This is a genomic window from Bacillus sp. FSL M7-1345, assembly GCF_038006985.1.
Taxonomy (GTDB): domain Bacteria; phylum Bacillota; class Bacilli; order Bacillales; family Bacillaceae_G; genus Bacillus_A; species Bacillus_A cereus_U.
Window position 1 is genome coordinate 4,917,082 of sequence record NZ_JBBOWG010000001.1, and the last position, 57,671, is coordinate 4,974,752.

The following is a 57,671-nucleotide window of genomic DNA, read 5'->3' on the forward strand; positions in this document are numbered from 1 at the left end:
AATAGATCTCTGAACATAAAATAATCTCCCTACTTTTTCTTTTCCATGTATCCCTTTCTATATGTTATTGTATTACGAAATACCTATAATTCCCAAACTTTTTTATTTTATTGTTCCACGTGGAACAGCAAAAAGAAAAATAAAAAAGGAGACGAAATTTCGTCCCCTCCATTAACAACATCGCGATATCTTTCCGCCTTTTGCATTAAATCTAGCTTCTTGTGCCTCAGCAAAAAATTGCTTTTGACATAGAATTTTCTCTTCTGGATGATGTACTTTCATGTGATTTACATACGTTTCATAACTTGGAACTCCGACAAGTAAACTAATAAATTGCTTTCTCTTTCCCCATACGTTCCGTAAATTTTTAAGCATAGTTCCTCGACTCACTTTCATCTCTTGGAATATATGGTGCCTCTTTTAACGGCATTGGCTTATTTCTTAATACTTGAATCCAAATTCGAAGTGCAGAAATTAATACAGCAATTACAACTATCATAAAAATTCCACAAAGCGCTGCATCAATATAATCATTCAAAATAATTTGTTTCATTTGCGCAACATTTTTAGCCGGAGCTAATACCTTCCCATCATCTAATGCTCCCTGGAATACTTTCGCATGTGATAGAAATCCTATTTTGGGATTTTCATGAAATAGCTTTTGATAACCTGCTGTCATTGTTACAATAAGCAATCCGACAGTCGGAATAAGTGTTACCCAAACATATGCCTTTTTTCCCATTTTGAATAAAATTGTCGTTCCAAGTAATAATGCAATACCTGCTAACATTTGGTTTGCAATACCGAAAAGTGGCCATAATGTATTAATTCCACCAAGCGGATCTATTACCCCTTGGTATAAGAAATACCCCCATCCTAGTACACATAGTGTTGTAGCTATCACATTTGCTAATGTTGAATCTGTTTTCGCAAACGGCTTATATACATGACCTAAAATGTCTTGAATCATAAATCGCCCTACGCGTGTTCCCGCATCAATCGTTGTTAAAATAAATAGTGCTTCAAAAAGAATAGCAAAATGGTACCAAAATGCCATCATCGCCGTTCCGCCCATTACTTGCGAAAATATATACGCCATACCAATTGCTAATGTTGGTGCACCACCTGTACGTGATAAAATGGTCTGTTCTCCGACATTAACAGCAAGATCTTTTAATTCATTCGGTGTAATAGCAAATCCCCATGAAGAAATAACTTGAGCTGCCTGCGATACATCCGTACCGATAAGTGCTGCAGGACTATTAATTGCAAAATAAGTTCCTGGTGTTAATACACAAGCCGCAATCATTGCCATCGCTGCTACAAACGATTCCATTAACATTGCTCCATAACCGATTGGCTTTGCGTGGCCTTCTTGCTCAATCATTTTCGGCGTCGTGCCTGATGAAACGAGAGCGTGGAATCCTGACACAGCACCACAAGCTATTGTAATAAATAAGAACGGGAATAAGTTACCGGAGAAAACAGGACCTGTCCCATCGATAAATTGCGAAACTGCTGGCATTTTTAAATCTGGTGCTACAACTAAAATACCGATTGCTAACCCAAGTATCGTCCCTATTTTTAAAAATGTACTTAAATAATCACGTGGCGCAAGAAGCATCCAAACCGGTAATGCCGATGCAATAAATCCATATACGATAAGCATAATAGCAATTGTCTCACCACTAAAAGTAAACATACTTGCAAGTGTCGGATTTTCCGCCACATATTGTCCTCCAATAAGGGATAAGATTAGTAGAACAATACCGATTACTGATCCTTCTCCTACTCGCCCTGGCCTAATGTAACGCATGTAAACTCCCATTAAAATAGCAATTGGAATCGTTGCTGCGATTGTAAACATTCCCCATGGGCTTCCAACAAGCGCCTTCACAACTACTAAAGCTAATACCGCTAATAAAATGATCATAATACCTAAAATACCAATCATTGCAATTAATCCTGTAACAGGACCAATCTCATCTTTAATCATTTCTCCTAATGATTTACCATTACGTCTCATTGAAGCAAATAAAATTACAAAATCCTGTACAGCTCCAGCAATAACTACCCCAACAATAATCCAAATTGTCCCAGGTAAATACCCCATCTGCGCCGCCAAAATCGGTCCTACTAAAGGACCTGCCCCTGCAATCGCTGCAAAGTGATGTCCGAATAAAACCCATTTATTTGTCGGAACATAATCCTTGCCATCGTTTAACGTATGAGCAGGTGTTTGTCTATTATTATCTAGACCAAAAACTTTCCTCGCTATAAATCTACTATAAAAGCGATACGCAATCGCATACACTGATACAGCAGCAACTAATAGCCATACAGCATTAATTGTCTCACCTTGCGATAACGCTATTACACCAAAAGCAGATGCTCCTAGCGCTGCAATAACTCCCCAAAGTAAAATTGACTTCAATGTTTTCACATACAATCCCCCCATTACTACTTCTTAGTGGAGATTGTACTAAATTTTCTGAATATTTTACTTAAATCCTCCTTATCATGAAGGATTTCCAGATTATCATGTTAAAATTCTCTCATTACTTGTCACAGTTCAATTTTATTTCGAAGTCGTTTTACATAATTGCGACTTACTGGAATCGGTTGCTCATCGTACCTGTCTAAATACAAATTATACGTGCCATTATAATAAGGTTTAAGTTCTTGTACATATGACATATTAATTAAATAGCTTTTATGTACACGTAAAAAATCATATGCATTTAGTTTATTTTCTAATTCCTGGAGTGTGTATGTTGAAATATACTGATTATTCGTTGTATAAATTGAAACGGTTTTGTTTTCCTTATTTTTACTTACATATACAATATCTTCCGGGAAAATATATCTAATCCCCTCATGGCCTTCTATCGGCAGTTTACGCAAATGACTCTTTGCTTTCTCACTTTGTTCTTTTCTCATTTTATATAAAATGAATTGTAAATCTTCTTCACGAAATGGTCGTAATAAATAATAAAACGCTTGGAAACGAAAAGCTGTAATTGCCTCTTCTATATCCTCACCAATAAAAATAAATTTCGTATAACAATTCACTTCTCGTAATAAACTCGAATATTCAAAACCAGTACCATCCATTAATTGCGAATTTAAAAAAACAAAATCAGGTGTATGTTTTTTCATTATTAGCAAAGATTCTGTTCCAGTTTCCGCTTCAAAACATTCTACATTTCGAATATTTTCAGTAAAGTTCTCAACTAATTTTCTTCGCTCTTCTGTTTCTTCCATGATAAGTAAGATTTTCATTTATCCAGCCACCTAATTCCTTTGTCCGTATGTCTTGTTGTATACATTCGCTTTAGTAAGAAACAATCCCTTTTTCTTACTATACCATTATTTATCTAAAAAAACAGAAAAAAGGAAACCACTTTGGTTCCCCTTTTCTTTTATCCCGATTGGTGCGGGCTAACAATCAATGGTTGATGGACAAAACACCCACTGATTAAAGTTTCACTTTATACTAATTCCCTCTGTTTCGTTTCTTGACCAAGTATAACTACAGCAAGTGCCCCAATTAAAATTGATCCACAGAAAATCGTAAATATTAGCGATAGTGACGCTTGTGAAGCAACTAAATACCCTACTAATAGTGGTCCAAGAATACCACCAATACGTCCAAATGCCGCTGCCATTCCTGCACCTGTACCACGAATAGTTGTTGGATACTGTTCCGGTGTATAAGCGTATAATGCACCCCAAGCACCTAAATTAAAGAAGGATAGTAACATACCCGCCACTATTAATGCTGTTAATGAATCCGCAATTCCGAACACATAAGCACTACATGCTGTACCAATTAAATACGTAACCAATACAAATTTGCGACCAAGACGTTCAATAAACCATGCAGCTGTGAAATATCCTGGAAGTTGAGCTAAAGTCATAATGAGTACGTACTGAAAACTTTTTATTAAACTAAAGCCTTTCAGTACCATTACACTAGGTAACCAAAGGAACATTCCATAATAGGAAAAGACAACACAAAACCATAGAATCCATAACATAATTGTCGCTTTACGATATTCTCCAGACCAAACCGATTTTATATTTTCAATAACAGATGGCCTTTTTTCAACCTTTTGGAACCTTGGAGAATCGGGTAAATTCCATCTTAAATATAAAGCATATAACGCTGGAACTGCACTTAATACCATAGCAACTTCCCAACCGTATTTAGGAATAACAAAATATGAGATAAGAGCTGCGATTAACCAACCACCAGCCCAAAAGCTTTCTAATAGTACAACTATTTTCCCACGTTCGTGCGCTTCAACACTCTCCGATACAAGGGTAGATGCAACTGGAAGTTCCCCGCCAAGTCCCATACCAATTAAAAAGCGTAAAACGAGGAACATCGCGAGTGTCGTCGTTAAAGCCGTTAAGCCACTACCAATAGAAAATAGTAATAATGTAATAATAAAGACCGATTTCCGTCCTATTTTATCTGATAGTATCCCAAAAACGAGCGCCCCTACAGCCATACCAATTGAGTTAATACTACCTATCCAACCCATCTCTTGAGTACTTAATCCCCACTCTTTTTGCAACGCCACTATTACAAATGAAAGCATTCCAACATCCATTGCGTCAAATAGCCAGCCAAGTCCAGCTATACCAAGTAGCTTTCGCTTCGAAATTTCTTTTACCTTGCTCACAAGAAGTCCTCCTTACACAGGTGTCTTTACACATCATTTTACATGTGTGTATTGCATAAGTAAAATACTTTCGTATAAAAAATTCTCCTTCATCATTCCCAAAAAGTAAAATGTTTATCCCGCTATTTGCGGGCAGTAAAACTCCCACCTCAAAATCCAGCTGAAGCAAAGAAGTTAGGTGGGAGCCCTGCTACCCAAATGCCCGATTGGTGAGGGCTGATAATCAGTGGGGGATGAACAACCCCCCACTGATTAAAGTTTCACTTTATCAAAAATAAACAAATAAAAAAAAGTAGCGATGTTCCGCTACTTTTTTGAACGCATTACTTCTTTTAAAAACTCGGCTAGTACTAACTGACGACGCCAGCGTGTTGGATTACTACATAATCTGTAAAACCACTCTAAATGAATAGCTTGTATCCATTTTGGTGCACGCTTTACCTCTCCAGCCCACACATCTAAACTACCGCCTACTCCAACAGCCATTTTCGTTTCTAAACGATGCTTATTGTTTTGGATAAAGTTTTCTTGCCTTGGGAAGCCAAGTGCAACAAGTAATAGGTCTGGTTTTGCCTCTTGAATACGTGAAACAATATTCTCTTCTTCTTCTTGTTTAAAATATCCATCTTGTGTACCCACGATAGATGCAGCCGAATATGTCTTCGTTAAATGATTAGCCGCGGCTTGTACAACATGTGGTTTTGCACCTAATAAGAAAACAGATACTGATTTATTCTCTTCTGATAACTTTGCAAATAAATTGCTCATTAAATCAAATCCCGCTACCCGCTCTTTTAAAGGTGTACCAAGCATACCACTTGCTTTTACAACCCCAATACCATCAGGTGTAATTAAATCTGTATTTAATAATATTTTATGGAATTTTTCATCCTTTTTTGCGCACATAACAATTTCAGGATTTGCTGTTACCACCTGAAAAGTATGAGCTTGCTCTAATTCTAGTTGCTTCTTTAAATGTTGGATCGTTTCATCCATTGTCATTGTAGAGAAAGGAACACCTAAAATATCAACCGTTTGTACTTCCATATTTAACTATCCTCTCTATTTCAGTAAAAGTTTTTTATATGCATTATAAGTATCTTCATACAAATTCTTTAGCGAGAAATGAGTAGATGCGTGATTATATAAACGATTTCCCATCGCTTCTAATTCACCATTCAACCATTTTTCATAAGCATTTTCTAATGCGTTTGCTAATGAATCCGCATCACCAATCGGTACAATCCATCCATACGTATCATCAACTATTAACTCTCTCATATCACCCACGTTTGTTGCAATAGATGTTAAGCGTTGATTTGCAGCTTCTAATAAAACAAGAGGGAAACTTTCACTATAAGAGCTTAACAAATTAATGTGTGCAGATGCATATAACTCTTTTGAATCTGTACGAAAACCTAGAAAAATCACCTTATCCTCTAAGCCTTTTTGTTTCACCATTGCCTTTAACTCTGCTTCTATAGGTCCATCACCCAGTAAAAGTACTTTTATATTTGAAATTTTAATTTTTTGTAGTGCTTCAAATAAAATATTATGACCTTTAACAGGATGCAGACGAGCTACTTGAATAGCTGTAAATACTCCTTCATCAATGCCAAATTCACTCTTATCATAAGGTTTTACCGGAATATTATCATACTCAATTCCATTATAAACTGTACAAATTTTCTCTTCTGGCACACCAAGTTTTATAATATTTTCCTTAAAGTTTTCTGTAATTGCAAAAAACAAATCTACCTTCTTGAAAGAACGTAAATTCAACTTCGTAAATGCCCATCCTTTTAATCCCCTCTTCATAAAATCCAAAGTTGGATTACTGTGGACAGTCATTATCCATTTCGCTTTTATACCTTTTTTCAAGAGGGAGAGATAGAAATTCGCTCGTGCGCCGTGTGTATGCACAATGTCAAATTGATTCTCATTAATAAATGATTTTATTTTTGAAAGAATTGATAGGTCGTACCGAGATGATTGAGTAAAAACATGTACCTGAATACCAAGGTCCCTCGCTTCTCTAGCAATTGCCCCTTCTTCAAATACCATTAATTCCACTTCTTTTTTCGGGAACTGCGATAAAAGTGAAATAATATGTGTTTTTCCCCCACCTTCTTCTGCACCAGCATTAATATGCAACACTTTCATTTCTTACATCCCCCATTTTCCTTTTTAATTTACTATAACAAAAATAAAAGCTAACATATGCTAGCTTTTATTTTTCTATCATTCAATTTCCAAGTCAACTATTAAGTATGCCATGATTAACACTAAGTAGAAACTCACTCCAGGTGCCATTAAAATATGACCAGCCATAAATGAAATACCTAATCCGAGAAGTATTGCCATAGTCACCATTGCATATTTCACTGTGAATATTTGTTTAAATTTAGTAAATACACATACAATAAATTTAATACCAAAGTATAGGAACGGAATGATAAGTAAAACAAATCCTATGATTCCGAAAGAATAAAACCAATCGTGGAAATCGCGCTCAATTAATTTCGGCTCTTCTTTATAGTTACCAGCATAACCCATTCCTAATAATTTTTGAGACATTGGGGCTTCCTTATAGAAATCTTTATACATTTGTTCAAATAATTGACGCCCACTGAAAATAATAGCTTGTGTTTCTTCTTTCTTTTCCGCTACCTTTTCTTTCTCTTTTTCTTTCTCTGTAACAGGAGGTTTATGCTCTTTAACTTTCTCCGATTCTTTCTTCTTCTCTTCCTTTTTTGCACTCTGTTTTTCTTCAATTATTTGGACATGAATTCCCATGTTTTTTAAAAATGGTGAAAAAGGTGTATAAGCCATTACTCCTACCAAAACAGTTATTGCAATACAACCATTTAGTAAATATACCTTTTTCTTTCCTTTTTCACTTTGTCTAAATGCCTGGATAAAGCACATAACAAACGCGACAGCCATTGTTGCATAAATTGCCCCTATGCCCACCTTTGTACCAACTGCAAACAATGAAAAAATAATTAAAATTGAAGGAATCCAATAATAAAATTTACCAATACTTTTTGTTTTTTCAATTGAATATAAAATAACAATTGGACACATGATTGCTAAAGTAGAGCCTAGTTCATTCCCTGCATAAAACCAACCACGCGATCCCAGCTTTAACCATTCATAGTTATTATAATCTGTTCCTGTCGCAATCGACACTACCATTACTATTCCTATTATCAATGATGCATACGTAACATAGTCACGCATTTTTGAATGTCTTTTTTCTTTTAAAGATTTAAAAACAAACACATAACAAGTAAGCATAACAAACGGGTATAACGCTTTTGCTATAAATTTAATTTCCTCTGTTAGCGCCATCGGATCCTTTGTAAATTTATTATTGATCAATCCGATAGTGAAAACTATTCCAACTAAGATTATATATGCTATATATTTTATACTTCCTTTTTTCTTTGTTTGAATTAAAATATATATTCCACCTAGAAACATAACAAATAAACGTGCAATAACTCCAATGGTCGTATCAATTTTTAAAACCATTATACAAAATGCTGTGAGCAAATCTAAAATTGGTTGCAACAAAATAAAGATTAGTAGAAAATTTTCAAATTTATTACTTTTACTATTTTGACTTAACATCTAGAACCTCCATAACTATTACCTAATTTCAATCTATATGGTTAATATTTTTTACTCATCTCAAATATTTATTATAACATATATTTTAAAATTAAACGCCTCACATTTCTACCCAACTTTACCTTATAGAAAAAAGCAGATTTGTATTTCCAAGCGCTTTCTTTCCTTATTTTTTCTTTTTTTCTACATGTAACGAAAATGCATTGTTATTTACATAACTTTAGTGTATATTTTTTCTCTGGAACATCTTTAAGAGAAAGGGATTAAGGCCATGTTATTAATCGATATATTTACGTTTCTTGGCATTATCGCCGCTGCCATTTCTGGTACATTAGTTGGTTTAAAAAAAGATCTAGATTTATTTGGTATCCTTTGTTTAGCTGTAGCTACTGCGCTCGGCGGCGGTATTATTCGTGATATTATGATCGGTAACCTGCCTCCTGTCGCATTTGTAAAACCCATTTACTTTTTCGTAAGCGTATTATCCGCATTATTTACTTGTATGTTTTTTGAGCGTATCAATAAACTTCAAGTCGTTATTATGCTTTCTGATGCTGTTGGCTTAGGTGTTTTTACAGCTATCGGTGCAAATGCGGCAATGTCACATCATGTTGACGCCTCATTTTTAGTTGTTTCAATGGGAGTCATTACAGGTATTGGAGGCGGTATTTTGCGTGACATTTGCGCTCAAGATATCCCTTATGTATTCCGAAAAGAGATTTACGCAATCGCTTCTATCTTAGGAGCAATTAGCTTCCTAATTACACATGCACTGGGGGCGCACGTATTAGCTTTCTATGTTTGTTTATTAATAACATTCGTTATTCGTGTCGTCACTGTCATATATAATGTACATTTCCCTGTTTTCTTTAAAACACACGCTAAAATTAATAAAAGTCATTAAGAGGATTCTACATGGAATTCTCTTAATTTATATACTATTCTATACACTAATATGGAATAATTGCATATAAAAATATATAATTATATAAGAACTCGAAATTGAAAACGCTTTACATACAGGAGGAAGAACAATGCTTGGGGTTTTTAAAAAACATAAGAATAAAACAAACGCCAGTATAATTGAATTAAGCAAGGACCAACAAATAATATTCAATGTACCTGCCAATTCTGAACTAAAAATCCAAATGGAAATGCTACATATTTCAAAAGAAGATTTACAAATTGTAAAGGTACTACAACCCTTTATTTATGAGGAAATAGATTGGATTACAGAAAAATTTTATGCCAACATTACAAAACAACCTAATTTAATTACTGTTATTGAACGTTACAGCTCTATTCCAAAACTAAAACAAACTTTGAAAACACATATTAAAGAATTATTCAGTGGAAATATGCATGAAGATTTTATTGAACAACGCATTAGAATTGCCAAAAGACATGTACAAATTGGTTTACATAGAAAATGGTATACGGCTGCTTACCAAGAATTATTCCGCTCTATCATGAAGATTTTGCAGACAAAATTTACAGCAATCGATGATTTTTCTTATTCTATCAATGTAATAAATAAATTATTTACTCTTGAACAAGAACTTGTTCTTGCTGCTTACGAATCTGAGTACGAAAGAATTCAAAAAGAGCATGAAAAAGAAAAAGCACTAACAGCTATGACAATTACGCATATTGCAACAGAACTAGCTGCCGTGTCTGAAAAAACGAGCTCTTCTATTCAAAAACTAACAGCTAAATCCGAAACTATTGTAGAAATTGCCAAAACAGGCACATCATTAGCTACAACATCGGAAGAAAAAGCAAATAAAGGTAAAGAACAATTAAATCAACAAAATAAACGAATGGGATACATTCAAACGAATATGGAAACTATCATTACAGATACACATGAACTTCTTGATATTTCTAACAAAATTAATGAAATTATAGATATTGTAAAATCAATTGCGGAGCAAACAAATTTACTTGCACTAAATGCCGCTATCGAGTCTGCACGTGCTGGAGAGTTTGGTAAAGGTTTTTCTGTTGTAGCTGGAGAAATCCGAAAGTTATCAGAGCAAACGAAGGAATCTATATCCAACGTTACAAAGCTCGTCGAAAAAACAAATGCACAGATTATTCGTGTCTCTTCTTCTGTAAAGCAAATTAGCTCTCTCGTATCTGAAGGAACGGATAGTATGTATGCGACAGATCAATACTTCCAAGAAATCGTAAAAGATATGTCTAACTCAAAAGAACAAAATAAAAAAATTGAAAATGATTTAGAATCTATTTCACAAGTAATGAAAGGGATTCAAGACGATTCCTCAAAAATGGCCCTAACGGCTGATAATTTACAACTAGAACTAAACCGATAAGGTGAAACTTGAGTGAGTGGCGATCCTTCATCTCCACTCACTCAAGTTTCATCATCCATCGATAAAAAGAGCCGTTCCCAACAGATAGTTTGGAACGGCTCTTTTTAATAAGTAAGTTTTTCTTGTTGTATTTTATAGTTAAGTCAATATAATTTCATGTAATAAGGACACTTTGAATTGCAGGACAGGCTCTTATTTTCGGAAAAATATTTTTTGACAATAAACATAACTCATATAAACACCAAAGCTTTGTAAAATGAACACAGCTGGCATGATAATATTGTAATATGCCATATCTACTTGGAAGAGTCTTAGTAATACATATCCACTAACTAACAAAACAAACAACATATATCCTTCGTTTTGTTGTTTCTTAATAAGGAAATGTAATAAAGCTATAGCTATAAATAGCATTACCGTTATATATATAAGTTTTTCACATTTAAATAAAATAGAGTTTATTCCCTCATCTGAAAACTGATTCATTACTGGTTTTAAAAGTTTAAACCTTTCGCTCTCAATCTCTTTTAAATTTTGATCAATGTGCTCTATTACACTTTGATTTTTCGATATTTTTTCCCCATTTGTACCTTTTCCAATTAAAACAGATTGAACATACGCCTCATTCGAAATCTTATATTGTGACATTCCCATTGTATTAATTCCGTAACTCACAATAAAGTGAACGCTATAAAATAAAATGAGTATCCCTATCATCTTCAATAGTACTTTTTGCTTCGTTACTGATTGAAATAATTCAATTAACAACACATATATAGCAATAAAAATAGGAAGAAATAACCCTATTGGGAAAATCATATTGCTACAAGCAAATAAAATCGCTGAAAGCACCCACATATAAGGATGATCTAACCCTTTATATAAAAGTATGTAACAAGCAAAATAAAATAAAAATATTGCAAGCGACTCCTGTGTTAATAAGGAGCTCATGAATATATTTGGAATATATACAGCGTAAAATACAGAGGCAATACGACCACATTCTTCCCCAAAAACCATCGCTGCAATACGATAAATGAAAAATACAGTCCCTGTACAAAATAAAATATTAAATAACTGTAAAACAAATACCGTATCACCAAATATACGAATAACAATCGATTCATAAATAATAAAAGGTAACTGAGTTACATTCTCTATAGTATTACCAATTGCAATTTGCTTTGCAGACTCATACATCACTTTCATATCACCAATTATCGGAGCATCTACAAATAGAACCACGCTAAGTCTCACCAGTATAGATATACTTAGAAGAAAAAGAAGAAATTGTTTACCTGTAAAACGATATTGTAAAATTGATGCCACTAATAAAGTAAGGATGATAAAAATCACCAATACGATTGTTATAGTTGTTGTACTTCCTCCAAAAAATTGCTTACTTGTTTCAAATGCTGACCAACAACTATAAACAAAAAATGTGAGCATCGCACCAATTATTATTTTACTGAAGAAAGACGAAAAATTTGTTTGTATGTGATTCATATGTCCATTGCACCTCTATTTCCTTTCATAACAAAACGATTCTATCATGAATGGGTACACAGCTGATAGGGAATTTCTATGACAAATACAGAGTCATAACTTTTTCACTTGCAATGTAAGCGAATCCTCTTTTACACTACATTTTAGATATAATAAATTTTCTTTCAGTTACATGAATACAAATACAGAAGTTTTAATAGAGTAGAACTTTAATTCATAGTGGGGGTGTTTATCCCCCACTAATGATTAGCTTTTACAAGCTGTCTTCTATGTTTGACAGCCGAATTTTGAAGTGGTTATCTTACCACCCGCACATAGCGAGGTAAAACCCTCTTCTAGAACTCTTTACTTCATTAAATATCTATTGATTTTTAATAATTTTGTACTCCATTTACAATACATGTCATTCTGATTGAAAACAGAAAATAGGGGCTGAATATATGGAAAAGAAATTCATGCGCGAATCAAAAGCAATTAAAACAACACGTGTTTTTCCTAATGATTTAAATAATCATCAAACACTTTTCGGAGGAAAATTATTAGCAGAAATTGATAGTATCGCTTCGATTGCAGCTGCAAGACATAGCCGTAAACATTGCGTAACAGCATCTATCGATTCCGTTGATTTTTTAACTCCAATTCACCAAGCAGATTCTGTTTGTTATGAGGCTTTCGTATGTTATACGGGAAAATCTTCAATGGAAGTTTTCGTAAAAGTAATTGCAGAAAATTTATTAGAGGGCGAGCGTAGAATGGCCGCAACATGTTTCATTACATTTGTCGCATTGAAAGACGGAAAGCCTTCTTCTGTACCGCAAGTACTTCCCGAAACAGAGGAAGAACATTGGCTATACACAACCGGACCAGAGCGTGCAGAAAATAGAAAAAATGGGCGTTTGAAAAGCAAAGAAATGGCTGAAGTATTAACATTAAGTAAACCTTGGAGTATTTAACGATTAATTAACCTTCCTTATTTAAATCAAAAAGGAAGGTTTTTTATATAAAATACATAGAGTTGATTTACAAAGTTTATATGCGGTAAACTTATACAGATGTTCTTTTGACACTCCCACCCCTAAAGGGGCAAGCTGATTAATGTCAGTAGGATTCTTATTACTAAAGTCCGATATGGGCTTTCCTATATCGCGAAATCTGTAATCTTCTTCCTTTCAAAAGGTCTATATAGTGTAAAATACAAAAAATTTGAGGAGATAATAATTATATGATGGAACAAACTCAACTCGTTTCCGTTATTGTCCCGCTATACAATGCGGAAAAATATATTGAAGAGACGATGGAATCAATACTGAATCAGACATATAAAAATCTTGAAATTGTAGTTGTAGATGATGGAAGTAAAGATCAATCATCTTCTATCGTAAAAAATCTTGAGAAAAAATACCCTGAACAAATAAAATATATTCTCCAAGAAAATCAAGGTGTTTCCGTTGCTCGTAATACAGGAATTGAAAATGCTAGCGGAGAATATGTTTCTTTTCTTGATAGTGATGATGTATGGCATCCAACAAAAATAGAAAAGCAAATCGAAAGTATGCACAAAAACAATATGAACGCTTGTTATTGTGGCTATATGAACTTTTACGACGAAACTGGTGAAAAGGTCGAAAATACGACAAACTTTATTAAAGGAAATATGACAAAAGCTTTCTTAACACATCAAGTTTTCGCCCAAACAAGTACTTGGATTTTTAAAAGATCAATTGTGATGGATCATAACATTCGTTTCACACCAGGATGTAGCTGGGGAGAAGATTTAGAGTTTCTATTTAAATTAATGAGTGTAACAAATGTATGTTATGTGGATGAATATTTAACATATTATCGAATCCTATCAGGAGGAAACCTTTCTTCAAATTATAAAGATTATGAATTAAAAACAACAAAAGAATTAGAAGTATTTAATCGAATGAAAGATTGGATTCATAATAAATCAAAAGACTTAATCACAAATGACTCTACAGAACTTATTGAAATCCTTGAAACTTATCTATTCCCATATACAGTCATTAACAATGCCTGTATACACATTAAAGAACACTCTAAATTAGATAAATCAAAAGTTCAATTAATTAAAAGCGATATAAAGAAATATTGTCGCAAAATCTATTCGAAAAATGGAAAACGAAGCAAAAAATTATACGCGATGCTTTGGTTTGTACGCATCAAATTTCTATTTTCTTAAATAAAAAATACGCTTTAAACATTTTTTCCGTAAACAAATTAAACTTATAAATAGGACAAAGTGTGTCCTAAAGAATAGAAAGGTCTCTTTCCATGAAAACAAACAAAATCCTTAAAAACGCCTCCTACCTCTTTGTAGGAAATATTACTGTTCGATTTGTACTTGCTATTGCGACGATTCTCTTTGCAAGATACGTTTCACCAGATGAATACGGGATGTTTACAACTGCATTAGCAGTTTCCGCTGTTATTTGTTATTTTACAGATGCAGGTTTGACACATACATTTATGCGTGAAGGAACACGAAGTGATGCCGACATTAGCGTACTAATCAGTAGTTATTTACGCATTCGTTTTGTACTGGCTGTCATCATTTCCGTACTCTTTGCGATTTTTGCTCAGTTCTTCTATACTGATGCCTACTTACGTGCCATGGTATATTGGGTTGTGCTCCCAACTATGTTTGGGGCAACTCTACAAGGCGTTGGGATGGCTTATTTCCAAGTAACAGAACGTATGCAATTTACAGCGATTATTTCTGTACTACAAGGTGTAACAGCCGCAGCTGCTCTTCTATTTGGAATGTCATTTAAATGGTCACTTATGATGGTCGCTGCCATGTACGGAATATCCAGTCTTGTAACAGGAGTCATCGCTTTCATAATGGTCCTCCGCCATACAACCGTTCATAAAGGCTGGGACAAAGGGATTTTAGATCAACTGCTTATTTTCACAATCAATGGGATCATCATTATGCTTTTACCACAATTAGGACCCATTATATTAGAAAAAGTTTCGACATATGAGCAAGTTGGATTCTTTGGCGCTGCATCGAAAATACCTGCAGTACTTTATCAAATACCTGGTGTAATTGCAGCAGCCTTTTATCCAAAGCTATTTGCTTTTGGAAATGAAAAAAATATTGATGAACATAGAAAACTATCTCAGTTCGAATTAAAACTGATGTCTTTCTTAGGAATGGGCATCGCAATTCCATTTATCGCCGATCCAAGCTTTTGGATTGTTACTTTATTAGGTGAAAAATATGCACCATCTGGTGATGCTCTTGCAATTTTAGCCTTTATGGTCATTTTACAATCTATCAACTATCCACTTGCCGATAATTTAACGACAATTGGCCAACAGTGGAAACGTGCAACAACGATGGGAATTGGATTGGCTGTCGCTATCATAAGTTACATCATCTTAGGTAGCAAATTTGGAATGATGGGGGCTTCTGTAGCAGCTATCATTACTGAAGTTACTTTATTAATTGGATTTACTTTATTTGTCCATAAAGGTTTCGAGCTATTATTTAAAGGAATTATATTTAATAGTCTCGCATTTATAATTAGTTGCGCTCTATACCGCACAATATTAATTAACTTGCCACCGCTAGTGGCTTTAACGCTTACTGGTATATTGTACGGCATTATCGGCCTTGCCATTGACCCACAAATACGCGGGTTACTTTTAGAGTTCATAAATAAAAAGTTTGCTAAGAAAACAGCATAAAAAGAGCTGCCCGAAAAGCCGAACTTCGGACTGGGGTTATGTTCTTATTGAGTAAAAAGACTAACCTGCCTATTAACAAGAAAAACCGTCCCAAAAGGTATTTTGGGACGGTTTTTTTATTCACTATTATTATTCATATATAAAATTGTTTCTTTTAATCCTTCATAATATGGAGTTTTAGGTAGAATACCTATATGCTCCTCATATTTTTCCCCACTTAACATAACTGGTTTTTCTGTCAAATATAACATTTCGACATATTCTTTCATCTGCTTATCAAATAAACCAATGAACTTGATCATACCCCCTTTTACAGTCATTACTCGTTTTGTATATCCCGTTAGTTCACGTATATGTTGAATCATTTCTTCTCCTGTAATAACACCACAACCTGGTATATTCCAATGTTGCCCATAAGCCTCATCACGTAACGCTAATTCTACCATGGCTTTCGCACCATCTGGCGTAAAAATATACTCACGCGCAATCCGCTTATCTCCAACAAAGCTAGATATTTTATTCGCAAGTACGCCATTTAAAGTATGCTGAACGAGTGTACTTTCTGCTTTCGGGCCGTAAAAATCCGGAAAATGAGCAATAAACATTTGGACACCACTCCGCACTGCCATCATTTCAAGTTGTAATCGAATTTTCCCCTTCTTCGTATGAGGTTTCTTTTCAGCATCTTCTTTAACGAGCCCTTGATTTTGCATACCATATGCATAAATATTATCAACGATCCCTAACTTAATATTATTCTCTTTTGTTACTTCCAATATGTTTCTTAATAGTTTAGGTTGCTTCTCTTCCCAATCCGAATAGGGGATATTTATAGCATGGAATATAGCATCTACGTCTTTCGCAGTATCCATTATATCCGCTTTTACAAATACATCTCCTGCTACTATTTGTATCCGTTCTTCTCCTTGAAATAAATTCTCCAGCTTCCTCTTATTTCTTGCAAAAGCAATCACATCAATTCCTCTATTACATAACTCCTTTGTAATCGCATATCCCATTGCTCCAGACGCTCCCAGTACTAACGCTTTTCTCATCCTAATTCCCCTCCAATTAATTAACCGCTGTTCAATTAATAGTAAAAAGAAAATCACTTACATTAGAAGCGATTTTGAAATAAACTCTACATGTGCTTGAGCGAACCCCTTTAATTCTTCAAATGTTTGCCCACTTCCGCAATAATGCGCTACAAACCCATGTAATGATAAAAAGACAGACCATATCATCATTGTATCTATTCTTTTATTACATAAAGAAAAAACAACCTTTGCAAATTTTTCATAACTAACATTCGGGCCGTCTGCTAGACATTCCTTTAACTCATCATCTTTAATTAAAAACATAATTTCATAATGACTTTGATTTTTTAAACCAAACTCTATAAAACCAAATAAAACCGCTTTTAACTGATCTTCTTGAGATAAGTGTCTTTTACTAATCTCATCTAACTTTTTATTTAGCAATTGAAAGTCTTGTTCTACCATTGCATAAAAAAGTTCAGCTTTATTTTTAAAATGATAATAAATTGAACCATGGCTATAACCTAGTTCCGTCGCAATTTTACGCATTGAAGTGTGTTGATATCCTTGCTGTACAAATAAATCTCTGGCTGCATTCATAATCATTTCTCTTGTTAACTCTTGTTTGACTGCTCTTCTTGGCGACATTTTTTATACCTCACGATTTAATTAACCACTGTTCAATTATTATTATATATTTTTTCCAAAATAATGCAACTTATTTTTTTCAAAATATACATTTTTGAAATGATAGCATTATATCAAAGAATTTAGTATCATGATTCAAGACACTATTTAGAAATGAACGGAGGACATTATGAGCTTATTAACTGTTGAAAAATTAGGTCATACATTTGGTGATCGCACATTATTTAAAGACGTATCCATGCGCTTACTCGCAGGAGAGCATGTTGGATTAGTTGGAGCAAACGGTGTTGGTAAATCAACATTTATGAATATAATTACTGGTCAGCTTATTCACGATGAAGGTCGTGTAGAATGGACACCTGGTACAAATTATGGTTACTTAGATCAACATACAATTTTAACACCTGGTCGCACAATTCGTGATGTATTAGCAGATGCGTTTTTACCTTTATTTGAAAAAGAAAAAGCTTTAAATGAAGTTACAGAAAAAATGGGAACTGCTACAACAGAAGAGTTAGAGGAACTTCTTGAGCAAATGGCAGAAATACAAGATGCTCTTGAAGCAGGTGGTTTCTATTTATTAGATATGAAAATTGAGGAAGCAGCGCGTGGTCTTGGAATTGACGCAATTGGTTTAGATCGTGATGTTGCGGCATTAAGTGGTGGACAACGTACAAAAGTATTACTTGCAAAGTTACTACTTGAACAACCAGAAGTATTACTATTGGATGAACCTACCAACTATCTAGACGTTGAACATATTCATTGGTTAACAACTTATTTAAAAGAATATCCACATGCATTCCTATTAATTTCCCATGATACGGAATTTATGAATAAATGTGTCGATGTTATTTTCCATCTAGAATTCACAAAAATGACGCGTTATACAGCGACATATGAAAAGTTCCTAGAGCTAGCGGAAATCAATAAAAACCAACATATAAACGCTTATGAAAAACAAAAAGAATTTATTAAAAAGCAAGAAGATTTCATTGCGAAAAATAAAGCTCGTTATTCAACGACAGGCCGTGCAAAGAGTCGTCAAAAACAACTGGATCGTATGGAGCGTATCGATCGCCCTGAAACAGCTATTAAACCTGAGTTTTCATTTAAAGAAAGTCGTGCAAGCAGTCGATTCGTCTTTGAAGGAGAAAATGTAGAAATTGGATATTCACATCCATTATTACCAAAATTATCAATGACAATTGAACGCGGTGAAAAAATTGCAATCGTTGGATGTAATGGTGTCGGTAAGTCAACACTATTAAAGACAATTTTAGGTAAGATTAAACCATTAAGCGGAAAAACTAGCCTCGGTGACTTCTTAAGCCCATCATACTTCGAGCAAGAAGTAAAAGCTGATCATATAACACCAATTGATGATGTTTGGAATACATTCCCTAGCTTAGATCAACATCAAGTACGTGCAATGTTAGCAAAATGCGGTTTAAAAAATGAACATATATCTCGCCCTCTGAACCAATTAAGCGGTGGCGAACAGGCAAAAGTTCGTTTATGTAAGCTAATGGGCGAAGAAAGTAACTGGTTACTCTTTGATGAGCCAACAAATCACCTTGATGTTACAGCAAAAGAAGAACTACAAAAAGCAATGAAGGCATATAAAGGAACTATTCTTCTTGTATGTCACGAACCAGAATTTTATGAAGGTTGGATAACAAAAACTTGGGATGTAGAAAAATGGGCCCAAGAAAATTCTTAATTACCTAAAAGCATCCCTTTACATCATCGTAATAAACATGTAAAGGGATTTAACTTTATAATTGTCATAAAAATTAATAAGGAGTTTTTAAGCATAATGCAAAGTACATTTTTCTTGAAACTTAATACCTTTTTTGTGAAATGTTTATTGATACTATGTCTCATTATTTCTGCAGCGATCACGTTTCAATCAATAGTTGTGACTAGAGAATATACCAATACACGTCTCCTTATAATACTCCCAGTAATTATTATACTAGGCCTTTTACTTTTATTTATCGGCTATATTTCTAATAAATATATGTCGAAAATGGTATTTACTATTTCGCTTATCATTTTAGCTTTTTCGATTCGATTAATTTGGGTTTTCAATGTTCAAACTCCAATCGAATCTGATTTTGCAGTAATGTACAATAGTGCCATTCAAGCTACTAAAGGTGATTTTAGTTTTGCACAAAGTACATATTATACTTCATGGGTTTATCAACTCGGATTTACAATGTACCAAGCTTTTATTATTAAATTATTTGGTGAAGGGCCCTTCCTTCTAAAGTTTTTAAATGTATTGTATTGTACAGGAACGACATTCTTAGTTTACAAACTAACTTCTCATATATTTAACGAATGGTCTGGAAGAATAGCTGGACTACTATATGCATTATATATTCCAAGTATTGTGCTGAGCTCAGTACTAACGAATCAACACCTTGCTGTATTCCTATTTTATCTTGGGTTTTATTTATTAGTTACAAAAGGCCTAAGTCATAAATATATGTGGATTTTTATAGGTCTTTCTCTGTCAGTAGGGGATCTTATGCGTCCACTTGGTGCTATCATTTTGATTGCAATAACTATTTACATCTTTTTACAAGGTATATTAGGACAATCAAAACAAAACATTTTCAATTCAATTAAAAAACTTTGTGGGATTTTCATCGTTTTTTACCTCGTACATTACATTGTAAGCTATGCATTTATATCTGCTGGAATTACACAATACCCTCTATCTAACCGTGATCCTCTCTGGAAATTTACAGTAGGATTTAATCACGAAACAAAGGGTGGTTATTCTGCAGCAGATGCTGGATACATTATGTCCTTTGACATTGGTGAAGAACGAACAGCAGCTGAAAAAAAATTGATTCAAGAGCGAATAGCTGATCCAAAACAAGTTTTATCTTTATTCGGCGATAAGTTCACACTCATGTGGGCAGATTTTGATTCCGCCCCAATGTGGAGTCTACTGTCGCTAGAAAAAACAGACCCTGATATGATTACTTTAAAAGACACCCTTACGAAATACGAAAAGTATATGTATATTACAGCTATGCTATTTTGTACGTTGGCGCTTCTTTATCTCATCGTAACTAAGCAAAACAACACACATTACACACTATTTTTATTATTAATCATTGGTTACATAACTGTTCATTTCTTAATCGAATACCAAACGAGATATCGATACTTCATTATTCCTAGCTTTACAATGATTCAAGGATATGGATTGTATTTATGTTATCGTCTTATTTCGAAAAGAAAGATTTCAAAAGGATAAAGCTACAATTCCAAAGGTTCGCATGCTGCCCCGCAATTATTGGACACCATCTAAAATTGCGGGGCAGTTTTTTGATACTTATGTTTATTAACGTTAAATGCCTTATTCTAAAACAGCAAGAATTCACCAACAATAAAAAACCACACGCATAGAGCGATGATTGGAACTGCTGCAATTGGTCGTACCATATTCATTAATGCAAATAGTGCCGCTAATAAAATCGAATACACCACTAATTTTTTTATATTTATATTATGAATCTTCTCATGAACAATAATCATAATCGTCCAAATTAATAACAATATTGTACAATATAGTGGCTCTGAAATTGCAAACATGTTATAAATCGTCTGAGAAGGCAATACTATCCACAAAACACTTGCTGTTATTGCTGTTTTAACTCCACCAATTTTTCTAGATATAACATATATCAATCCCATTGATATTGTAGTTAAAACAACATTTACAATAGGTGCTACCATATGACTAGCTCCAAATATTTTTAAGAAAATACTTAAAAATGAGGCATAACCAAAAATATGTGGAAATAACACGATATATCTATTATTAATAACAAATTCTTCACTTAATGCTTCTGCAGTATAATAAAAAGTAGCATAATCAACCAGTGGCTCAATTCGGTACATAAGAACCCATGTTAATTTAACTACTAAGAAAATAATGACTAATACAAAAAAGCATTTTTTCTCATTTGATTTTTCTAGATATGATGAACATTTTCTAAGGATATAGGCCCAATTGTACATAAAAGCACAACCCCTGTTAATATCATTGCATAATTGTATTTTTGGGTATCTGAAAAATAATTAATATTGAGGCAAAAACACCGTATATCATGTATACCGCACGTGTAGAAAGAGTCGATAACCCTTTTGAAAATAATTCCAATATAATCTACTCCTTTAAACATTGATACAAAGATATAGTTATACAATATAACAATTCCATACTTAGTCAGTTAAACAGAAAAATCAAAAAATAATCATTTTCACTTCCATTATAACCCATATACGTGCTCAAGTAACCTTCAATAGTTCCATACAAACTGTACATTAAGCGTATTAAGACTGCTGTATACATACACCCGGCCAATCATCATCTATACTTTTAAAAATATAAGTACCTGTATAGCGGATTTTTCTAAGTAAAATATCAAATAAATTTAAAATCCCGTAAAATTAAAGCAAATCAATTTTATTAACGTTTCAGTATAAACTATGTTATAATTAGTGTTTGTTATGTATGAATAACTTTTCTACATTTCCTATTTTATTTATATATTTTATAAAGATGAGGATACTATTATGGAGAAACTCTTAAAGTTTGGTTTAGTAGGAATCTTTAATACACTCATTACAATTATTAGCTTCATGATATTAGTAAAACTTGGAATGAATTATCTCGTTGCGAATACCATTTCATATTTACTTGGTGTTGCTAATAGCTACTACTGGAATAAAAATTGGGTGTTTAAATCTAGCAATAAAAGCACGTCAGTGTTTTTCAAATTTCTAACTGTAAATTTAATTGTATTAGCTTTTAATACATTAAGTTTGTTTATATTAGTAGATAAACTTGCTTTCAATACATTTATTGCACAGATCTTTGCAATTGGCGTCGGAATGATTATGAACTTTTTCCTTAATAAAATTTGGACATTTAATGAAACCGAAAGCCCTACTAATTAAAAAATTGAAGCAATTTATTAAAACTACGGAGGATACAAAATGGAAAAATTAATTTCGATTGTAGTTCCTATGTACTTCGAGGAAGAAGTAGCACAGGAATGTTATAATCGTTTAAAGTCCGTTATGCTGCAAAATAATATTAATTATGAATTGGTTTTTGTAAACGACGGTAGTACAGATCGTACAATGGAAATCCTATCAGAAATATCTGCAAATGATTATCGTACAAAAGTTGTTAATTTTGCACGCAACTTCGGACATCAAATAGCTGTTACTGCTGGTATTGCTGCTGCAAAAGGTGACGCTATTGTAATTATAGATGCAGACTTACAAGATCCACCAGAAGTTATTCCTGAACTTATTGCCAAATGGGAAGAAGGATATGAAGTTGTTTATGCAAAACGTAAACAACGTAAAGGTGAAACTTGGTTCAAACTGTTAACTGCTAAATATTTCTATAAATTCTTAAACTATATGTCTGATATCGATATTCCAAAAGATACAGGTGATTTCCGAATCATCGATCGCAAAGTTGCTGATGTTTTTAATCAAATGACGGAACGAAATCGCTTTATTCGCGGCATGATGTCTTGGGTTGGCTTCCGCCAAACGTATGTTGAATATGAACGTGATGAGCGCTTTGCTGGTGAAACAAAATATCCATTAAAGAAAATGATTAAGTTTGCATCCGATGGAATCATTGCATTTTCGACAAAACCGTTACGAATCGTTATGTCTTTAGGCTTATTATCAGTTCTCATTTCCATAATTGTCTTACTGTATACAATTACTGTGAAAATCATCGGAAATGATACTCAAACAGGTTGGGCATCTATTATGGTCGCAATTACATTCTTTAGCGGCATTCAATTACTTGGCCTTGGAATTGTAGGTCAGTATATTGCTCGTATTTATGACGAAAGTAAAAACCGTCCGATTTATATCGTGAAAGAAACAATTAACATTGAAAAAGAAGCGACTGCACAGAAAAAAGAAAAAGTGCACGTATAAAAAAAAGGTAACAATGAAAAACATCATTGTTACCTTTTTATATTGTAATATCCCATAAGTCGCAAGCGGAATTCTTTTAAATTTGGATATGCCTCTAAATTAGACAACATCCCTTGAATAACTGGAATCCTTGGATTTAACAACCTCATTTCCGCCTCCAAAACATCTAGCGTAACAAGCAATTCCTCATCTTCTAATTGATCAGCTAATGTACGTTTAAACACAATAATTTCTTTTAGAAAATGTTCCTTAACCTGCTCCTTAATGAGCTCTGATTTACAAAGAAATTCTCCCAGCCTTTCTTCATGCAAAACGGGTTCTTCCGAAGATTCCACCAGTCCATCTACTAAATGGTCTATCCTTTTTAAAATAAAAGCCGCGACATACGATAAATCAATTTCTGGTGCTTGTAAAATAATGAGTTCTAAATATCCACGGAATATCCCTTCCACCATAATTACCAAATCTAATAAATACGGACTGACCTCTTCACCATAAATAGACAGTAAGCTATTCCGATAAAATGCATGGGATTCTAACTTCATCCGCACCATAAACTCTTCTACTTCTTTATTAAATGGAATGGCATTTTCTCTTGCATGCATAATAATAAATTCTTTATGTTTTTGCACATCAGTAAACTGAAAATATAATTGTTTTTCAAATTTTTCACGTGGTAATAACGACTCTTTTTCAATATCCAGCATTTTCTTTTGGATTTTGTCATAATAATATCGAAGTGTCGCTAATAAAAGCTCATCTTTCGATTTAAAATACAAATAAAAAGCCCCTTTTGATATACCACAAGCTGTGACGATCTCTTGTACTGATGTTGCATTTACACCCTTATTCGCAAATAACTTCATAGCCATCTCTATAATTAAGCGCTCTTTTTCTCTCATACTTTCGCTCCTAAATTTAATCTCGCATCCTATTATAAATGTATCCCGCATTAACGTGCAGTAATATCCCCACCCCAAAATCCGATTAACGGCAAGAAAGTTAGGCGGAAGATTAACCGCACGTGAAAATCCGATTGGCGCGGGCTACTAATCAGTGTGGTGGAAAAAATACCCCACTGATTAAAGTTTAACTTTATTATAGCATCTCTTTTCATTGACGATTGACCGACTAGTCAGTTATATTATGTATTAGACTGACCGATTGGTCAATACAATAAAAAGGGAGCGCAAACATGAACAAACTCATCAATTTCTCGTTAAAAAATAAGTTCGCGGTTTGGCTACTAACCATTATTGTTACCATTGCAGGCATTTATTCTGGGATGAATATGAAGTTAGAAACAATCCCTGATATTACAACGCCTATTGTAACAGTAACTACGGTTTATCCTGGTGCTACACCAGAAGAAGTAGCTGATAAAATTTCAAAACCAATGGAAGAGCAACTCCAAAATTTAAGTGGTGTAAACGTTGTTAGTTCATCATCTTATCAAAACGCATCTTCTATTCAGGTAGAATATGATTTTGATAAAAATATGGAAAAAGCCGAAACGGAAATTAAAGAATCGCTCGCAAACGTGAAACTGCCCGAAGGTGTGAAAGACCCGAAAGTCTCACGAGTAAACTTTAATGCCTTTCCTGTTATTTCATTAAGCGTAGCAAGTAAAAATGAATCTTTAGCTGCCTTAACAGAAAATGTAGAAAAAAATGTTGTTCCTGGATTAAAAGGACTTGATGGTGTCGCATCTGTTCAAATCGCAGGTCAACAAGTAGACGAAGTACAGCTTGTCTTCAAAAAAGATAAGATGAAAGAATTAGGTTTAAGTGAAGATACCGTAAAAAATATGATTAAAGGTTCGGACGTATCGTTACCACTTGGCTTATATACATTTAAAGATACGGAAAAATCAGTTGTTGTAGATGGTAACATTACAACAATTAAAGCATTAAAAGAATTAAAAATTCCAGCTATCCCTTCATCACCGAATGGTCAAGGTAATCAAAATGCTGGTGCTGGAACACAAGCACCACAGATGAATCCAGCCGCTATGAACGGCATACCAACGGTTACATTAGAAGAAATTGCTGATATTAAAGAAGTCGGAAAAGCAGAGTCTATTTCTCGAACAAATGGAAAAGAAGCAATCGGAATTCAAATTGTGAAGGCTGCTGATGCGAATACAGTTGATGTTGTAAATGCAGTTAAAGATAAAGTAAAAGACCTTGAGAAAAAATATAAAGACTTAGAGATTATTTCAACATTCGATCAAGGTGCGCCTATTGAAAAATCAGTCGAAACAATGCTTAGCAAAGCTATTTTCGGTGCTATCTTTGCAATTGTTATTATTATGTTGTTCCTGCGAAACATTCGAACAACGCTAATCTCTGTCGTTTCTATACCACTTTCTTTATTAATTGCTGTCTTAGTCATAAAACAAATGGATATTACGCTTAACATCATGACACTTGGAGCAATGACAGTCGCTATCGGACGTGTCGTCGATGACTCCATTGTTGTTATTGAAAATATTTACCGACGTATGTCGTTATCAGAAGAAAAATTACGTGGAAAAGATTTAATTCGTGAAGCTACGAAAGAAATGTTTATCCCAATTATGTCTTCTACAATTGTAACAATCGCTGTATTCTTACCTCTTGGACTTGTAAAAGGTATGATTGGTGAAATGTTCTTACCATTTGCTTTAACAATTGTTTTTGCCCTACTCGCTTCCTTACTTGTGGCAGTTACAATTGTACCGATGCTAGCACATTCCTTATTCAAGAAGGAAAGCATGAGAGAAAAAGAAGTACATCATGAGGAAAAACCAAGCAAATTAGCAAACGGATATAAACGTATACTTGAATGGGCGTTAAACCATAAAATTATTACATCAAGTATCGCTGTCCTTCTATTAGTTGGTAGTCTTGCTCTTGTGCCAATTATCGGTGTAAGCTTCTTACCATCTGAAGAAGAAAAAATGATCATTGCAACATACAATCCTGAGCCAGGTCAAACGTTAGACGACGTTGAAAAAATCGCAACGAAAGCTGAGAAGCATTTCCAAGATAAAAAAGACGTCAAAACAATTCAATTCTCATTAGGTGGCGAAAACCCAATGAGCCCTGGTCAATCAAATCAAGCAATGTTCTTCGTTCAATATGATAACGATACGAAAAACTTTGAAAAAGAGAAAGAACAAGTCGTTAAAGATTTACAAAAGATGTCTGGAAAAGGTGAATGGAAAAACCAAGATTTCGGAGCAAGTGGCGGTAGTAACGAAATTAAGCTATACGTTTATGGAGATAGCTCTGAAGAAATTAAGCCTGTCGTGAAAGACATTCAAAATATCATGAAGAAAAATAAAGATTTAAAAGACGTAGACTCTAGTGTTGCAAAAACATATGCAGAATATACTTTAGTCGCTGATCAAGAAAAGTTAAGTAAAATGGGGCTAACTGCTGCTCAAATTGGGATGGGACTTTCGAATCAACACGATCGCCCTGTTCTAACAACAATTAAAAAAGACAGTAAAGATATAAATGTATATGTAGAAACTGAAAAACAAAACTATGAAACGATCGATGACTTAACAAATCGTAAAATTACAACGCCACTTGGTAATGAAGTTGCTGTTAAAGATGTTATGACTGTAAAAGAAGGTGAAACTTCTAACACAGTAACACATCGTGATGGCCGTGTTTATGCGGCGGTTAGTGCGAAATTAACATCTGATGACGTTTCAAAAGCATCTGCCGCTGTTCAAAAAGAAGTAGATAAAATGGATCTTCCTTCTGGTGTAGATGTTTCTATGGGCGGTGTTACACAAGACATTCAAGAATCATTCAAACAACTTGGCTTAGCGATGTTAGCTGCGATTGCTATTGTATACTTCGTTCTTGTTGTTACATTTGGCGGTGCCCTTGCACCATTCGCAATTTTATTCTCGCTACCATTCACAATCATCGGTGCACTCGTTGCCTTACTAATCTCTGGCGAAACGTTAAGTGTATCTGCGATGATTGGGGCTCTTATGCTAATTGGTATCGTTGTAACAAACGCTATCGTGCTCATTGACCGCGTTATTCATAAAGAAAATGACGGCCTATCAACACGTGAAGCATTATTAGAAGCTGGTGCAACACGCCTGCGTCCTATCTTAATGACTGCAATTGCAACAATCGGGGCTCTTATCCCGCTTGCATTAGGATTTGAAGGTAGCGGCTTAATTTCTAAAGGACTTGGCGTAACCGTAATTGGTGGATTAACAAGTTCAACGTTATTAACACTTCTTATTGTTCCAATCGTTTATGAAGCACTAAGCAAATTTAAAAAGAAAAAAGTAAAATAAAAAATAACCTCGCTGACTGCGAGGTTATTTTTTATTCCCAAACAAGATTAGAAAATCACCATATCCTTCTTTTTCTAACTCTTCTTTTTGAATAAAGCGTAGCGCTGCTGAATTAATACAGTAACGAAGGCCATTTGGTCCTGGACCGTCTGGAAATACATGCCCCAGATGTGAATCTCCTTCTTTACTTCTCACTTCCGTACGCGTCATATTATGGCTAACATCCATTTTCTCTTTCACACTAGCTGACATAACTGGTTTCGTAAAACTCGGCCATCCACAGCCGCTATCGAACTTATCGAAAGAAGTAAATAATGGTTCACCCGAAGCAATATCTACATAAAGCCCTTCTTCTTTATGATTCCAATATTCATTTTGAAAAGGCGGTTCAGTTCCATTTTCCTGTGTTACATAAAACTGCATCTCGTTTAATCTTTCTTTTAAATGAGCATTATTCTTTGGCCAATGTTGTTTAATAAAAGTATCTCGTCCTGATCCTTTACGGTATAACTCATAGCGGAATGTGTTTTTCTTATGATAGCCTTGATGATATTCTTCAGCCAGATAAAACGTAGTAGCTGGCAATATTTTTGTAGCAACCGGCTTCGAAAAACGTCCACTCTTCTCAAGCTCTTCTTTTGAAACCTCTGCCTTTTTATGTTGTTCTTCATTATGATAAAAAATCACTGTTTCATAAGACTGTCCACGGTCGTGGAATTGCCCCCCCATATCAGTCGGGTCAATCTGTCTCCAATATATATTTAACAACTCTTCATACGGCATTTTATTTGCATCAAATGTAATTTGTACTGCTTCATAATGCCCAGTTGTTTCCGAGCACACTTCTTTATACGTTGGATTCTCTTTATGGCCACCTGTATAGCCTGAAACAACCTGTATAATCCCTTCCATCTCTTCAAACGGCGAAACCATGCACCAGAAACACCCACCAGCAAATGTAGCTAATTCCTTCTTTTCATTTATAGCCATTATTTCACCCCAATTGTATATTCTTCTTACAGTATGGCATAGAATACCATACTTTATAAAAGAAAAAGCATCGAATATCGATGCTTTTTCTTACTTTATTTTTTAGAAAAATCCTTCTCAGTTTCATCACTTGTCACATCTAAAACATCTAATAAGAATATGAAGATTGGGATACCGATAATAAGCCCCCATACACCTAAGAAATGCTCAGAAAAAATTAACACCATAAATGTGTAGAAGATTGGTAAATTTGTTTTTTGTGACATAAACTTCGGATTTAATACATAACTTTCAAGCGCATGAATTACTGTTACGATAACTACAATATAAACGACATACATAATACCGCCGATATTGTAAGCAATCATACAGAGTGGGAATAACGAGATAATAACACCCGCCACTGGAATTAAACCAAGCAAGAAAATCATTAACGCTAAACCTAGTAATTGAGGGAATCCTAATATCCATAATGCGATAACAGATAAAACACAGTTAACAATTGCAATTAAAAATTGTGCTTCGATTACTTTTCCGAATGAACGTGCAAATTTCTTTCCGAAATACTCTATTTCGTTATAAAAAATTGCAAGTCGACTTTCTTTAAATTTCGAAGTAAAAGCAACAATACGTGCTTTTTCAAGTAAGAAAAATAAGCTCAAAATTACAGAAAGTAAAACTTGAAGGCCAAATTTCCCAACATTCGTAATAGATTTATACAAAATGTCTACGCCTTGCCCTATATATTTAGAAAGCTCCATATGATTCACAGCATTAACTGCATACTTAATTAATTCACTATCAGGTGGATTTCTTAAAAATACATTGAATTGATAAATCAATTGTGAAATTTGTATTGTTAATACCGGTAAATATTTAAATAGCGTAATGGCAATTCCTGCCACTAACATTACATATAAAAGCGCTATAATAATTTTCCGATTAATTGGCATGAAATGATCTAATTTACGAGAAATAAACTTTTGGAATCGATCCATTAAATACGTCAACATAAACGTAATTAAAATTAAATTTAACATACTTTGCATCCCATACAATATGAGAGCAAGTAATACTAATACGATTAACCTCTGAAATCCTTTGCTTTGAAACAGGTTTTTTATTTGCATAATCGACGAGTACTCTCTCCTGTCCTATAAAGTAAAACTTTAACAAGTAGCTCTCTCTATTCTCTACTTATAATTATCCTTTAATATTAAAGCCATTGCGAGCAATTTATCTTCAACCTTAACCGCTCGTTAATTGTGCTATATATTATGTTACTTCTTATTTTACAATACAATGACCTATTTCAAAACGCATTATGCACAGTATTAATGAAGATTTAAGGAAACTTTTATTCTTCAATAGGTCTTACCACTACTGTAACATAAAAAGCAAGCTATCAGTAGAAATCCGTCCTACAAATAGCTTGCTTTTATATTTTTTTAAGTAAGTTATATTACCCAATGAATGGCATAAACATCGGAATGATAACTACTGTTACAACACCAACTACTGTCACAGCGATACTTGCCATAGCTGCTTCTACTTCACCCATTTCGATACCTACTGCAACCCCTAACGCATGTCCCGCTGTTCCAAGAGCTAAACCTTTAGCAATCGGATGTTTAACTCTAAATGTTTTTAAGAATAAAGCTCCTAATGCGTATACGATAACTGCATTAAAGATAACTGCAAATGATGTAATTGCTGGAATACCACCGATACTTTCAGAGATTGGTAATGCAATTGCTGTTGTTGCTGCCTGCGGTAACATTGAGTTCATTACAGCTGTATCTAAACCAATTGCTTTTGCGACAATGAACACAACAACCACTGAACAAATAGATCCAACCACGATAGCCGATAAAATTTGCCACCAATATTTTTTTAACTTATCAACTTGTTTATATAATGGAATTGCAAATGCGATTGTTGCTGGTTCTAAGAAGAAACTAATCATCTTTCCGCCCGTATTATATTCCTCAAAGGTAAAGTTACCTACCTTTAAAAATACAATCCCTAATACCATTGCTACGAATAATGGTGTAAATAAGAAGAATCCTTTTGAGTGTTTGAATAAAAACGTTCCGATTCCGTATGCAATTAATGAAACGACGATTCCGAAATATGGAGTCATTGTGCTTGTCATGTTCATTACCTCCTAACCATGTATGGTCTAAAATAGTCACGCGACTTTTCCGTGTTTGCTTCCTTTGTTTACAACTTTCAACTCTTTTGTATCTTTTGTTTCTTTGTCATCTTTACCTAAAATCAATTGTGCAAATAAACCTGTTACAGCAAGTAAAATAATTGTTGCGACAACGATTACAGTTAGAATTTGTACGAAATATTGGCTCATTACACCAAGAGAGTTAATAACTGAAATACCTGACGGGACGAAAAGGAATCCGATAATACCTGTTAAAGCTGTTCCGAGTGATTCAACTTGCTCCAATTTAATAACCTTTAAACATAATAGACTAAATAAAACGACTAACCCGATTACTGATGAAGGCATCGGAATTGGTAAATGGGTTGCGATAATATTAGAAACTAACATAATAGCTGAAAAAACGAATATTTGTGATAGAAAACCATATACTTTTTTTGTGCTCATTTTGGCCACCTCTTTTGATTTGGTACCTTTATTTTATAGGATATAAACATCAAAGTAAGCGTTTACATAACGGGATGTCAAATATATACAGCCAATTACAATAATCATACGGTGAAATACAAAAGCTGCTTCTTAAATACGAAGCAGCTTTTTAAGTTCTTTTGCATATGTACGGCTAACTGGGACTTTGGATCCCTCTTTCATAATTAAGTTATAAGTCGAATTAAACCACGGCTGTATTTCAGAAATATGATTAATATTAGCAACGAAACTACGATGAACACGCATAAAAATTGTTTGTGGTAATTTCTTTTCCAAAATGACAAGCGTATCATGTGTTACATATGTTTCTTTCATTGTTTTTACAGTTACTTTCCCATCTACAAGCCCCACATAAATAATATCTTCAATATTAACAAGTACAATTGATTCCTCAATCGGTAATGCTAATTTATGCATTTCGGTCGTTACATCTTGCTTTGTTTCTAATTTTATTTGCTTTTGTTTTTTATATTTCTTTAATGTCTGTACGATACGTTCTTCATCAAATGGCTTTAAAATGTAATCTAATGCATCTACTTCAAATGCTTGCAGCGCATATTGATCATATGCAGTAGCAAACACAATTGAAGGTGGATTTTTCATTTTCTTTAATATATTTGCGATTTCAAATCCGTTATCATCAGATAACTGAATATCTAGAAAAACAATATCTGGTTTGTTTTTCATTAATTCTTCTAATGCATCCTCTACACAATCCGCCTCACCAATTATCTCTACTTCTTTTGTTTGCTCTAATAAATATTTCAATTCATCCCGTGCTAACATTTCATCATCAACTACTAATACTTTTAACACTCCGTTTTTCCTCCTCTACTTTTTTCGGAATTACAAAGAGGATCTTTGTCCCTTGCTCCAATTCACTTTCAATTTGAAGCATTGTCTCTTTCCCAAATAACCCGATAAGTCGTTCATTAATATTATATAAAGCTGTTCCAGTCCCTTTCTTTGATGGAACTACCATTTTTCCTAATTGCTCTAGACGTTCAATCTCAATCCCTTGTCCATTATCCTTCACTTCAAAGTGAACCATTCCTTCTTTTTCAAACACATGTACCTCGACTTGGCACACTGGCTGCTTTTTCGGAAAAGCATGGCGCAATGCATTTTCAACTAATAACTGAAGCACAAATGGTGGAACTAAAGTCACCTTTAGCGCCTCTTCAATGTACATCTTCACTTCATACTTATTCGGAAATCTCGCTTGCTCTAACGATAAATATGCATGTACATGATTCAACTCTTGTTCTAATGGAATAAGTAATTGTCGTGCCCCTTGCAAATTACAACGAAAATAAACGCTAAGCTGCAATAATAATTTTCTCGCCTTCTCTACATCTGTTCGGCATAAAGCTGATACTGTATTAATTGCATTAAATAAAAAATGCGGATTGATTTGTGCTTGCAGCGCTTTTATTTCGGCATCTTGCAATAACTTACTTTGTAACTCAGCTTCACCTAACTCAAGCTGTGTGGAGAATATTTTCGCTAGCCCTTCCGCTAACTCTTCTTCAACACGACTTAATTGATTAGAGTTTTTAAAATAAAGTTTTAATGTTCCTATCGTATTTCCATGTGAAGTTAATGGAATAACAACTGCCGCTTGTAATGGACACCCTTCATGTTGACAATTAATAATCTCACGTGATTTCGCCTTCATTATTTCCCCTGTTTTTAATACTTCTTTTGATAAACCTGTTATTAAACTGTGTGAAGGAATATGATGATCTGATGCTAATCCAACGTGAGCTAAGATTTTCTCTGTATCTGTTAAGGATACCGCATCTGTTCCTGTAAAGCGGTGAATAATTTGTGCCACATGTTTACAAGACTCTTCCGTTAACCCTTGGCGGAAATATGGTAACGTCTTATCAGCAATTCGTAATACTTTATGCGTTTGTAAAGCTTTTGCGTTTTCTTCTTGTCGTAAAATAGCTAGTATCATCGAAAGTAAAATAAAACTGCCAAAACTATTTACAAGAATCATCGGTAGCGCAATTGTTTTCACAACACTAAGTCCATCTTCTATAATTAATAGAATCATAAGCATTTCTAAAGTAACGATAAAAACACTTAAAACCGCAGAAAATTTAGGTGTAATAGTACGGTTATATTTTTTGAAGATGTATCCAATATAACCTGTTATAATCCCAGCCAAAATTGATGAGATTGCACAACTTACTGCCGTGGTCCCGCCAAGCATATAACGATGAATACCCGCAATAGAACCTACTCCAATTCCGACGATAGGACCACCTAGCAACCCACTAATTCCCACACCCATAATTCGTGTATTCGCAATTGTGCTGGATGATGAAACACCTTGTAACCAATTTTCATTCATAATAGTATTTCCTGCTATTTCAATCCCTGTGTAATTGCTCACAATTGTAAACACTGAAAAAATACAAATAAGCTTAAACTTATCTACATATCCGTCTTGCTTATGAAGAAGACGCCGGAACGTTTTAATATGAGAAAGTAAAAATCCTAAAATAACAATAAGTCCGACGCGTTCAATCATCATAAGTACTAAATTTAGCATCTGTGATTCATTCCTTTTTATATTAGTTAGTTTTATTATGGGAAAATAATGAAGCGTGCGTCAAGAAGAATGAAATGCTTTTTGAAATATTTTACACATAACAATCGCCCCTTTATTTGACAATCTAGTAGAAGAGTGCTAAAAATAAAGTAATATAATACAGTCCTTTAACCCAACCCCGTGAGGTTGAGAAGGAAGTCGGAATATAATATACGTATGTTCTCTTATAAGGGGGCTACGTATGCTTTTTGGCCTTCTCATCATATCAGGTGAGAAGGCCTTTTGTTATTCTTCCATAGCGACTGTAGAAGAAAATTAGGAGGAGTAATAATGAACATTACTACTGATGTACAACCAACAACAGAGGAGACGAAAGAAAAAAGATATAAAACATTATTTGGTTCTGCGCTAGGATATGCAGCAGAAGGATTAGATATGTTGCTCTTATCTTTCGTACTTGTCTACATTCTAAAAGAATTTCACCTTAGCCCTGTCGAGGGAGGGAACTTAACATTAGCCACAACAATTGGGATGTTAATTGGTTCCTATTTATTCGGATTTATTGCTGATTTATTCGGTCGTATTCGTACAATGGCCTTTACAATCTTACTATTTTCACTAGCAACCGCACTTATTTATTTCGCAACAGATTATTGGCAATTATTAATTCTTCGCTTTTTAGTTGGAATGGGCGTTGGTGGTGAATTCGGGATTGGAATGGCCATCGTAACAGAAACATGGTCTAAAGAAATGCGCGCTAAAGCGACATCAGTTGTTGCACTTGGCTGGCAATTTGGCGTCCTGGTTGCTTCACTCCTTCCAGCATTTATCGTCCCGCATTTTGGATGGAGAGCTGTTTTCTTATTTGGACTAATTCCAGCTTTACTAGCTGTCTATGTACGTAAAAGTTTAAGTGAACCGAAAATATGGGAACAAAAACAACGCTACAAAAAGGAATTGTTACAAAAAGAAGATGAAGGTAATTTAACGACTACTGAAGCAGAACAACTAAAACAAATGAAAAAGTTCCCACTTCGAAAGTTATTTGCAAGTAAAAAAGTAACAATAACAACAATTGGTCTTATTATCATGTCATTTATCCAGAACTTCGGATATTATGGAATTTTCACATGGATGCCAACTATTTTAGCGAATAAATATAACTATACATTAGCAAAAGCAAGCGGTTGGATGTTCATTTCTACTATTGGTATGCTAATTGGAATTGCAACCTTTGGTATTCTAGCCGATAAAATTGGCCGCCGCAAAACATTTTCATTATATTATATTGGCGGTACTATATACTGCCTCATTTACTTCTTCCTATTCACAGATGCGACATCATTGTTATGGGGAAGTGCCCTACTTGGATTCTTTGCAAATGGAATGATGGGAGGATTCGGAGCGATTTTAGCTGAAAATTATCCTGCTGAAGCTCGCTCTACGGCAGAAAACTTTATTTTCGGCACAGGGCGTGGGTTAGCTGGATTTGGACCGGTTATTATTGGATTACTCGCTACGGGCGGCAATCTACTTGGAGCGTTGTCCCTAATTTTTATTATCTATCCAATCGGATTGATTACGATGCTATTATGTGTACCCGAAACAAAGGGAAAAGTGTTAGATTAAGCATAAAAGAGGAAGCATCTCACTTAAGATGCTTCCTCTTTTCAATGTTTGTTTATTATTTACTTTGATTTACTAGCTTTCTGGAATAAGAAAGCTGTTTTATCTTTTTCTTCTACAATTCCTTGCTTTAATGCTAATTCTCCTGCAACTTTAGGTGCTAGCCACAGCATCGGGAATAATAGAATTGATACAGGAACAGCCGTCACTACAATAAAGGATTGTAGTGCATTAATACTTCCCTCACCCATATATAAAAGAATTGCTGCAACTGCGCCCATAATAAGCGACCAAAAAATTCGCAAGCTAATTCTAGGATCTCCATCTCCGGTCACTGCCATTGAAATGGAATAGGCCATTGAATCTCCTGTTGTCACTACAAATAAAATTGTTAATAAAAGAAATGCTGGTCCGATAATATTAGAAAGTGGTAATTGTTGCGTAATTGCAATCATAGCTGCTGGCATACCAGATTCACTTAATGCCACCGAGATAGAGCCTGGCTTCATTAACTCATAAAACACACCAGATCCGCCCAGTATAGTAAACCACAACGTTGTAATAATAGGTGCGATAATTCCAATTGCAACGATTATTTCTCGAATCGTTCTTCCTCTTGAAATTCGGCTCACTAAAATTGCCATCATCGGTCCATATCCAATAAACCATCCCCAGAAGAAGATTGTCCACGACCCTAACCAGCCTGTATCACCACGATATGTGCTTATTGGAATAAATTCATGTATATAAAATCCAAACGAAGAAACAAATGAATCAATAATAAATCCACCTGGTCCAAATAATAATACGAATGCCATTAATAAAATTGCTAGTCTAACATTTAAATCACTTATAATTTGAATCCCTTTATCAATTCCCGTTACCGCAGATATAGTAGAAACAGCTACTACACAAACAATAATGGCTAATTGAGTAGTAAACACATCAGGAATTCCAAACAATGCTTGTAATCCGTAACTTGCTTGTAGTCCTAAAAATCCAATTGGACCAATTGTCCCTGCAGCTACCGCAATAATTGCAAACACATCGATCATTGTTCCAAGCCAACTCTTTCGCAATTTCTCCCCAAAAATAGGATATAAAAGCGTTCGAGGTTTTAACGGCATACCTTTATGATAATGCCCATACATCATAACTACTGCACTAATTGTCCCTAAAATCGTCCATGCTAAGAAACCCCAGTGCATATAACTTTGTGCTAAAGCAGGCATGACTGCTTCTTGCGTTCCAGCGGATACACCTTCATGTATTGGCGGAACTGTCATAAAATGATACATCGGCTCTGCTGCTGCCCAGAAAACACCACCGCCAGCAAGTAGCGTAGCCATAATAATTGCTAACCATTTCGCCGTACTAATCTCAGGCTTATCTAGCCCCCCGAGTTTAACCCTCCCATATTTTGAAAAGGCCATACCCATCGCAACGACAAATGTACCAATTAATAAAACCTGCCAAAAAGCACCAAAATATTTAATTGAAGCTGTAAAACTGCTATTAATGACTCCCTCTACGTAACTTTTATTTAAAATAACTGCAATTACAAATAATAAAAGTGAGCCACCACTAATAAGAAATACAGGCCAATCAGTTTTTTGACTCTTCATCCTCATTTACCTTCCTCCTTCCTCAGCAATCTAAAAAAACAACTTCATTATGTTTTATTGTTTATATTCCACACACAATAATTATATAAGTATAATGCTTTAGTGATTTCACACACTTATGTTGTCCCTAAAAATATGCTAAATCCTTTATTTTAAAAGAATATTCTATTCCTCTTACATAAAAACGCAAAACAAAAGACCTTATATTTCTATAAGGTCTTCGAAACAGAAATTTGATTATAACACAAGGAAATGGCCGTTTCAAAAAAGGGCGTGCTAAAAGAGCTAGAAGTAAAGGCTTCCAACTGCTATCTAATAGGAATTAAAAAAAATTTAAATTTCACGATTGATACCTTTATATTACAAACTACTTATGGAAGAAATTAGGAGAGATAATGTCATTTGGATACGGTTTATGATAAATATGAGTTGCAGCAGGTGATAACGGAGGAATTAACCATACCCAGTTGCCAGTTACAACCCGTCCACAAGCAACTTCTTGCTTCTCAAACTGCTGAAATTGCTGGGCTGCTGTATGGTGATCTACAATGCTAACCCCTTGTTTTTTGAAAGAATGTAAAACAGCTATATTTAACTCAATTAACGCTTTGTCTTTCCATAACGTACTATTTCTAGAAGTATCTAAATTCATCATCTCTGCAACCGCTGGAAGCAAATTATAACGGTCATGATCCGCTAAATTACGAGCACCAATTTCAGTCCCCATATACCATCCATTAAACGGGGCTGCTGTATAAGAAATACCACCAATTTCTAAACGCATGTCTGAAATCATCGGTACCCCATACCATTTTACTTCTAGTGATGAAATTGGGTACTCTGGATGTTCAATTGGTACCTCTTTCACTTCTTTTTTAGGAATTTCTTTATATACAGGATCCTTTCCATCAACAGAAAATACAAGCGGTAATACGTCAAAATGTGTACCTTCTCCTTGCCACCCAAGACCTTGACATAAATCAGTAAATGCGGCGGAGTGTGAGTCACCAATCACTCCCATTTCCGTTTTGTATCCTGCATATCGAATTAATTGATGATTATAAAGTCGTATATTATTCTCTTCACCTTGATATTGCTTAAAAATCGTAATTGTCGGTTTAACTTTCCCATCATTCGTCGCATATTTAATATGATGAATTAATGCATTATATACACCTTCCTCATCATTTACTTCACGCGCATCTAATATGTGCATCTTACTCCAAAATAATCTCCCAATGCATCTATTACTATTACGCCATGCCATTCGTGATCCATGAACAAGCTCTTCAAATGTATGCTCATACGTGCCAGTCTTTTCTATCTCTATTAAAATTTCGTTCATACGCTCTTTTATTAATTTCTCTTTATTAAGTTCCTTATAGCAAACGGTAATAAAATTACTTGCTTCCTCTATTAATTGTTTCGTTTTGCTCATAAACAATCTCCTTCTATCTCAACAAGACACTACTACTTTACAGTATAAGCAAAAAGGATAAGAGTCACAAACGAAATCAAAAGTGTTACTTTTATCGTAATATTTTTCAGAAAATTTTTAGAATTTTTGTTGACTTCCGAAAAAAATAAGTGTATTTTTTACTTAAGTAAACTATTTTTACCTAGACCAACTTTTTAGGTAGAAAGGAGGTAATTTCACGTCTTCATTTCAATTGCCCAATCTTTCATATGACTATGATGAACTAGATCCATACATTGGTGTGATACATTAGCATTCATCATACATGTAAGGTAAATTTGGTGATGTAAAACTAGTATTGTTGAAATCCTCCAGAATCCCCTGGATTGCCACCGGGGGATTTATGATTATTTCAGTATATTTATGTAATGCTGTAAAATATTTTTTATTTCTGTATTTAATTCTCGGAATGAAAATCCTAATTCACGAGCCTTTCCATTATGTAACGTACAATTAGTCACTTCATTATAAGGTGCTATATTATCTCCTACTTCTTGAATAAGTGCTTTTATTCCCGTTCTTTCTTCTATGAAATGAATAACTTCTCCAGTAGAAACTACCCCGTTGCTACAAGCATTAATTGGTCCTTCTATGTTTCCCATTCCGCACCATGCTAAAAACTCTCCTGCTTCTTTTTCATGTATGAACGATAACTGTCCATCTACATCATCGACAACAATACATTCTTGTTTCACAACATTTTCAACGTAAAATTGTAATCTCTTCGTATAATCATTTTCTCCAATAACGACGGGAAATCTTACCGCAACGACTGGGAAGGTTGCCTGTTGAAACAACACTGCTTCCGCTAATCTCTTTCCCTCACTATAAGTGAAATCCGCTCTATATTCATACGGGTTGAACTCTTCTTCTTGCAAGTTTAATGCAGGCTCATATACCGCCATTGAGGATGTCATAACATATTTTTTCACTCTACCACGTAATACTTTACATATAACTTTCGCGGCGTTCGGGCTATAACATAAGTTATCGTATACAATATCATAACTTTTACCTTCTACGCGCTCTTCCAGTAATTTCTCGTCTTCTCTATCTACTACAATTCTTTTTGCCGTATCCCCAAAAGAATCCTCCGTAAATCCTCGTGTTGCAATTGTTATATCGTGCCCCTCTTTTAAAAGCGCTTCTACTAATTGCTTACCAAAAAACCTTGTTCCCCCTAGAACCAACACTTTTTTCACTTTCGTCATCCCCTATTTTGTAAAATACTACCTTAATTATAAACATGAATATAAATAAAAGCATGGAATCATTATAAAGATTCCATGCTTTCTTACATACGATACTTTAACGTACTCGATATTTAAAAATACAATAGCAGCAATAGAAAATAGAAATTACTGATACATAAACCCATAGTTCATATACGAATCCCTCTCCCCATACTCCCATAAAATAAAAGAGTGAAGGCAACGTCAATGTTACCCATGATTGTACAAAAGCAATTCTGCCAAGATATTGATTGATATTCTTTTTTTGTGCATTTAACACAAAGAATAAATACCAAAGTAATGCCCACATAAACCATGTTAACGCATTAACAACATCGTGGAATTGAACAAATGAAACAACCATATAGAATAAAGCAATAATTGCTACCCAAATACAGAACCAACCTAGTCCACTACTATCCATTCCTTTAATAAAAGTAACGCCTACATATAAATAAGTTAAACCAAATAAAAAAGTAGCTGCATATGAATATACCGTCCAATTACTTTGATCAGAAATCATAATCAAATAGAACGGAATGATAATTTGTAATGCCCCCACAAATAAATTAAAAACACCTGCGCTTTTCATCTCTACTTTGCCCAATATAACAAGACTATTTAAAAATAAAGCTGCACCTGAAAGTAATAATCCTACATAACCCATATATATTCGTGTGAAAGTCTTTCCCTTTCACACTTTTAACCTCCCCACAATATAAAGTGATCCTTTATCCCGCATTAACGGGCAGTAAAACTCCCACCTCAAAATCCAGGTGGAGCAAAGAAGTTAGGTGGGAGATCAACTGCCCGTAAAAGCCCGATTGGTTCAACTAATAATCAGTGGGGGATGAACAAAACCCCCACTGATTAAAGTTTCACTTTATTATTTTTCTTCCTATTTAAAACTACATACATAATTTTTAATCCAAATAAGTCAGACTTCCTACCTTAAAAAAGAACAGATTTAAAACGCTTTCAATAATAAATAACCCTATCAGAACATTAAATAGGATTCCTTGATTATAAACGTACTCTAACCATGATACAAGTATTGAAATTCTTTTCAATATTACGTTTTTTATTTCTATGAAAAATTAGTAGGATGATGCATTTTCCCTATCTCATTCTATTAATTTCTAGCATAAAACATTGTACAATCATATCATTTTAAGGAAGGTTTGATATTTATGCCTCTTCATTATCCAAATCAACCTGTTTTTCACTCCACAGGTGTATTAACAAGAGAGCCTGCAACAGTTTCAGCAGTAGTAAACATTGTAAATTTAGATGCATTTTACGCACACTATGTAAGTATAGAGGTTTGGGATTGGTCTAACTATTCTAATCCTGTAAAATTACCTGTACTAATTGGTGAAAATGCGGAAGTAGCATTTCCATATCTTTTACAAGGTAATCACTTAGCAGTTTTTTATGCTGATTTAGATGACTCTATTCACTTATATGAAATTCGTATTTCTGATTCTGACCACTCCAATATTATTGCAAATTGTTTTGGACGAAGCATCCCGCCATACGCAAGCCAAGAAGGTAATATCGTATACCATAAACAACTTATTCGAATTCATTAATTTCTCTTTCCAAATCACCAATTTATAAAGCCTTCAATAGACTAAATTCCTATTAAAATGCTTTGGTCAGTAATAATTTTCTTTTCCTCAACGAAAACTATTACTGACCTTTGGCTCCTTTATTATACATAAATACAATAAAAACAAAGTATCCTCCTTAAATCATTTGATAGCCATTTTTATTATCTACCTGCCATCTCCACGAATCTATACACATCTCTTCTAATCCATATTCTGCTTCCCATCCTAATTCTCGCTTCGCTTTAGATACATCAGCAAAACATATCGCTACGTCCCCAGGACGACGCCCGATAATTTTATAAGGTATTTTTTTGCCCGAGACCTTCTCAAAAGCATTAACCATCTCCAATACACTATACCCTTTCCCTGTGCCAAGGTTATATGCATCTATTCCTGTAGTTTCAAGTACTTTCTCAAGTGCCTTTACATGTCCTTTTGCAAGGTCAACAACGTGAATATAATCACGGACACCTGTCCCGTCTCTTGTTGGATAGTCATTTCCAAATATATTTAATTCCTTTAATTTCCCTACCGCTACTTGTGTTACATATGGCATTAAATTATTCGGAATCCCATTTGGATCTTCTCCGATACGGCCACTTTGATGCGCCCCAAATGGGTTGAAATAACGAAGTAACGCGATACTCCATTCACCATCAGCTTTTGCAACATCACGCATAATTTGCTCTATCATTAACTTTGTTTGCCCGTATGGATTTGTCACGCTTAATGGAAATTCTTCCGTAATTGGTGATGTTTTTGGAATTCCATATACAGTTGCAGACGAACTAAAAATAAATTTTTTCACATTATGCTTTTGCATTACATCACATAATATGATCGTACTTATAATATTATTATAATAATATGTAAGCGGAATTGTAGTAGATTCCCCAACTGCTTTGAAGCCAGCAAAATGAATAACTGCTTCAATGTTATTTTCCAAAAAAATCTCATTCATTTTTTCACGATTTAAAACACTTTCATTATAAAATTTAAATTGTTTCCCTGTTATTTCTTTTACTCGGTTTAAAGACTCTATTGAACTATTTGAAAGATTATCTACGACTATAATTTTATAATTATTATTTAATAATTCTATACACGTATGACTACCAATATATCCTGCTCCACCCGTTATAAGTATCGCCATATATATAGTCCCCCACTTATCATCAATTATAAAATTTTATAATCTCAATACACATCTATCCTATCATATTCCAAGATTGAAATTCTAAATATTTCAAATTTTCTTTTTTATATAAAAAAAGCTACATAACCTTTAAGTTATGTAGCTCTTCAACATCTATATTTGTCTATATCATTTTTTATTACTCAAAAATTTTAGTAAAAGCTATTCGGACGTTCCGGTTTGTTAAATTACGTAACAATATACACTTAGAAAATGCGCAAGACTACCTAACAATACAAAAACATGAAAAATTTCATGGTGTCCCATATATTTAAACTCCAACCATTTTGGCTTCGCACCGTAAATAAACCCACCAATTGTATAAAAAATGCCTCCAAGTACTAAGAAAATAATACCTCCTGTACTTAAATTCTCAGCTAGCGGTGCAAAGAATAGAACAATTAACCAACCCATCAGAAGATAAATTGCTGTCGATAACCATCTTGGACAATTAAACCAAAACATTTTAAAAACAATACCCAAAATCGCAGTTGCATAAACTAAACAAAATAATAGTAAACCATTTGCCGAGTTTAATGTAATTAAGCAAAAGGGTGCATATGTACCTGCAATTAATATAAAAATCATAGAATGATCTAGTTTCCTAAAGAAATAAATAACACGTTCACTGGCTACAACACTATGATACACAGCTGACGCCATATAAAGGACCATCATCCCGATACCAAATAAAATAACGGCTGTAATTGCAGCAACAGATGGCATCTTAACAGAAACCTTCACAAGCATAGCTAATAATGCAATAAATGATAATACAGCTCCTCCTAAGTGAGTAAATGCATTAACTGGTTCTCTTACATAAGCATTCATATAAACACCCCTCATATAATTACATGTAGTTTTCATAACTACATGTAATTATATACACATTATTCGCACGGGTCAACATTTACAATTCATTTGTTTCGTAATACCATATTTAAAGATATACTAAACATTAAGTTCCACTAAGTTATAAAAGTGAGGGGTTCTACGTGGAAAATATAAATAAATTACTTGAATCATTACATTTAGAAAAAAGTATTAAACTTGAGGATATCCCAAATGTCGACTTATATGTAGACCAAGTTGTCCAACTATTTGAGAATACTTATGCGGATACAACGAGAACTGATGATGAAAAAGTATTAACAAAAACAATGATTAACAATTACGCAAAAGGGAAATTATTCATCCCTATCAAAAATAAAAAGTATTCAAAAGAACATATGATTTTAATCAGCTTAATTTATCAATTAAAAGGAGCTCTTTCCATTAATGATATAAAAAGCTCCTTAGAAAATATAAATGCACCGTTAATAAACGATGATACATTCGAATTAAATACTCTATATAAAGATTACCTTTCTCTTACTGACACCAATGTGGAAAGCTTTAAGCAAGACGTGAATAACCGTGTTAAGGAAGTAAACGAGGTTTCTTCCTTAGAAGATCCAAAGCTAGAAAAGTTTTTATTACTAACATCCTTCGTGACTATGAGTAATATGTATAGACGTTTAGCAGAGAAACTAGTTGATGACCTCAAAGAAACTTAAACAAAAAACTATCCACCTGTTAGAGGTGGATAGTTTTTTGTTTACTTAATTGCTTCATGAACCTTTAATTGTTTCCCTTTAATCGTTGTGTTTTTCATGATTTTTAAAACAAGTGGTCCTTTTCCATTTAATATTTCAACGTAAGAAACATTGTCTTGTATTGTAATAATTCCTATATCTTCTGCTGTAACACCTTTAATTTTAGCAATTGTACCGACGAAATCTACCGCCCTAATTTTCTTTTTCTTCCCGCCATTAAAGTACAATTTCATAATTCCTTTGTTTAGATCTGCATTTTTATCTTTCTTTATAATTGGTTTAGCATGTATCTTTTCCTCAAATACTGCTTTCCCTTTCATAACTTCTTCTTTTGAAGGTGCAAGTGCCTTTGGAATTTCAAAGCCAATGTACTCCTCAATCTCTTCTAAAAATCTATTTTCATACGGCGTCATGAATGTAATAGCTTTCCCGTTATTACCAGCTCGTCCCGTTCTTCCCGTACGATGTACATAACTTTCTTTTTCTAATGGAATATCATAGTTAATAACATGTGTAATATTATCAATATCAATTCCTCTAGCAGCTACGTCTGTCGCTACTAAATAACGGAACTTTCCTTTTCTAAAATCGTCCATAACTTCAAAACGATCTTCTTGTACCATACCACCATGTATTTTGTCACAAGGATAGTTAACCCGCTTTAACTGTTGAAATACGTGATCTACATTTTCTTGCGTACGGCAAAAAATAATACAACTATCTGGATTCTCAATCGTTGTTACATCTTTAAGAAGTGAAAGCTTCTCCTCTTCTCTCGTCTCAAAAAGTGTATGTTCAATTTTATCTGTTGTAATCCCGGCAGCCTTAATTTCAATATGAGTTGGAGAGCCCATATACTTACGAGATAACTTTTCAACATCTTCTGGAAGTGTTGCTGAAAATAGCATTGTCATTCGTTTTTTAGGTAATTCGTCAATAATTGCCTCTACTTGATCGATAAAACCCATATTTAGCATTTCATCTGCTTCATCAATAACTAAGTACTTCAAACGGTCTAAAGAAAGAGTACCTTTTTCAATATGATCTAACACACGGCCAGGAGTCCCAACTACAATATGTGTTTTTTGCTTTAACTCTAATTTTTGACGTGCAAATGGAGATTTACCATAAACTGCAGCGGCCTTAATTCTTTTGAAGCGGCCTATATTCGTAATATCTTCTTTTACTTGCACCGCAAGCTCTCTCGTCGGTGTTAAAACTAAAGCTTGTGGCTTATTCTCTTCCCACTCTACCATTTCACAAAGTGGTATGCCAAATGAAGCGGTTTTTCCACTTCCAGTCTGTGATTTCACGACAAGGTCTTTCTTTTGCAAGGCAACTGGAATAACCTCTCCTTGCACTTCCGTTGGATGTTCATATCCTAAACCAGTAAGTGCTCGTATTATTTCTTTACTTAATGCATAATTACTAAAGCTTTTTTTATTCATATATTAACCTCATTTGAATTTTATATTTAAATAACCCTATTCTCCATATCTCACGTCGAGTTATACTAAGATACTATATTACACCAATGTTTTTAATTTATCTAAGTATAATTCTTAAATAATAAAAGGCAGCCCTAATAATAAGTCTGCCCTTCTAAACTATATTCATTTCTATCCCGCTATTTGTGGGCAGTAAACGCCCGATTGGTGAAGGCTAATAATCAGTGGTGGGATGAACAAAACCCCCACTGATTAAAGTTTCACTTTATGGGACTAATTTTTTTACAACCGGTATTCTTTGCAACACTAAAGTGATTACCATACTAAGGACAATTGTGATCATCACATTAATAGGTATCGCCAATATTGCATGTACATGTTCATTTACCTTTGGAAAGACCCTGTACAGATAGTTATTTAATAAGAAAAAGTGAAGGATATAAATACCAAGGCTCGTTTGATTTATACCGCGTAATAAAAATGGTAATTTCCTTTCCGAATTTTGGAAATAATATTTAAAGAATATAAATAAGCCAATTGTCATAAGTACAACACCTGGAGCAAAGTATCCATACCAAAACTGGTCCAATTGTCCATTTGCTTGGACTGTATAGTAATATGTAATAAAGAATGTAGTACTAAATCCTACGATTCCTCCGACGTAAGCGATAGTCCTCCATTTTTTAACAATATCATAATTTGATAAATAATAACCAAGTAGAAAATATCCTACATAATTCGTAACATAAAATAATTCAATATTAAAGTTAATAGGGTAATAATATTTTGCTAAATTAACCACAACAGATGCATATATCCATAAAATTAAAAAATACTCTATCTCCCTCTTTTGAGCATTCTTCACAAAAATTTTCAGTAAAGGTGTAATTAAGTATATCCCTACAATCATGTACATGAACCATAAATGTCCACCAATACTATCTGTTAGAAAATACTTTATCCCCTGCTTTATCGAACGTGGGAAATATCCCGCATAAGCCCCGTATAAGTAAAATAAAGCACTCCAAGCTACAAAAGGTATAATTACCTTACTTGCACGCTTCCGTATAAAATCACCAATAGAAATGTCTTTCGTTCCCTTTAATAATAAAGCACCACTAATCATCACAAAAATTGGAACACTGGCACGTGAAATTGATTCAAAAAGGTTACCAGCCATCCAGCGCGACACGTTATTTGCATCTAACATGGAAACATAGCCAGCAGCAACATGAATTGTAACGACTGCAATTGTCGCTAATACACGCAACCAATCCATATACACTAATCGGTTCATTAACACCCCTCCTAAATTTACATATTTAATTTTTTATTTACCACACATAATTTTATATTAAATTCCGATATATTAAAACAAATTGTGACGATATCAACCTATAACAAACCTGAATAAACTTAATTTTTTAATATAAACATTAAAACCTTTGACTTATTAGTGAAAATAATGTAAATTATCTTTTGGACGAACATTTTCAAAGAAACTAAATAAAATATTCGTATTTTAGGGGTGTAAATGATGGAAAACGTATTTGACTATGAAGATATTCAATTAATTCCTGCAAAATGTATTGTAAATAGCCGATCCGAATGTGATACAACTGTCACTTTAGGAAAATATAAATTTAAATTACCTGTCGTACCTGCAAATATGCAAACGATTATTGATGAAAGAATCGCAACTTATTTAGCTGAAAATAATTACTTCTACATCATGCATCGTTTTCAACCAGAGAAACGAATTTCATTCATTAGAGATATGCAATCACGTGGATTAATTGCTTCAATCAGCGTTGGTGTTAAAGAAGACGAGTACGAATTCGTACAACAATTAGCTGCTGAGCAACTTTCACCTGAATACATTACAATCGATATCGCGCATGGTCACTCTAATGCTGTGATCAACATGATTCAACATATTAAAAAACATTTACCAGAAAGCTTCGTTATCGCTGGAAACGTTGGAACTCCAGAAGCGGTAAGAGAATTAGAAAACGCTGGTGCTGACGCAACAAAAGTTGGTATTGGACCCGGTAAAGTTTGTATTACTAAAATTAAAACAGGCTTTGGAACTGGTGGTTGGCAGCTAGCTGCACTTCGCTGGTGTGCAAAAGCTGCAAGTAAGCCAATTATTGCTGACGGTGGTATTCGTACACATGGCGACGTAGCTAAATCCATTCGATTTGGAGCAACTATGGTTATGGTCGGTTCTCTATTCGCTGGTCATGAAGAGTCTCCAGGGGAAACAATCGAAAAGGATGGCAAACTTTATAAAGAGTACTTTGGTTCAGCTTCTGAATTCCAAAAAGGTGAGAAGAAAAACGTTGAAGGTAAGAAAATGTTCGTTGAGCATAAAGGTTCTTTAGAAGACACTTTAATCGAAATGGAACAAGATCTTCAATCTTCTATTTCTTACGCTGGTGGAACAAAATTAGACGCAATTCGTACTGTAGATTATGTAGTCGTGAAAAACTCTATTTTCAACGGCGATAAAGTATATTAATTCTTAAATTTAACTCGAAGGACAAGCGTTTTTTATGCTTGTCCTTCTTTTTCATGTATAAAAATGTAAAATATTTTCATTTTACTGAATTTTCTAGTATCATATTTTTAGATACTTATAATAAGGGGGATATAACAAATGAAAAATGTAATTGAGAAACGCCTTATTCGCGCGGAAGTCCCTACTGAGTTAACATGGGATCTTTCTGATTTATACGAATCTGATAAAGAGTGGGGAACTGCATTACGTGTATTAACAGACGATATAAAAAAACTTGATGCATGTAAAGGACAATTACACACTGGCCCCGCTACCTTATTAAATTGCCTACTTTTAGAAGAAGAGCTTTTAATGAAGTTAACAAAACTCAGCACATATGCATATTTAAAAGAATCCGCCGATCGTACAGATCCAGTTATTCAAGCGAACTCTTCCAAAATTTCCGCTTTAGGGACGAAAGTAGATACTGCACTATCCTTTATTTATAACGAAATCCTCTCATTTGAAGAAGGAACAATTGAAAAATATTTAACTGCGGAAACAAAACTCGAACCTTTCCGTAAATCGTTACTCGAAATAATTAAAAAGAGGCAGCACACTCTCTCACCTGAAACAGAAGAAGCTCTTGCTGCACTCGGCGAAGTTCATAGTTCACCCTACAAAATTTACGGCATGACTAAATTAGCCGATATGGATTTCTCTTCTATACAAGATGAACAAGGAAATGATTTGCCTGTATCGTTTGCATTATTTGAAAGCAAATATGAATTTTCTCCAAGCGCATATATACGTAGAGAAGCGTATTCATCATTTATTTCCACATTGAAACGATATAAAAATACAGTTGCAACAACATATGCTACTGAAGTAAAAAAACAAGTGGCGCTTTCTCGTTTACGCAAGTACGAGTCCGTTACCCATATGCTTTTAGAACCTCAAAAAGTTCCATTTGAAATGTATAACAACCAACTAGATATTATTTATAACGAATTAGCGCCTCATATGCGCCGTTTTGCAGATTTAAAAAAGAAAGTATTAGGGCTTGATCAAATGCTTTTCTGTGACCTACACGCACCGTTAGATCCTGAATTTAATCCAACCATCACATACGAAGAAGCTGGTAAATTAATTCAAGAATCTTTAAAAGTATTAGGACCTGAATATAACACGATTATCAAAACAGGCTTTAAGGAAAGATGGGTAGACCTCGCAGATAATATCGGAAAATCAACAGGTGCCTTCTGCTCTAGCCCATATGGTTCTCACCCGTATATTTTAATTACATGGCAGGGTACGATGCGTGGATGTTTCACATTAGCTCATGAATTTGGACATGCTGGTCATTTTTATTTAGCAAATAAAAATCAGCGTATTATGAATGTACGTCCATCTATGTACTTTGTTGAAGCACCATCAACGATGAATGAATTACTATTAGCCCAGCATTTACTTGCGACTACTGAAGATAAGAGAATGCGCAGATGGGTTATTCTGCAACTACTCGGCACATATTACCACAACTTCGTTACCCATCTACTTGAGGGAGAATATCAAAGAAGAGTATATGCTATAGCAGAAGAAGGGCAAGCACTCACAGCTACAACTTTAACTGAAATAAAAACAAAGGTCCTTTCGACATTCTGGGGAGATTCCGTAGAAATTGATGAAGGCGCTGGTTTAACATGGATGCGTCAACCTCACTATTATATGGGCTTATATTCTTACACATATTCTGCAGGCCTAACTGCATCTACCACTGTAGCCCAAATGATTCAGGAAGAGGGACAGCCTGCTGTTGATCGCTGGCTCAACGTACTCCGCGCAGGCGGTACGATGAAACCACTCGAATTAATGAAACACGCTGGAGTCGATATGTCAAAACCAGATGCAATCCGTAAAGCTGTTTCTTACGTCGGTTCCTTAATTGATGAACTAGAGCACTCTTATCAAGAATAAAAATAAGCCCTCGTTTTATGAGGGCTTATTCTATATTTACTTTCCAAATCTTTTGCGGTATCCGCACTTTCTACACAGTTCTTCTACTGCAACCCTTTTTGAAAATCCATCTACAATATTTTGCGCTCTATCGCCTTCAATAATATTAGAGAATGAATCATTATTAATATTTCCAAGGTTAATAATTCCCTCACCATCTAAACAGCAAGGAATAACAGTTCCGTTCGCTAAAATTCCAGCCTGATTACGAAGTCCATGACAGAACCCTTTTCCATCATCCTCTTCTTCATGTAATGCTGGCCACTGGAATTCATAATCTTGATTAATAAATACACGTTCTGCAATTTTTATACCTTTTCCTGGTGTAAGCTTCTCTTCAATGTTATAAGAAAGATCAAATTCATTTTCGATAATAGATAATAAATCTCTATTCCGCTGAATTTCAAGATTCGTTTTGTTATCCTGAGTTAAATTCCACAACCTTAGCGAAACAATTAAATCCGATTGACTTGTCGCCTCTCTAATGAAAGAAAGTATACTCCTTACATAGCCCTCTTTATCTTGCGATCCTGGGTGTCCATCAAAACTGTGCAGTGAAAAATTCATTTGTCTTAACGCAGGCTTATTTAACAGTCTATGTCTTCTCTTATTAATTAACGTTCCGTTCGTTGTAATGTTAACTTTAAACCCTTTTTCATGGCTTAAATCTAATAGTTGATCTATTTTCGGATGGAGCAATGGCTCACCCTTCACGTGCAAATAGATGTAGTCTGTGTGAGGTTTAATTTGGTCTAATCTTTTAGCAAAATCCTCCACAGAAATGAATTGCTTCTGCCTTTCCGTCGGCGGACAAAAGCTGCACGCAAGATTACATACACTCGTAATCTCCAAGTAAAACTTTTTAAACTTCTTCACCTTTAATTCCTCACTTCTATGACTACTTATACTTTTTTCCTCTTCATATTACAACACACTTTTTTATAAATAGAAACATACTTATTTTAGGAAACCTTCGTACTACCTATTAATGTTTAAAAGACCATCGGTGGTTTTTGTCCAATGGTCTTTTTTACTCTTTATATACAAAGGAAAAATTTATTTATGATACGGTTCACCACGATTAATCCGAAACGCTCTATACACTTGCTCAAGCAATACTAATCGCATTAATTGATGTGGTAATGTCATCTTTGAGAAGGAAAGAGATTCGTTTGAACGCTTCATTACTTCAGAACTAAGCCCCAGTGATCCACCAATTACAAATGTGATTTTGCTCTTTCCATATGTAGCAAGACGATCTAGACTTACCGCAAATTCTTCTGATGATTTTTGTTTTCCTTCTATTGCTAGCGCAATGACGTGTGTATCATCAGAAATTTTATCCAGTATACGTATGCCTTCTTTTTCTTTTACAATTAGCATTTCTGCTGCACTTAAATTTTCTGGTGCCTTTTCATCTGGCAACTCAATTACTTCTACTTTTGCGTAAGAAGATAATCGTTTTAAGTATTCTGCTATACCTTGTTTTAAGTATTTTTCTTTTAATTTTCCGATTGAAATAATCGAGATATTCACATCTATTCCCCACCTTACAAACACGTTATCCACAGGACTTATCCACATATCCACAAATGTTACCCACATATTGTGTGAGAATCTGTGTTCGATACAACATATGTCGCCTCATTTTGACAAAATTCACATGTTTTTTTCTCTTCTTTAGAGTTATCCACATTGTTAATAACCGGTGCAACTTCACACTCATCCACAATGATATCTAATGCTAATTCAACATGTTCTAAACAACAAGGTAAATTCATATTCTTCACCTCACTTTTCTACAATAGAAAACAGGAGGTAGGCCCTCCTGTTTTTAATACTTTTGAATGCCTAATTTCACTGTTGTTGTCGCTCGTTTTGTACCACGATAAAACGTAAGAGTCATTTTATCATTAATTTTTTTATTATATAAGGCCGTGCGGAACCCAATAATATCGTGCACCGCTTTTCCATCTACCGCCACAATAACATCATGTTCTCTAAGACCCGCATCCGTACCTGGCGAAGGACTTTTCACATCTAAAATGCAGACTCCTTCTGTTACGTTACCTGGTAATTGTAACGTTTTTGACCAATAGTAACTCGGAATCTCATTTAATGATCTTAGTTCAATCCCAACATAAGGTCTTCTTACTTTACCGTACTTTTCTAACTCATTCATAATAGGCACAGCTCTCGTAACTGGAATAGCTAATCCAATTCCTTCTACTTCTTTTGCTGCAATTTTCATTGAGTTAATACCTATTAATTGTCCCGCTACATTTACAAGCGCTCCACCACTATTACCTGGATTAATTGCCGCATCTGTTTGCAATACTTCTACTTGCCAATCGTAATGTCCATCTTGATCTAAATCTACAGGAACAATACGCTCATTAGCCGAAATAATACCTTGTGTGACAGTTCCGGAAAATTGTAACCCAAGTGGATTTCCAATCGCAATAACTGGTTCTCCTCTACGAACGGTATTAGAGTCGCCAATTTCAATCACTTTCTTCACATGCTTCGCATCTATTTCTAGTACCGCTAAGTCTGTGACTACATCGGTTCCTAATACTTTACCTGGAATTTTCTTACCGTCACTTAAGCTCACTTCAATACGATTCGCCCCAGCAACAACGTGGTTATTCGTTACAATATACGCATGTCCATCTGTTCTCTTATAAATCACACCAGAGCCTGTACCAGCTTCCGAATCAGCCTCTGAAAAATCGTCTCGTTGAATATTAATAACACCAACAACAGCCTCTGAAGCACGATCAACAGCGTCTACAAAGCTAATCTGTTTAACAGGAACATTTCCACTTTGAGCTTCAGCCATATTTTTTTCACTTGCTTCAGCTTGCGGAAGCTTACCTGCATGATTTGAAAATAAAGGAGCTCCAAATGCAAATAATGAAGCTCCTACAATTGTTCCCGCTATGCTAGAAATGACAATACCTTTATGTTTCTTTTTCCCTGCGCGTTTAATACGATATTTTTCTTCATCAATAAAGGACATATTTGTTCACCTATCTTCCTGAAAACAACTATATTCACCTTTATTGTTTACTAAAATGAAGAATTATACGTATTGAATTTTCGTAGGCATTTTTTGATCCGTATCATGTATTTCAAAGGATTCTCCAACCCCAAAACCTTTTTCTTCTAATACTTGTGATACAGACATACGCGCTAATTCTTTCATGTTATTATCTAAGCTTAAATGCGCTAAATAAATGTGTTTTGTCTCGTCTGTAATAACATCAGCCATCGCTAATGCAGCGTCCTCATTACAAACGTGGCCAACGTCGCTTAAAATACGTCGCTTAATGCTCCATGGATAGCGCCCCATACGAAGCATTTCCACATCATGATTACTTTCAAATACGAAAGCGTTCGCTCCCTTAATAACACCTTTCATACGGTCACTTACGTAGCCTGTATCTGTAATAAGAGCTAACTTTCTATTATTGTTATGAAAAGCATAAAACATCGGTTCCGCCGCATCATGAGAAACACCAAATGATTCAACTTCAATATCTCCAAATGTTTTCACGTCTCCTACTGAGAAAATGAATTTTTGATCAGTTGGGATATTACCTATTAAATGTTCCATTGCATTCCATGTTTTCTCGTTCGCATAAACAGGTAAATCATATTTACGCGCCAATACACCTAATCCTTTAATGTGGTCACTATGCTCATGTGTTACAAGAATACCTGATATGTCATTTATATTCAGTTCAGCTTGTTTAAATAAAGCCTCTGTCGCTTTACCACTTAAACCTGCATCGACGAGCAGCTTTTTTTCATCTGTTCCTACATATAACATATTCCCTGTACTTCCACTTGCAAGTACACTAAAATGCATACTCATTCTTTCTCACTCCATTATGTTCTTCCGGCACTTGAGTTTCCCCTAATTCCATAACTTGTCCTTCAATTGCATTCACAAAAAAATCCTTTTTCTGTTCTGTCTTTAAGTTCCATGTCGGAGCAAGCACTTGTATATTAGAAGAAGACTCCGCAAGAGTCGCATATCCAATCTGCGCCTCTTTCACGTGCGTATTTTCTGCAATTTTATTTTTCAAATATATATTTTCTAAAGCTGTTTGCGCAGTAATAATTTCTTGTTCTTTCGTCTTTTCGCTTTCGCCCATTTCCTTCAAATCCGTTAACATTGTTTGTTTATACGAAATAAGCTCATTTTTTTCATTTAAATCTACAACAATCATCGCACGATTATTGTAGAAGATTGGTTTATCTTTATACTTTTGAAAGAAGTAAATTTTTGAGTCCTTTATTGCCCCAAACTCATATTTTTGTCCATCCAGCACATAATTTTTCAAAAACTCATTATACTTATCTTTTGACAATGATTTTGTATTTAAAAAAGGCTCTTTTAATTTACTCTCTATTTGATATTCGTCTTGCACATGCGCCGTCTGATTTTTTAAAGATTGCACATCTTCTTCTTTGAAAACCTTATTTTTTGCCATTATAAATGACTCTTTTTTCGGTTCTTTAGGAAAATTCCCCATAGTAATTTTTTCAGCTTTTAATTGTTGATCGATTTTCGTTTCCGTCACAATTTCTAATTGATTACTATCTTGCTTTTGAATGAACTGAAAGATAAGAAAGAGGTCTAAAACAAAAAAGGTCACAATAAATATGGTTTTAATTCGATCCCAATCCATTTAGTCCCCCCTCACTCCACTCATATATTTGTTGCTTACCATCTTCTTCACATTTTACATACCATATCGGCTGTAAGACAGCGATTCTCCCACTCCCATCACTGATGGAAGGTTCCAATGACATTTTATAACCAATACCAACATCCTGAATTGATTTTTTATCAATTTCCGGGTTATTCTCTAGTGATGTCATCACTGTATGACCTGATGCAAGAGAAGTTGTTTGTTGTTTACTAGGCAAAGTAATACTGAACTCAAAAAAGGGTCTTTCATACTGCATAATTTCACCTGAACCCCATACTTGTTTTAATTCCGCTATTCCATTGGCATTAAATACAGGCAAACTATCCTCATATAAACGGAATGAAGTTTTCCTCCCATTAATATAATCAAAACGATAGGACTTAAAGGATCCACTATGCCCACTTACAAAGTCAAAACTTTTTTGTAAAATCACTGCATTATCCGTAGGTTTATCACCATGTACAGCGGAATTTTTATATTTCAACATTGCATCCAACTTATCAATTTCCATAGAACGGATGCCATCCGTAAATGTTTCCTTTTCTTTCTCAGAAATAGGACTTAAATAACGTGGATCACTAAATAAAGCATTTTTGAATGGATCCACCTCTAGTTTAGCTGTAATATACTCTGCCTTACTTAATTCCGTAATCCCCTCTGGTAAAAAAAGTTTTTTTGTATCATTTATTTGATATTCAAAATATGGTCTTGCTACTGTTATAAGTTGATTTTGAGCATTTATAATATCCTTTATATAAGCACCGCTCAATTTTGCTTGATATATTTTATGAGGAGTATCATAGGAAACAAAGCTAACTTTAATTTCTTGGTCCGTACTTCTAGAAGGATCAATTATAATACGATTAAAACTTCTGTTACTTTCTATGTTTTTATCTTTAATATTAAACATATCTTTAATCGTATCTAACGGGATATTTGTAGGGAAAACAAATTCAATTTTTTCTTCTCCGTGTACATAAGACAGAAAATCACCTTTAGGGACTGTCCCCGTTATTTCCCTAAAATCATGTAATTCTCCGTTTTCAAGAATTTTATAGATTGAATCCACATTTTCCTTCTTTTCGCTTACATAATGATTTTTCTCTTTATGAATAACGACAGAGGATGGGCGAACAACCTCCGAAATCTTTACCTGATTTATCTCTTCGTTACCTTGAACGAACTTTGTATTTTGCATAGAAGTGGAATCAGGAACATATGTCCATAAGTTAAAAGTAAGAAATAGACTAATGACAACCAAATTAATTAGAACTATCGTTTTAAAGTTTTCCATACTCATTCCCAATCGTCCTCTTCATCTGTCGCCATTGGCAATGTGAAATAAATAGTTGTCCCTTTTCCTTCCTCACTTTTCGCCCAAATCGAGCCGCCATGTGCCTCAATCATTTCTTTCGCAATAGCTAACCCAAGACCTGTACCACCCATTTGTCTCGAACGCGCTTTATCTACACGATAAAAACGTTCAAATATTTTATCTACATTTTCTTTCGGAATTCCCATTCCTTGATCACTCACACTAATCTCTAATAACTCCCCGCGGTCACGCAGGCGATATGTTACTGTACCACCTTCTGGCGAATATTTTAGTGCATTGGAAATAATGTTATATAAAACTTGTGTGATTTTGTCTGTATCCATATCAATAAATCGAGATTTTTTAGAGAAAGATCGTTTGAAGCTTACATTTTGCTCTTTAGACATTTCAAAGCGATCGATAACGTTATTAAAGAAGTCAGTAAAGTCGACCCATTCCTTCATTAAGCGATGTTCTGTACTATCTAGTTTAGATAGTTGTAACAATGCATTTACAAGCCTGATCATTCTTTCCGTTTCCTCTTGTGTAACCGTTAAAAATTGCGGTGCAATATTTGGATCTTGCCATGCTCCATCAGTAAGTGCTTCTAAGTAACTGCGCATTGTTGTTAACGGCGTTCTTAACTCATGAGATACGTTCGCAACAAACTCACGGCGCTCTTGTTCTATCCGCTCCTGTTCTGTTACATCATATAATACAGCAATTAAACCATTTGCCTTCCCTGTTTCTTTTTGAATAACAGAGAAACTAGCACGTAAAATATATGGTTCATTTCTCGTACTAAAATCTAATAAAACTGAATCAGGTTCTTCATATAAATGATCAAGTGTAAATTCTTCTTGTATTCCTAACACTTCTAACACTGATTGATCTAGCGCCGTTTCACGCGAAACATTTAACATCTTTTCCGCAGGATCATTTAATAAAATGATATCCCCTTTTCGATCAGTAGCAATTACTCCATCTGTCATATGTGATAAAACGGATGATAATTTTCGTCTTTCACTTTCTGTGGAGGAACGAGCTTGTTGTAATTTTTTAGATAAATTGTTAAAAGATAATGCTAATTGTCCAATCTCATCGTGACTATGCACCTTTACTTTTCGCGAATAATTTCCTTTCGCCATTTCAATTGCTTGTCTTCGCATATCTGAAATTGGTCTCGTAATTGTTTGAGCCAATAAAA

At 34.4% G+C, this 57,671-nt stretch carries 49 protein-coding genes and 3 pseudogenes (2 of these 52 only partly in view); 16 read left to right on the forward strand and 36 right to left on the reverse strand.

Going from position 1 to position 57,671, the window contains the following annotated elements:
- From MHB76_RS25720 to MHB76_RS25755, 8 genes are all read right to left on the reverse strand, one after another.
- On the reverse strand, positions 1–17 hold the start of the coding sequence (locus tag MHB76_RS25720; RefSeq protein WP_078174632.1) for a diguanylate cyclase. 1,039 nt of this gene lie to the left of the window's left edge; only the first 17 of its 1,056 coding nucleotides appear in the window; the start codon lies at positions 15–17; its stop codon lies off the left edge, out of view.
- A 154-nt stretch (positions 18–171) separates the two neighbouring features.
- Positions 172–375 carry a YbdD/YjiX family protein gene (locus tag MHB76_RS25725; protein WP_002198719.1) on the reverse strand — a complete coding sequence of 68 codons (204 nt, stop codon included), beginning with the start codon at positions 373–375 and terminating at the stop codon, positions 172–174.
- The gene (gene cstA, locus MHB76_RS25730; RefSeq protein ID WP_016106762.1) at positions 368–2,443 is read right to left on the reverse strand and encodes a carbon starvation protein CstA; all 2,076 of its coding nucleotides are present in this window, start codon (positions 2,441–2,443) and stop codon (positions 368–370) included. Before cstA ends, MHB76_RS25725 begins: the two co-directional genes overlap by 8 nt.
- Positions 2,444–2,565: 122 nt before the next feature.
- Entirely contained in the window at positions 2,566–3,282 is a 717-nt protein-coding gene (locus tag MHB76_RS25735; RefSeq protein ID WP_340988088.1) for a LytR/AlgR family response regulator transcription factor, read from the reverse strand.
- Between the two features lie 209 nt (positions 3,283–3,491).
- Positions 3,492–4,691 carry an MFS transporter gene (locus MHB76_RS25740; RefSeq protein WP_002113163.1) on the reverse strand — a complete coding sequence of 400 codons (1,200 nt, stop codon included), beginning with the start codon at positions 4,689–4,691 and terminating at the stop codon, positions 3,492–3,494.
- Positions 4,692–4,997: 306 nt separating this feature from the next.
- Entirely contained in the window at positions 4,998–5,738 is a 741-nt protein-coding gene (locus MHB76_RS25745) for a WecB/TagA/CpsF family glycosyltransferase (protein WP_016106764.1), read from the reverse strand.
- A gap of 15 nt (positions 5,739–5,753) precedes the next feature.
- Entirely contained in the window at positions 5,754–6,854 is a 1,101-nt protein-coding gene (locus tag MHB76_RS25750; protein WP_002159711.1) for a glycosyltransferase family 4 protein, read from the reverse strand.
- 78 nt (positions 6,855–6,932) lie between these two features.
- Positions 6,933–8,327: an O-antigen ligase family protein gene (locus MHB76_RS25755; RefSeq protein WP_078174630.1), complete on the reverse strand. Its 1,395-nt coding sequence runs from the start codon at positions 8,325–8,327 to the stop codon at positions 6,933–6,935.
- Positions 8,328–8,598: 271 nt separating this feature from the next.
- On the opposite strand from MHB76_RS25755, the gene MHB76_RS25760 reads away from it, so the two are divergent.
- The 3 genes and pseudogenes from MHB76_RS25760 (at position 8,599) to MHB76_RS26365 (ending at position 10,663) form a co-directional block, all read left to right on the forward strand.
- Positions 8,599–9,231: a trimeric intracellular cation channel family protein gene (locus MHB76_RS25760; protein ID WP_002159709.1), complete on the forward strand. Its 633-nt coding sequence runs from the start codon at positions 8,599–8,601 to the stop codon at positions 9,229–9,231.
- Between the two features lie 250 nt (positions 9,232–9,481).
- Positions 9,482–9,859: pseudogene (locus MHB76_RS26360) on the forward strand (protoglobin family protein); the annotation flags it as partial.
- Positions 9,857–10,663, forward strand: coding sequence for a methyl-accepting chemotaxis protein (locus tag MHB76_RS26365; protein ID WP_418883988.1), 807 nt, complete (start codon positions 9,857–9,859; stop codon positions 10,661–10,663). The pseudogene MHB76_RS26360 and the gene MHB76_RS26365, both read left to right, overlap by 3 nt.
- Positions 10,664–10,855: 192 nt before the next feature.
- Here the strand turns inward: MHB76_RS26365 and MHB76_RS25770 are convergent, their stop codons facing one another.
- Positions 10,856–12,169 (reverse strand): ArnT family glycosyltransferase, encoded by a 1,314-nt coding sequence (locus tag MHB76_RS25770; protein ID WP_016106768.1) that lies wholly within the window; start codon positions 12,167–12,169, stop codon positions 10,856–10,858.
- 440 nt (positions 12,170–12,609) lie between these two features.
- On the opposite strand from MHB76_RS25770, the gene MHB76_RS25775 reads away from it, so the two are divergent.
- The 3 genes from MHB76_RS25775 (at position 12,610) to MHB76_RS25785 (ending at position 15,886) form a co-directional block, all read left to right on the forward strand.
- Entirely contained in the window at positions 12,610–13,122 is a 513-nt protein-coding gene (locus MHB76_RS25775) for an acyl-CoA thioesterase (protein WP_016106769.1), read from the forward strand.
- Positions 13,123–13,391: 269 nt separating this feature from the next.
- The gene (locus MHB76_RS25780) at positions 13,392–14,372 is read left to right on the forward strand and encodes a glycosyltransferase family 2 protein (protein WP_016106770.1); all 981 of its coding nucleotides are present in this window, start codon (positions 13,392–13,394) and stop codon (positions 14,370–14,372) included.
- A 92-nt stretch (positions 14,373–14,464) separates the two neighbouring features.
- Positions 14,465–15,886, forward strand: a complete 1,422-nt coding sequence (locus MHB76_RS25785) for an oligosaccharide flippase family protein (RefSeq protein WP_016106771.1) — start codon at positions 14,465–14,467, stop codon at positions 15,884–15,886.
- Between the two features lie 116 nt (positions 15,887–16,002).
- Here MHB76_RS25785 and MHB76_RS25790 read toward each other — a convergent pair whose 3' ends face one another.
- Both MHB76_RS25790 and MHB76_RS25795 read right to left on the reverse strand, forming a co-directional pair.
- Entirely contained in the window at positions 16,003–16,941 is a 939-nt protein-coding gene (locus MHB76_RS25790) for an SDR family NAD(P)-dependent oxidoreductase (protein WP_078174629.1), read from the reverse strand.
- 57 nt (positions 16,942–16,998) lie between these two features.
- The gene (locus MHB76_RS25795; protein WP_002159702.1) at positions 16,999–17,571 is read right to left on the reverse strand and encodes a TetR/AcrR family transcriptional regulator; all 573 of its coding nucleotides are present in this window, start codon (positions 17,569–17,571) and stop codon (positions 16,999–17,001) included.
- A 169-nt stretch (positions 17,572–17,740) separates the two neighbouring features.
- Here MHB76_RS25795 and abc-f point away from each other — a divergent pair, with 169 nt between their 5' ends.
- Together abc-f and MHB76_RS25805 are read left to right on the forward strand one after the other, a co-directional pair.
- Positions 17,741–19,294 (forward strand): ribosomal protection-like ABC-F family protein, encoded by a 1,554-nt coding sequence (gene abc-f, locus MHB76_RS25800; protein WP_078174627.1) that lies wholly within the window; start codon positions 17,741–17,743, stop codon positions 19,292–19,294.
- A gap of 96 nt (positions 19,295–19,390) precedes the next feature.
- The gene (locus MHB76_RS25805) at positions 19,391–20,848 is read left to right on the forward strand and encodes a glycosyltransferase family 39 protein (RefSeq protein ID WP_078174626.1); all 1,458 of its coding nucleotides are present in this window, start codon (positions 19,391–19,393) and stop codon (positions 20,846–20,848) included.
- A gap of 128 nt (positions 20,849–20,976) precedes the next feature.
- Here MHB76_RS25805 and MHB76_RS25810 read toward each other — a convergent pair.
- Positions 20,977–21,757, reverse strand: a pseudogene (locus MHB76_RS25810) (glycosyltransferase family 39 protein); the annotation flags it as partial.
- A 416-nt stretch (positions 21,758–22,173) separates the two neighbouring features.
- Here MHB76_RS25810 and MHB76_RS25815 point away from each other — a divergent pair.
- Both MHB76_RS25815 and MHB76_RS25820 read left to right on the forward strand, forming a co-directional pair.
- Positions 22,174–22,557, forward strand: a complete 384-nt coding sequence (locus MHB76_RS25815) for a GtrA family protein (RefSeq protein WP_078174625.1) — start codon at positions 22,174–22,176, stop codon at positions 22,555–22,557.
- Positions 22,558–22,596: 39 nt separating this feature from the next.
- Positions 22,597–23,568, forward strand: coding sequence for a glycosyltransferase family 2 protein (locus tag MHB76_RS25820; RefSeq protein ID WP_016106777.1), 972 nt, complete (start codon positions 22,597–22,599; stop codon positions 23,566–23,568).
- A 29-nt stretch (positions 23,569–23,597) separates the two neighbouring features.
- Here the strand turns inward: MHB76_RS25820 and MHB76_RS25825 are convergent, their stop codons facing one another.
- A complete protein-coding gene (locus MHB76_RS25825; RefSeq protein ID WP_078174624.1) occupies positions 23,598–24,470 on the reverse strand; it encodes a TetR/AcrR family transcriptional regulator in 873 nt (290 codons plus the stop codon).
- A 293-nt stretch (positions 24,471–24,763) separates the two neighbouring features.
- Between MHB76_RS25825 and MHB76_RS25830 the strand changes: the two genes are divergently transcribed.
- Entirely contained in the window at positions 24,764–27,880 is a 3,117-nt protein-coding gene (locus tag MHB76_RS25830; RefSeq protein WP_078174623.1) for an efflux RND transporter permease subunit, read from the forward strand.
- A gap of 24 nt (positions 27,881–27,904) precedes the next feature.
- Here the strand turns inward: MHB76_RS25830 and msrB are convergent, their stop codons facing one another.
- The 7 genes and pseudogenes from msrB to lytS form a co-directional block, all read right to left on the reverse strand.
- On the reverse strand, positions 27,905–28,357 hold the full coding sequence (gene msrB / locus MHB76_RS26370) for a peptide-methionine (R)-S-oxide reductase MsrB (protein WP_372343026.1): 453 nt from the start codon (positions 28,355–28,357) through the stop codon (positions 27,905–27,907).
- 45 nt (positions 28,358–28,402) lie between these two features.
- Positions 28,403–28,870: pseudogene (msrA, locus tag MHB76_RS26375) on the reverse strand (peptide-methionine (S)-S-oxide reductase MsrA); the annotation flags it as partial.
- A 95-nt stretch (positions 28,871–28,965) separates the two neighbouring features.
- A complete protein-coding gene (locus MHB76_RS25840; protein WP_078174621.1) occupies positions 28,966–30,000 on the reverse strand; it encodes an AI-2E family transporter in 1,035 nt (344 codons plus the stop codon).
- 332 nt (positions 30,001–30,332) lie between these two features.
- Positions 30,333–31,025 (reverse strand): antiholin-like protein LrgB, encoded by a 693-nt coding sequence (lrgB, locus tag MHB76_RS25845; RefSeq protein ID WP_002144612.1) that lies wholly within the window; start codon positions 31,023–31,025, stop codon positions 30,333–30,335.
- 36 nt (positions 31,026–31,061) lie between these two features.
- Positions 31,062–31,493: an antiholin-like murein hydrolase modulator LrgA gene (lrgA, locus tag MHB76_RS25850; RefSeq protein WP_016106782.1), complete on the reverse strand. Its 432-nt coding sequence runs from the start codon at positions 31,491–31,493 to the stop codon at positions 31,062–31,064.
- Positions 31,494–31,625: 132 nt separating this feature from the next.
- The gene (locus MHB76_RS25855; RefSeq protein WP_016106783.1) at positions 31,626–32,351 is read right to left on the reverse strand and encodes a LytR/AlgR family response regulator transcription factor; all 726 of its coding nucleotides are present in this window, start codon (positions 32,349–32,351) and stop codon (positions 31,626–31,628) included.
- Positions 32,329–34,098 carry a two-component system sensor histidine kinase LytS gene (gene lytS, locus MHB76_RS25860; protein WP_002113187.1) on the reverse strand — a complete coding sequence of 590 codons (1,770 nt, stop codon included), beginning with the start codon at positions 34,096–34,098 and terminating at the stop codon, positions 32,329–32,331. Before lytS ends, MHB76_RS25855 begins: the two co-directional genes overlap by 23 nt.
- A 330-nt stretch (positions 34,099–34,428) precedes the next feature.
- Here lytS and MHB76_RS25865 point away from each other — a divergent pair, with 330 nt between their 5' ends.
- On the forward strand, positions 34,429–35,727 hold the full coding sequence (locus MHB76_RS25865) for an MFS transporter (RefSeq protein WP_016106785.1): 1,299 nt from the start codon (positions 34,429–34,431) through the stop codon (positions 35,725–35,727).
- Between the two features lie 59 nt (positions 35,728–35,786).
- Here MHB76_RS25865 and MHB76_RS25870 read toward each other — a convergent pair whose 3' ends face one another.
- From MHB76_RS25870 to MHB76_RS25885, 4 genes are all read right to left on the reverse strand, one after another.
- The gene (locus MHB76_RS25870; protein ID WP_078174620.1) at positions 35,787–37,355 is read right to left on the reverse strand and encodes a BCCT family transporter; all 1,569 of its coding nucleotides are present in this window, start codon (positions 37,353–37,355) and stop codon (positions 35,787–35,789) included.
- A gap of 361 nt (positions 37,356–37,716) precedes the next feature.
- Positions 37,717–38,787 (reverse strand): nitric oxide synthase oxygenase, encoded by a 1,071-nt coding sequence (locus MHB76_RS25875; protein ID WP_002159684.1) that lies wholly within the window; start codon positions 38,785–38,787, stop codon positions 37,717–37,719.
- Between the two features lie 386 nt (positions 38,788–39,173).
- Entirely contained in the window at positions 39,174–40,037 is an 864-nt protein-coding gene (locus MHB76_RS25880) for an NAD-dependent epimerase/dehydratase family protein (protein WP_340988104.1), read from the reverse strand.
- A gap of 97 nt (positions 40,038–40,134) precedes the next feature.
- Entirely contained in the window at positions 40,135–40,725 is a 591-nt protein-coding gene (locus MHB76_RS25885; RefSeq protein WP_002159682.1) for an AmiS/UreI family transporter, read from the reverse strand.
- Between the two features lie 523 nt (positions 40,726–41,248).
- On the opposite strand from MHB76_RS25885, the gene MHB76_RS25890 reads away from it, so the two are divergent.
- On the forward strand, positions 41,249–41,650 hold the full coding sequence (locus MHB76_RS25890) for a hypothetical protein (protein WP_078174618.1): 402 nt from the start codon (positions 41,249–41,251) through the stop codon (positions 41,648–41,650).
- Between the two features lie 157 nt (positions 41,651–41,807).
- Here the strand turns inward: MHB76_RS25890 and galE are convergent, their stop codons facing one another.
- Together galE and trhA are read right to left on the reverse strand one after the other, a co-directional pair.
- Positions 41,808–42,824, reverse strand: coding sequence for a UDP-glucose 4-epimerase GalE (gene galE, locus MHB76_RS25895; RefSeq protein ID WP_002159680.1), 1,017 nt, complete (start codon positions 42,822–42,824; stop codon positions 41,808–41,810).
- Positions 42,825–43,049: 225 nt separating this feature from the next.
- Positions 43,050–43,697 (reverse strand): PAQR family membrane homeostasis protein TrhA, encoded by a 648-nt coding sequence (gene trhA, locus MHB76_RS25900; RefSeq protein ID WP_002159679.1) that lies wholly within the window; start codon positions 43,695–43,697, stop codon positions 43,050–43,052.
- 164 nt (positions 43,698–43,861) lie between these two features.
- Here trhA and MHB76_RS25905 point away from each other — a divergent pair, with 164 nt between their 5' ends.
- Positions 43,862–44,422, forward strand: a complete 561-nt coding sequence (locus MHB76_RS25905) for a DUF1836 domain-containing protein (protein WP_002035007.1) — start codon at positions 43,862–43,864, stop codon at positions 44,420–44,422.
- A gap of 41 nt (positions 44,423–44,463) precedes the next feature.
- On the opposite strand, the gene MHB76_RS25910 is transcribed toward MHB76_RS25905, so the two are convergent.
- Together MHB76_RS25910 and MHB76_RS25915 are read right to left on the reverse strand one after the other, a co-directional pair.
- Complete coding sequence (locus MHB76_RS25910) at positions 44,464–45,909, reverse strand: DEAD/DEAH box helicase (protein WP_016106790.1); 1,446 nt, start codon at positions 45,907–45,909, stop codon at positions 44,464–44,466.
- A 265-nt stretch (positions 45,910–46,174) separates the two neighbouring features.
- Positions 46,175–47,206: an acyltransferase gene (locus MHB76_RS25915; RefSeq protein ID WP_078174617.1), complete on the reverse strand. Its 1,032-nt coding sequence runs from the start codon at positions 47,204–47,206 to the stop codon at positions 46,175–46,177.
- 240 nt (positions 47,207–47,446) lie between these two features.
- Between MHB76_RS25915 and guaC the strand changes: the two genes are divergently transcribed.
- Together guaC and pepF are read left to right on the forward strand one after the other, a co-directional pair.
- Complete coding sequence (gene guaC / locus MHB76_RS25920) at positions 47,447–48,430, forward strand: GMP reductase (protein WP_078174616.1); 984 nt, start codon at positions 47,447–47,449, stop codon at positions 48,428–48,430.
- Positions 48,431–48,568: 138 nt separating this feature from the next.
- Positions 48,569–50,386, forward strand: a complete 1,818-nt coding sequence (gene pepF, locus MHB76_RS25925) for an oligoendopeptidase F (protein ID WP_078174615.1) — start codon at positions 48,569–48,571, stop codon at positions 50,384–50,386.
- Between the two features lie 36 nt (positions 50,387–50,422).
- Here the strand turns inward: pepF and MHB76_RS25930 are convergent, their stop codons facing one another.
- The 8 genes from MHB76_RS25930 to walK all read right to left on the reverse strand — a co-directional run.
- Complete coding sequence (locus MHB76_RS25930; RefSeq protein ID WP_002159675.1) at positions 50,423–51,301, reverse strand: radical SAM/SPASM domain-containing protein; 879 nt, start codon at positions 51,299–51,301, stop codon at positions 50,423–50,425.
- Positions 51,302–51,481: 180 nt separating this feature from the next.
- Positions 51,482–51,961 carry a 23S rRNA (pseudouridine(1915)-N(3))-methyltransferase RlmH gene (gene rlmH / locus MHB76_RS25935; RefSeq protein WP_002113213.1) on the reverse strand — a complete coding sequence of 160 codons (480 nt, stop codon included), beginning with the start codon at positions 51,959–51,961 and terminating at the stop codon, positions 51,482–51,484.
- 59 nt (positions 51,962–52,020) lie between these two features.
- Positions 52,021–52,206, reverse strand: a complete 186-nt coding sequence (locus tag MHB76_RS25940) for a CxxH/CxxC protein (protein ID WP_002035001.1) — start codon at positions 52,204–52,206, stop codon at positions 52,021–52,023.
- Positions 52,207–52,259: 53 nt separating this feature from the next.
- A complete protein-coding gene (locus tag MHB76_RS25945) occupies positions 52,260–53,447 on the reverse strand; it encodes a S1C family serine protease (RefSeq protein WP_002113216.1) in 1,188 nt (395 codons plus the stop codon).
- Positions 53,448–53,510: 63 nt separating this feature from the next.
- Entirely contained in the window at positions 53,511–54,305 is a 795-nt protein-coding gene (locus tag MHB76_RS25950) for an MBL fold metallo-hydrolase (protein ID WP_002138925.1), read from the reverse strand.
- Positions 54,289–55,125, reverse strand: a complete 837-nt coding sequence (locus MHB76_RS25955; protein WP_016106794.1) for a two-component system regulatory protein YycI — start codon at positions 55,123–55,125, stop codon at positions 54,289–54,291. Before MHB76_RS25955 ends, MHB76_RS25950 begins: the two co-directional genes overlap by 17 nt.
- A complete protein-coding gene (locus tag MHB76_RS25960; RefSeq protein WP_078174612.1) occupies positions 55,106–56,449 on the reverse strand; it encodes a YycH family regulatory protein in 1,344 nt (447 codons plus the stop codon). Before MHB76_RS25960 ends, MHB76_RS25955 begins: the two co-directional genes overlap by 20 nt.
- A protein-coding gene (gene walK / locus MHB76_RS25965; RefSeq protein WP_002144571.1) for a cell wall metabolism sensor histidine kinase WalK crosses the window boundary here: on the reverse strand, positions 56,446–57,671 show its 3' portion. The gene runs 610 nt beyond the window's last position; 1,226 of the gene's 1,836 nt are visible here — the last part of the coding sequence; its start codon lies beyond the right edge, outside the window — the gene reads right to left on this strand; its stop codon occupies positions 56,446–56,448. Before walK ends, MHB76_RS25960 begins: the two co-directional genes overlap by 4 nt.

Excerpts from the sequence above, each read along its gene's own strand:
- MHB76_RS25725 (WP_002198719.1), bottom strand. The coding sequence starts at position 375 with ATGCTTAAAAATTTACGGAACGTATGGGGAAAGAGAAAGCAATTTATT.
- MHB76_RS25735 (WP_340988088.1), bottom strand. The coding sequence starts at position 3,282 with ATGAAAATCTTACTTATCATGGAAGAAACAGAAGAGCGAAGAAAATTA.
- MHB76_RS25745 (WP_016106764.1), bottom strand. The coding sequence starts at position 5,738 with ATGGAAGTACAAACGGTTGATATTTTAGGTGTTCCTTTCTCTACAATG.
- MHB76_RS25750 (WP_002159711.1), bottom strand. The coding sequence starts at position 6,854 with ATGAAAGTGTTGCATATTAATGCTGGTGCAGAAGAAGGTGGGGGAAAA.
- MHB76_RS25755 (WP_078174630.1), bottom strand. The coding sequence starts at position 8,327 with ATGTTAAGTCAAAATAGTAAAAGTAATAAATTTGAAAATTTTCTACTA.
- MHB76_RS25760 (WP_002159709.1), top strand. The coding sequence starts at position 8,599 with ATGTTATTAATCGATATATTTACGTTTCTTGGCATTATCGCCGCTGCC.
- MHB76_RS25770 (WP_016106768.1), bottom strand. The coding sequence starts at position 12,169 with ATGAATCACATACAAACAAATTTTTCGTCTTTCTTCAGTAAAATAATA.
- MHB76_RS25775 (WP_016106769.1), top strand. The coding sequence starts at position 12,610 with ATGGAAAAGAAATTCATGCGCGAATCAAAAGCAATTAAAACAACACGT.
- MHB76_RS25780 (WP_016106770.1), top strand. The coding sequence starts at position 13,392 with ATGATGGAACAAACTCAACTCGTTTCCGTTATTGTCCCGCTATACAAT.
- MHB76_RS25785 (WP_016106771.1), top strand. The coding sequence starts at position 14,465 with ATGAAAACAAACAAAATCCTTAAAAACGCCTCCTACCTCTTTGTAGGA.
- MHB76_RS25790 (WP_078174629.1), bottom strand. The coding sequence starts at position 16,941 with ATGAGAAAAGCGTTAGTACTGGGAGCGTCTGGAGCAATGGGATATGCG.
- MHB76_RS25795 (WP_002159702.1), bottom strand. The coding sequence starts at position 17,571 with ATGTCGCCAAGAAGAGCAGTCAAACAAGAGTTAACAAGAGAAATGATT.
- abc-f (WP_078174627.1), top strand. The coding sequence starts at position 17,741 with ATGAGCTTATTAACTGTTGAAAAATTAGGTCATACATTTGGTGATCGC.
- MHB76_RS25805 (WP_078174626.1), top strand. The coding sequence starts at position 19,391 with ATGCAAAGTACATTTTTCTTGAAACTTAATACCTTTTTTGTGAAATGT.
- MHB76_RS25815 (WP_078174625.1), top strand. The coding sequence starts at position 22,174 with ATGGAGAAACTCTTAAAGTTTGGTTTAGTAGGAATCTTTAATACACTC.
- MHB76_RS25820 (WP_016106777.1), top strand. The coding sequence starts at position 22,597 with ATGGAAAAATTAATTTCGATTGTAGTTCCTATGTACTTCGAGGAAGAA.
- MHB76_RS25825 (WP_078174624.1), bottom strand. The coding sequence starts at position 24,470 with ATGAGAGAAAAAGAGCGCTTAATTATAGAGATGGCTATGAAGTTATTT.
- MHB76_RS25830 (WP_078174623.1), top strand. The coding sequence starts at position 24,764 with ATGAACAAACTCATCAATTTCTCGTTAAAAAATAAGTTCGCGGTTTGG.
- MHB76_RS25840 (WP_078174621.1), bottom strand. The coding sequence starts at position 30,000 with ATGCAAATAAAAAACCTGTTTCAAAGCAAAGGATTTCAGAGGTTAATC.
- lrgB (WP_002144612.1), bottom strand. The coding sequence starts at position 31,025 with ATGACAAGCACAATGACTCCATATTTCGGAATCGTCGTTTCATTAATT.
- lrgA (WP_016106782.1), bottom strand. The coding sequence starts at position 31,493 with ATGAGCACAAAAAAAGTATATGGTTTTCTATCACAAATATTCGTTTTT.
- lytS (WP_002113187.1), bottom strand. The coding sequence starts at position 34,098 with ATGCTAAATTTAGTACTTATGATGATTGAACGCGTCGGACTTATTGTT.
- MHB76_RS25865 (WP_016106785.1), top strand. The coding sequence starts at position 34,429 with ATGAACATTACTACTGATGTACAACCAACAACAGAGGAGACGAAAGAA.
- MHB76_RS25870 (WP_078174620.1), bottom strand. The coding sequence starts at position 37,355 with ATGAGGATGAAGAGTCAAAAAACTGATTGGCCTGTATTTCTTATTAGT.
- MHB76_RS25875 (WP_002159684.1), bottom strand. The coding sequence starts at position 38,787 with ATGAGCAAAACGAAACAATTAATAGAGGAAGCAAGTAATTTTATTACC.
- MHB76_RS25880 (WP_340988104.1), bottom strand. The coding sequence starts at position 40,037 with ATGACGAAAGTGAAAAAAGTGTTGGTTCTAGGGGGAACAAGGTTTTTT.
- MHB76_RS25885 (WP_002159682.1), bottom strand. The coding sequence starts at position 40,725 with ATGGGTTATGTAGGATTATTACTTTCAGGTGCAGCTTTATTTTTAAAT.
- MHB76_RS25890 (WP_078174618.1), top strand. The coding sequence starts at position 41,249 with ATGCCTCTTCATTATCCAAATCAACCTGTTTTTCACTCCACAGGTGTA.
- galE (WP_002159680.1), bottom strand. The coding sequence starts at position 42,824 with ATGGCGATACTTATAACGGGTGGAGCAGGATATATTGGTAGTCATACG.
- trhA (WP_002159679.1), bottom strand. The coding sequence starts at position 43,697 with ATGAATGCTTATGTAAGAGAACCAGTTAATGCATTTACTCACTTAGGA.
- MHB76_RS25910 (WP_016106790.1), bottom strand. The coding sequence starts at position 45,909 with ATGAATAAAAAAAGCTTTAGTAATTATGCATTAAGTAAAGAAATAATA.
- MHB76_RS25915 (WP_078174617.1), bottom strand. The coding sequence starts at position 47,206 with ATGAACCGATTAGTGTATATGGATTGGTTGCGTGTATTAGCGACAATT.
- guaC (WP_078174616.1), top strand. The coding sequence starts at position 47,447 with ATGGAAAACGTATTTGACTATGAAGATATTCAATTAATTCCTGCAAAA.
- pepF (WP_078174615.1), top strand. The coding sequence starts at position 48,569 with ATGAAAAATGTAATTGAGAAACGCCTTATTCGCGCGGAAGTCCCTACT.
- MHB76_RS25940 (WP_002035001.1), bottom strand. The coding sequence starts at position 52,206 with ATGAATTTACCTTGTTGTTTAGAACATGTTGAATTAGCATTAGATATC.
- MHB76_RS25945 (WP_002113216.1), bottom strand. The coding sequence starts at position 53,447 with ATGTCCTTTATTGATGAAGAAAAATATCGTATTAAACGCGCAGGGAAA.
- MHB76_RS25950 (WP_002138925.1), bottom strand. The coding sequence starts at position 54,305 with ATGAGTATGCATTTTAGTGTACTTGCAAGTGGAAGTACAGGGAATATG.
- MHB76_RS25955 (WP_016106794.1), bottom strand. The coding sequence starts at position 55,125 with ATGGATTGGGATCGAATTAAAACCATATTTATTGTGACCTTTTTTGTT.
- MHB76_RS25960 (WP_078174612.1), bottom strand. The coding sequence starts at position 56,449 with ATGAGTATGGAAAACTTTAAAACGATAGTTCTAATTAATTTGGTTGTC.